The sequence below is a fragment of the Gammaproteobacteria bacterium genome, assembly GCA_016712635.1.
Lineage (GTDB): Bacteria > Pseudomonadota > Gammaproteobacteria > SZUA-140 > SZUA-140 > JADJWH01.
This window is the reverse complement of sequence record JADJQS010000006.1, coordinates 516,357-574,027: the sequence shown is the minus strand read 5'-3', so window position 1 is coordinate 574,027 and position 57,671 is coordinate 516,357. Positions and strand designations below refer to the sequence as shown.

55 protein-coding genes and 1 pseudogene (2 of these 56 cut by a window edge) are annotated in these 57,671 nt (G+C 57.4%); 6 read left to right on the top strand and 50 right to left on the bottom strand.

The window, feature by feature from the left end:
* A protein-coding gene (locus IPK65_09580; GenBank protein ID MBK8163378.1) for a response regulator crosses the window boundary here: on the top strand, nt 1-2,036 show its 3' portion. The gene continues 1,069 nt to the left of window position 1, outside the view; the window shows 2,036 of its 3,105 coding nt (coding positions 1,070-3,105); its start codon lies off the left edge, out of view; its stop codon occupies nt 2,034-2,036.
* Nucleotides 2,037-2,068: 32 nt separating this feature from the next.
* The gene (locus IPK65_09575; protein ID MBK8163377.1) at nt 2,069-3,211 is read left to right on the top strand and encodes an aminotransferase class V-fold PLP-dependent enzyme; all 1,143 of its coding nucleotides are present in this window, start codon (nt 2,069-2,071) and stop codon (nt 3,209-3,211) included.
* Between the two features lie 13 nt (nt 3,212-3,224).
* On the opposite strand, the gene IPK65_09570 is transcribed toward IPK65_09575, so the two are convergent.
* From IPK65_09570 to IPK65_09500, 15 genes are all read right to left on the bottom strand, one after another.
* Entirely contained in the window at nt 3,225-4,013 is a 789-nt protein-coding gene (locus IPK65_09570) for a TatD family hydrolase (protein ID MBK8163376.1), read from the bottom strand.
* 94 nt (nt 4,014-4,107) lie between these two features.
* The gene (locus tag IPK65_09565) at nt 4,108-4,488 is read right to left on the bottom strand and encodes a PilZ domain-containing protein (protein ID MBK8163375.1); all 381 of its coding nucleotides are present in this window, start codon (nt 4,486-4,488) and stop codon (nt 4,108-4,110) included.
* 50 nt (nt 4,489-4,538) lie between these two features.
* Nucleotides 4,539-5,561, bottom strand: coding sequence for a DNA polymerase III subunit delta' (locus tag IPK65_09560; protein MBK8163374.1), 1,023 nt, complete (start codon nt 5,559-5,561; stop codon nt 4,539-4,541).
* On the bottom strand, nt 5,534-6,178 hold the full coding sequence (locus IPK65_09555; GenBank protein MBK8163373.1) for a dTMP kinase: 645 nt from the start codon (nt 6,176-6,178) through the stop codon (nt 5,534-5,536). The genes IPK65_09560 and IPK65_09555 overlap by 28 nt, the downstream gene beginning before the upstream one ends.
* A complete protein-coding gene (gene mltG / locus IPK65_09550) occupies nt 6,175-7,197 on the bottom strand; it encodes an endolytic transglycosylase MltG (protein ID MBK8163372.1) in 1,023 nt (340 codons plus the stop codon). The genes IPK65_09555 and mltG overlap by 4 nt, the downstream gene beginning before the upstream one ends.
* Nucleotides 7,198-7,199: 2 nt before the next feature.
* Complete coding sequence (gene pabC, locus IPK65_09545) at nt 7,200-8,075, bottom strand: aminodeoxychorismate lyase (GenBank protein ID MBK8163371.1); 876 nt, start codon at nt 8,073-8,075, stop codon at nt 7,200-7,202.
* Complete coding sequence (locus tag IPK65_09540) at nt 8,072-9,505, bottom strand: aminodeoxychorismate synthase component I (protein MBK8163370.1); 1,434 nt, start codon at nt 9,503-9,505, stop codon at nt 8,072-8,074. The genes pabC and IPK65_09540 overlap by 4 nt, the downstream gene beginning before the upstream one ends.
* Nucleotides 9,506-9,550: 45 nt before the next feature.
* Nucleotides 9,551-10,795 (bottom strand): beta-ketoacyl-ACP synthase II, encoded by a 1,245-nt coding sequence (fabF, locus tag IPK65_09535; protein MBK8163369.1) that lies wholly within the window; start codon nt 10,793-10,795, stop codon nt 9,551-9,553.
* A 258-nt stretch (nt 10,796-11,053) separates the two neighbouring features.
* Nucleotides 11,054-11,293: an acyl carrier protein gene (acpP, locus tag IPK65_09530; protein MBK8163368.1), complete on the bottom strand. Its 240-nt coding sequence runs from the start codon at nt 11,291-11,293 to the stop codon at nt 11,054-11,056.
* Between the two features lie 141 nt (nt 11,294-11,434).
* Nucleotides 11,435-12,172: a 3-oxoacyl-ACP reductase FabG gene (fabG, locus tag IPK65_09525; GenBank protein ID MBK8163367.1), complete on the bottom strand. Its 738-nt coding sequence runs from the start codon at nt 12,170-12,172 to the stop codon at nt 11,435-11,437.
* A 112-nt stretch (nt 12,173-12,284) separates the two neighbouring features.
* Entirely contained in the window at nt 12,285-13,244 is a 960-nt protein-coding gene (gene fabD / locus IPK65_09520; protein ID MBK8163366.1) for an ACP S-malonyltransferase, read from the bottom strand.
* Nucleotides 13,245-13,344: 100 nt separating this feature from the next.
* The gene (locus IPK65_09515; GenBank protein ID MBK8163365.1) at nt 13,345-14,313 is read right to left on the bottom strand and encodes a ketoacyl-ACP synthase III; all 969 of its coding nucleotides are present in this window, start codon (nt 14,311-14,313) and stop codon (nt 13,345-13,347) included.
* Entirely contained in the window at nt 14,310-15,335 is a 1,026-nt protein-coding gene (plsX, locus tag IPK65_09510; GenBank protein ID MBK8163364.1) for a phosphate acyltransferase PlsX, read from the bottom strand. The genes IPK65_09515 and plsX overlap by 4 nt, the downstream gene beginning before the upstream one ends.
* 3 nt (nt 15,336-15,338) lie before the next feature.
* Nucleotides 15,339-15,524 carry a 50S ribosomal protein L32 gene (gene rpmF / locus IPK65_09505; GenBank protein ID MBK8163363.1) on the bottom strand — a complete coding sequence of 62 codons (186 nt, stop codon included), beginning with the start codon at nt 15,522-15,524 and terminating at the stop codon, nt 15,339-15,341.
* Between the two features lie 65 nt (nt 15,525-15,589).
* Nucleotides 15,590-16,120 carry a DUF177 domain-containing protein gene (locus IPK65_09500; GenBank protein ID MBK8163362.1) on the bottom strand — a complete coding sequence of 177 codons (531 nt, stop codon included), beginning with the start codon at nt 16,118-16,120 and terminating at the stop codon, nt 15,590-15,592.
* 123 nt (nt 16,121-16,243) lie between these two features.
* Here IPK65_09500 and maf point away from each other — a divergent pair, with 123 nt between their 5' ends.
* A complete protein-coding gene (gene maf / locus IPK65_09495) occupies nt 16,244-16,846 on the top strand; it encodes a septum formation inhibitor Maf (GenBank protein ID MBK8163361.1) in 603 nt (200 codons plus the stop codon).
* 182 nt (nt 16,847-17,028) lie between these two features.
* Here the strand turns inward: maf and IPK65_09490 are convergent, their stop codons facing one another.
* From IPK65_09490 to IPK65_09480, 3 genes are all read right to left on the bottom strand, one after another.
* Nucleotides 17,029-18,036 (bottom strand): S49 family peptidase, encoded by a 1,008-nt coding sequence (locus tag IPK65_09490; GenBank protein ID MBK8163360.1) that lies wholly within the window; start codon nt 18,034-18,036, stop codon nt 17,029-17,031.
* Between the two features lie 240 nt (nt 18,037-18,276).
* Nucleotides 18,277-18,945, bottom strand: coding sequence for an HAD-IA family hydrolase (locus IPK65_09485; protein ID MBK8163359.1), 669 nt, complete (start codon nt 18,943-18,945; stop codon nt 18,277-18,279).
* Nucleotides 18,946-19,078: 133 nt separating this feature from the next.
* Nucleotides 19,079-20,032, bottom strand: coding sequence for an RluA family pseudouridine synthase (locus tag IPK65_09480; protein ID MBK8163358.1), 954 nt, complete (start codon nt 20,030-20,032; stop codon nt 19,079-19,081).
* A gap of 611 nt (nt 20,033-20,643) precedes the next feature.
* Here IPK65_09480 and rne point away from each other — a divergent pair.
* Complete coding sequence (rne, locus tag IPK65_09475) at nt 20,644-23,202, top strand: ribonuclease E (protein MBK8163357.1); 2,559 nt, start codon at nt 20,644-20,646, stop codon at nt 23,200-23,202.
* Nucleotides 23,203-23,253: 51 nt separating this feature from the next.
* Here rne and galU read toward each other — a convergent pair whose 3' ends face one another.
* The 6 genes and pseudogenes from galU to IPK65_09445 form a co-directional block, all read right to left on the bottom strand.
* The gene (gene galU / locus IPK65_09470; protein ID MBK8163356.1) at nt 23,254-24,135 is read right to left on the bottom strand and encodes a UTP--glucose-1-phosphate uridylyltransferase GalU; all 882 of its coding nucleotides are present in this window, start codon (nt 24,133-24,135) and stop codon (nt 23,254-23,256) included.
* Nucleotides 24,132-26,015, bottom strand: a complete 1,884-nt coding sequence (locus IPK65_09465) for a polysaccharide biosynthesis protein (GenBank protein MBK8163355.1) — start codon at nt 26,013-26,015, stop codon at nt 24,132-24,134. Before IPK65_09465 ends, galU begins: the two co-directional genes overlap by 4 nt.
* Before the next feature lie 53 nt (nt 26,016-26,068).
* Nucleotides 26,069-27,091 (bottom strand): glycosyltransferase family 4 protein, encoded by a 1,023-nt coding sequence (locus tag IPK65_09460; protein MBK8163354.1) that lies wholly within the window; start codon nt 27,089-27,091, stop codon nt 26,069-26,071.
* Between the two features lie 216 nt (nt 27,092-27,307).
* Nucleotides 27,308-28,273: an NAD-dependent epimerase/dehydratase family protein gene (locus tag IPK65_09455; GenBank protein ID MBK8163353.1), complete on the bottom strand. Its 966-nt coding sequence runs from the start codon at nt 28,271-28,273 to the stop codon at nt 27,308-27,310.
* Nucleotides 28,270-29,399: pseudogene (locus IPK65_09450) on the bottom strand (glycosyltransferase family 4 protein). The gene IPK65_09455 and the pseudogene IPK65_09450 overlap by 4 nt, the downstream one beginning before the upstream one ends.
* Before the next feature lie 16 nt (nt 29,400-29,415).
* Nucleotides 29,416-30,261 carry a class I SAM-dependent methyltransferase gene (locus tag IPK65_09445; protein ID MBK8163352.1) on the bottom strand — a complete coding sequence of 282 codons (846 nt, stop codon included), beginning with the start codon at nt 30,259-30,261 and terminating at the stop codon, nt 29,416-29,418.
* Between the two features lie 94 nt (nt 30,262-30,355).
* On the opposite strand from IPK65_09445, the gene IPK65_09440 reads away from it, so the two are divergent.
* Together IPK65_09440 and IPK65_09435 are read left to right on the top strand one after the other, a co-directional pair.
* Nucleotides 30,356-31,345 carry a glycosyltransferase gene (locus tag IPK65_09440; protein MBK8163351.1) on the top strand — a complete coding sequence of 330 codons (990 nt, stop codon included), beginning with the start codon at nt 30,356-30,358 and terminating at the stop codon, nt 31,343-31,345.
* Nucleotides 31,346-31,509: 164 nt separating this feature from the next.
* A complete protein-coding gene (locus tag IPK65_09435) occupies nt 31,510-32,463 on the top strand; it encodes an NAD-dependent epimerase/dehydratase family protein (GenBank protein MBK8163350.1) in 954 nt (317 codons plus the stop codon).
* 34 nt (nt 32,464-32,497) lie between these two features.
* Here IPK65_09435 and IPK65_09430 read toward each other — a convergent pair whose 3' ends face one another.
* From IPK65_09430 to aroA, 26 genes are all read right to left on the bottom strand, one after another.
* Nucleotides 32,498-33,586: a hypothetical protein gene (locus IPK65_09430; GenBank protein MBK8163349.1), complete on the bottom strand. Its 1,089-nt coding sequence runs from the start codon at nt 33,584-33,586 to the stop codon at nt 32,498-32,500.
* A 167-nt stretch (nt 33,587-33,753) separates the two neighbouring features.
* The gene (locus IPK65_09425; GenBank protein ID MBK8163348.1) at nt 33,754-35,016 is read right to left on the bottom strand and encodes a hypothetical protein; all 1,263 of its coding nucleotides are present in this window, start codon (nt 35,014-35,016) and stop codon (nt 33,754-33,756) included.
* Nucleotides 35,017-35,210: 194 nt separating this feature from the next.
* Nucleotides 35,211-35,819, bottom strand: a complete 609-nt coding sequence (locus IPK65_09420; protein ID MBK8163347.1) for a methyltransferase domain-containing protein — start codon at nt 35,817-35,819, stop codon at nt 35,211-35,213.
* Complete coding sequence (locus tag IPK65_09415) at nt 35,819-36,619, bottom strand: polysaccharide deacetylase family protein (GenBank protein MBK8163346.1); 801 nt, start codon at nt 36,617-36,619, stop codon at nt 35,819-35,821. Before IPK65_09415 ends, IPK65_09420 begins: the two co-directional genes overlap by 1 nt.
* The gene (locus tag IPK65_09410) at nt 36,609-37,250 is read right to left on the bottom strand and encodes a glycosyltransferase family 4 protein (GenBank protein ID MBK8163345.1); all 642 of its coding nucleotides are present in this window, start codon (nt 37,248-37,250) and stop codon (nt 36,609-36,611) included. The genes IPK65_09415 and IPK65_09410 overlap by 11 nt, the downstream gene beginning before the upstream one ends.
* 412 nt (nt 37,251-37,662) lie before the next feature.
* A complete protein-coding gene (locus IPK65_09405; GenBank protein ID MBK8163344.1) occupies nt 37,663-38,520 on the bottom strand; it encodes a sulfotransferase domain-containing protein in 858 nt (285 codons plus the stop codon).
* Complete coding sequence (locus IPK65_09400) at nt 38,507-39,697, bottom strand: glycosyltransferase family 4 protein (protein ID MBK8163343.1); 1,191 nt, start codon at nt 39,695-39,697, stop codon at nt 38,507-38,509. The genes IPK65_09405 and IPK65_09400 overlap by 14 nt, the downstream gene beginning before the upstream one ends.
* A 17-nt stretch (nt 39,698-39,714) precedes the next feature.
* Nucleotides 39,715-40,437 (bottom strand): glycosyltransferase family 4 protein, encoded by a 723-nt coding sequence (locus tag IPK65_09395; protein ID MBK8163342.1) that lies wholly within the window; start codon nt 40,435-40,437, stop codon nt 39,715-39,717.
* A gap of 408 nt (nt 40,438-40,845) precedes the next feature.
* Nucleotides 40,846-41,304, bottom strand: coding sequence for a class I SAM-dependent methyltransferase (locus tag IPK65_09390; GenBank protein MBK8163341.1), 459 nt, complete (start codon nt 41,302-41,304; stop codon nt 40,846-40,848).
* A 388-nt stretch (nt 41,305-41,692) separates the two neighbouring features.
* Nucleotides 41,693-43,459 carry an SLC13 family permease gene (locus IPK65_09385; GenBank protein MBK8163340.1) on the bottom strand — a complete coding sequence of 589 codons (1,767 nt, stop codon included), beginning with the start codon at nt 43,457-43,459 and terminating at the stop codon, nt 41,693-41,695.
* Between the two features lie 93 nt (nt 43,460-43,552).
* Nucleotides 43,553-44,164: an adenylyl-sulfate kinase gene (gene cysC / locus IPK65_09380; protein ID MBK8163339.1), complete on the bottom strand. Its 612-nt coding sequence runs from the start codon at nt 44,162-44,164 to the stop codon at nt 43,553-43,555.
* A 130-nt stretch (nt 44,165-44,294) separates the two neighbouring features.
* Complete coding sequence (locus tag IPK65_09375; protein ID MBK8163338.1) at nt 44,295-44,867, bottom strand: D-sedoheptulose 7-phosphate isomerase; 573 nt, start codon at nt 44,865-44,867, stop codon at nt 44,295-44,297.
* A 123-nt stretch (nt 44,868-44,990) separates the two neighbouring features.
* Complete coding sequence (locus tag IPK65_09370; GenBank protein MBK8163337.1) at nt 44,991-45,536, bottom strand: HAD family hydrolase; 546 nt, start codon at nt 45,534-45,536, stop codon at nt 44,991-44,993.
* Nucleotides 45,537-45,724: 188 nt separating this feature from the next.
* Nucleotides 45,725-46,720 carry a GDP-L-fucose synthase gene (locus tag IPK65_09365; GenBank protein MBK8163336.1) on the bottom strand — a complete coding sequence of 332 codons (996 nt, stop codon included), beginning with the start codon at nt 46,718-46,720 and terminating at the stop codon, nt 45,725-45,727.
* Nucleotides 46,717-47,079, bottom strand: coding sequence for a four helix bundle protein (locus IPK65_09360; GenBank protein MBK8163335.1), 363 nt, complete (start codon nt 47,077-47,079; stop codon nt 46,717-46,719). The genes IPK65_09365 and IPK65_09360 overlap by 4 nt, the downstream gene beginning before the upstream one ends.
* A 69-nt stretch (nt 47,080-47,148) precedes the next feature.
* Nucleotides 47,149-48,234 carry a GDP-mannose 4,6-dehydratase gene (gene gmd / locus IPK65_09355; protein ID MBK8163334.1) on the bottom strand — a complete coding sequence of 362 codons (1,086 nt, stop codon included), beginning with the start codon at nt 48,232-48,234 and terminating at the stop codon, nt 47,149-47,151.
* A gap of 190 nt (nt 48,235-48,424) precedes the next feature.
* Nucleotides 48,425-49,954 (bottom strand): mannose-1-phosphate guanylyltransferase/mannose-6-phosphate isomerase, encoded by a 1,530-nt coding sequence (locus tag IPK65_09350; GenBank protein ID MBK8163333.1) that lies wholly within the window; start codon nt 49,952-49,954, stop codon nt 48,425-48,427.
* 152 nt (nt 49,955-50,106) lie between these two features.
* Nucleotides 50,107-51,171, bottom strand: coding sequence for a hypothetical protein (locus IPK65_09345; protein ID MBK8163332.1), 1,065 nt, complete (start codon nt 51,169-51,171; stop codon nt 50,107-50,109).
* 154 nt (nt 51,172-51,325) lie between these two features.
* A complete protein-coding gene (locus IPK65_09340; GenBank protein MBK8163331.1) occupies nt 51,326-51,622 on the bottom strand; it encodes a ComEA family DNA-binding protein in 297 nt (98 codons plus the stop codon).
* Between the two features lie 95 nt (nt 51,623-51,717).
* The gene (gene pyrF / locus IPK65_09335) at nt 51,718-52,452 is read right to left on the bottom strand and encodes an orotidine-5'-phosphate decarboxylase (GenBank protein MBK8163330.1); all 735 of its coding nucleotides are present in this window, start codon (nt 52,450-52,452) and stop codon (nt 51,718-51,720) included.
* Complete coding sequence (gene lapB / locus IPK65_09330) at nt 52,449-53,591, bottom strand: lipopolysaccharide assembly protein LapB (protein ID MBK8163329.1); 1,143 nt, start codon at nt 53,589-53,591, stop codon at nt 52,449-52,451. Before lapB ends, pyrF begins: the two co-directional genes overlap by 4 nt.
* Complete coding sequence (locus tag IPK65_09325; GenBank protein MBK8163328.1) at nt 53,591-53,884, bottom strand: DUF1049 domain-containing protein; 294 nt, start codon at nt 53,882-53,884, stop codon at nt 53,591-53,593. Before IPK65_09325 ends, lapB begins: the two co-directional genes overlap by 1 nt.
* Before the next feature lie 56 nt (nt 53,885-53,940).
* Nucleotides 53,941-54,279 (bottom strand): integration host factor subunit beta, encoded by a 339-nt coding sequence (locus IPK65_09320; protein MBK8163327.1) that lies wholly within the window; start codon nt 54,277-54,279, stop codon nt 53,941-53,943.
* A gap of 104 nt (nt 54,280-54,383) precedes the next feature.
* Nucleotides 54,384-56,060 carry a 30S ribosomal protein S1 gene (rpsA, locus tag IPK65_09315; GenBank protein MBK8163326.1) on the bottom strand — a complete coding sequence of 559 codons (1,677 nt, stop codon included), beginning with the start codon at nt 56,058-56,060 and terminating at the stop codon, nt 54,384-54,386.
* Between the two features lie 167 nt (nt 56,061-56,227).
* The gene (gene cmk, locus IPK65_09310; GenBank protein ID MBK8163325.1) at nt 56,228-56,914 is read right to left on the bottom strand and encodes a (d)CMP kinase; all 687 of its coding nucleotides are present in this window, start codon (nt 56,912-56,914) and stop codon (nt 56,228-56,230) included.
* Between the two features lie 136 nt (nt 56,915-57,050).
* A protein-coding gene (gene aroA, locus IPK65_09305) for a 3-phosphoshikimate 1-carboxyvinyltransferase (GenBank protein MBK8163324.1) crosses the window boundary here: on the bottom strand, nt 57,051-57,671 show its final stretch. 756 nt of this gene lie beyond the right edge of the window; the window shows 621 of its 1,377 coding nt (coding positions 757-1,377); its start codon lies beyond the right edge, outside the window — the gene reads right to left on this strand; the stop codon is at nt 57,051-57,053.

The window sequence follows — 57,671 nt, the reverse complement described above, 5'->3', positions numbered from 1 at the left end:
AGGACATCACCGAGTTCAAGAAGTTGTCACAGCAGCTGAAGAATACCATAACCTCGCTGCGGGAAAAGAATCACGAACTCGATCAGTCCCGCAAGGAGGCCCTCGATGCCGGGCGTAACAAGGCGGTATTCCTCGCCAACATGAGCCACGAAATCAGGACTCCCTTGAGTTCGATCATCGGTTATACCTCGAAGATGGAATCGATACTGGGTGCGGGAGTGGACGGTGATGCGATCCGCGAGTGCACACGAATTATCAGCCATGCCTCGGAACAACTGAAGCGCATCATTGACGATATTCTGAGTTTTTCAAAACTGGAATCCGGCACAGTGCAGCTGGAACAGGTCCCGTTCGACCTGCGCGCCGATTTCGAGGACGTTATCAGAATGATGAGCTCGGAATCTGGCGACAAGAGGATCGAGCTTTCACTGCTGATCGATTCCGACGTTCCGACGAAACTCATCGGAGACCCGAACCGGATCAACCAGGTCCTTTTCAATCTCCTGAGCAATGCGATCAAGTTCACCGATTCCGGATATGTCGATGTCCATGTCTCAACGAAAGACGATCAAGGTGACTACGCAGTTATTGAGCTATGCGTCAGTGACACCGGAATCGGCATGTCGCAGGATGCGGTGAAAAATATATTCAACGCATTCCACCAGGGGGATGCATCCATTGCGCGCCGCTACGGAGGTACCGGGCTCGGTCTTTCCATAGTATCCAGGGTGGTTGAACTATGGGGAGGTAAGCTTGCCGTGGAGAGCGCGCCAGGCAAGGGGTCACGGTTCTGTTTCACGCTCAATTGCCGCAAACAGGAGCTGATGGACGACTTCCCCGTCGATGACAGGATCCGCGGCAGGAAGGTGCTGGTATATGACGACCACCAGCCTGCCCTGAAAGCAACCCGCGGCCTGCTGCTGGGGTGGTCGATGAACATCTACCTTGCCCGGTCACGCTGCCAGATGAAGACGATGATCGACGAGGCGAATGCTGCGGGCGAACCCTATGATCTGATAGTCATCGGCGCGGGTATCCTGGGGGGTGCCCCTGGTGCGATCGGATTAAATATTTTGCTGGGAATCATTCGGGACAACTATGACATCCCGCTGCTCTTGCAGGTGAATCGCCAGGACATGAAGAACCTGGATGCGCCCCATGGCAGTGCAATGACTGTGATGGAGAAGCCCGTCTGCCGCGACGCACTCTATTACAATGTATGCAGGCTGCTCGACGTGGAGGTGGCGCGACCGATTCCTCCGGCGCTGAGCGGTCCTGATGACAACCGTTGCTACGAAGGCGTCCGTGTCCTGCTCGCAGAGGATAACGAGTTCAACAGTGCGCTGATCACTGCAGTGCTGGAAACCCGCGGGCTGGTCGTCAGCCAGGTTGACGACGGCATGATGGCGCTCGAGCGGGCCCGGGAGGGATACTACGATCTCGCCATACTGGATATACACCTGCCCGGCATGGACGGCAGCGAAACGGCGCGGCGCATCCGCGCCGTGAAACCCGAGTATAGATCCATGCCGATAATCGCGCTGACCGCGGATATCTTCTTCGACACGCCGGATAACCTGGCGAGTTGCGGCATTGACGCCTGTCTGCTGAAACCGCTCAACGAGGATAAGCTGTGGAGATTGATCAGCTCATTGCGCACTGCGCAGGCGGTACCTCCGGATACATCGGGTGACGGGGCGCAACCTGTGGTGCGTTACAGGCCGCAGGTGCTGGACAATACCAAGATGCTGCCGGCGCTCGCCGCCTCGCTCGTTGAGATGAGCGAACGCCTGGATTTTGCGCTGCGCAACGGATTATCCGAGGAACTGCATTCAATCATTCATGAAATGAAGGGTGTGGTCTGCTACTTCGGATTATCTGAGCTTTCCCGCACTGTGCTCGAGGCGGAAAAACTCCTCGCCGACGGTGTGGAATACGAGCGCGCGGCAACCTGCCTGCGCAAGCTGATGAAACAGGCCGGCGATTTTGCCGCCGCATACGGTAACCGCGAGCGCGAATTCGATGTATCGCAATAACAGAGTGCGACGCACGACAATGACATGATTCCATGGATAACGATCCGCTCCTGGAAGGCGAATTCACGGCTGAAGATGCCAGCATTCATCTGAATCATGCCGGTGTGTCACCCTGGCCGAGGCGAGCCGTCATCGCGGTGACCCGCTTCGCGGACGAGAACCTGTCGGGATCCGCACCCGCCTACGAACGATGGTTGCGCACGGAGCAGGAGCTGCGCCTGCAGATGTGCCGGCTGATCAACGCAGGAGCACCCGAGGATATCGCGCTCCTGAAAAATACCTCGGAAGGGCTGTCCGTCGTCGCTCACGGACTGACCTGGCGCAGAGGCGACAACATTGTTACCACAGACCAGGAATTTCCCTCGAACCGCATCGTCTGGCAATCCCTGGAGCCGCAAGGTGTGGAATTGCGCCGGGCCGCGCCAACCCGGGAAAAATCCGCCGAGGATGCCTTGTTCGAGCTCGTGGACAGCCGCACGCGCCTGATCGCGGTGAGTTCGGTCCAGTACTCGACGGGCCTGCGCATGGATCTCGTGCGTATCGGTGAGTTCTGTCGGCGACACGACATCCTGTTCTGCATTGATGCAATCCAGAGCCTCGGTGCGCTGGAATTCGACCTGGATACCGTGCGTGCGGACTTTGTCGCGGCCGACGGCCATAAATGGATGCTGGGTCCCGAAGGCGTTGCGTTGCTATACGTACGCCCCGCCCTGCGCGAGCGGCTTGCCCTGAGGCAGTTCGGCTGGCGTATGGTCGAGGATGCGGGCGATTACGAGCGGGAGGACTGGGTGCCTGCCCGTTCCGCGCGGCGTTTCGAATGCGGCAGTCCGAACCTCCTCGGCATCCACGGACTGCAGGCGAGCCTCTCTCTGCTGTTCGAGATCGGGCTGGAGACGGTATCAGGAAAGGTGTTGAATAATAGTGCCTACATGATCGACTTCATTGAAGACAATCCTGGAATTCTGGAGCTGATATCCGATCGGGACCCGGCCCGCCGCTCGGGTATCGTCACCTTCCTGCATCGCTCCCTTCCGACGCCGCAGCTTTACCGGGGGCTGCGCGAGCGGGGCGTCGTCTGCGCCATGCGCGGAGGCGGCATCCGTTTCTCGCCGCATTTCTATACGCGGCGGGAGGCCCTTGCAAATGCCATGCGGATGGCGTTGGAGGCGGGCTGAACGGGAGCGGTACTCAGGCATCCACAATCCTGACATTGAACAGACGGGCGAAATTCTCCGTGGTGACCTGCGCGATCCGTTCCACCGGAACACCGCGCAAACCGGCGATGCACTCCGCGACGAAACGCACGTAGCCCGGCTGATTGGGCTTGCCGCGGTGCGGCACCGGCGCCAGATAGGGCGAATCCGTTTCGACCAGCAGATATTCCTCGGGAATGCTCGCCGCGACCGCGCGCAGGTCCGCCGCGCTGTTGAAGGTGACGATGCCGGAAAACGAGATGTAGAAACCGAGCTCGATCGCCGCCAGCGCTGTGGCGAGGTCACCGGTGAAACAGTGCATGACGCCTTTGACGCCGGCACTGTCCTCCTCGCGCAGGATGTCGAGGGTATCAGCAGTGGCGTCGCGCATGTGGATGATGAGCGGCAGGCCGGTCCGCCGCGCGGCAGCGATATGCCGGCGAAAGCGCTCGCGCTGCCAGCCCATGTCGCCGCTGCCGCGAAAATAGTCCAGCCCGGTCTCGCCGATGGCGATCACCTTGCGTTCCGCGCTTGCGATGCCGACCAGATCCTCTACCGAGGGTTCCTTGCCGTCGCGTTCGTTGGGGTGCACCCCGACCGATGCGTAGACATGCTCGCGCGCGTTCGCGAGCGCCAGCACGCGGGGAAAATCCTCCAGCGTGATGGATACGCACAGCATCCGCCCCACTGCGTTCGTGCGCGCGTTGTCGATGACGGCGTCAAGGCTTCCGCCGAGCTGGGGCAGGTCGAGCAGGTCCAGATGGCAATGGGAGTCGACGAGCAGCATCGGCCTCGTTCCGGTTGGAGGATATTCCGCAGTCTTGAAGGGATGAGCCTGAGGGCCGGGGCGGTCATGACCCGCCCTGCACTTCATCAGGCTACATGGTATGGGTCATGCGGTCGGATTTCAACGCGCCCGCCAGGTAGGTCTCGATCTTGTTCCGCACCGCCTCGCCGTCCTTGTCGGTGAACTGCACGCCGATGCCGGGTACGAAGTGACCCTGCGCACCCTTGGGGTTGATCCACGCCACCCGGCCGACCACCGGCATCTTTTCAGTCTCTTCCATCAGGGTGAGCAGCATGAACACCTCGTCGCCGAGGGCGTAGTTCTTGTTCGTCGGGATGAAGATGCCACCACCCTTGAAGAAGGGGATGTACGCGGAATAGAGTGAGCCCTTGTCCTTGATGGCCAGGGAGAGGATGCCCTGGCGCGGGGCGCCTGCGGCGTGGTGCTCACTTGCTCCTGATGCGTCGCTCATATTATAAATAACTTATTAATCAATATGATATAGGATAAATATCCAGTGAATCACCGTTGCGGGGCCTGGGTTGCGTGCTGTGCCCACGGCAGTAACGCATCCTCAAGCAGCAACTGGGCGTTCACGGATCCCTCAAGGCATCGCAGGGCCTGGGCGACCCGGTCCAGCTGTTCGAACAACCACGGGCTCTTGAATTCAGAGGACAGCCGAGACAAGGGTTCCGTACTGTCAGGGTTGCTTAGGAACGGTGGCGGATCCGCGACCTGAAAGCGGATCATGTCGACCAGCCATCCATGTAACCAATATAGCGATGCTTTAGCATCAAACTTTAACCAGTTTTCCGCCACTTGGAGCGGATCACCCTCGCGCCTGGCGAGGGACAGGAGTTCCTTCAGCATGTCCCGGCGGCGTCCCAGATGGCCCTCTGCCGCGAGATCGACGGCGGCGAGCGGCGCTCCCTGCGCCAGCGCGAGCAAGGTGCTCGCTTCACCCCCCCCTATCCCCGGCTGTTGTGCCAGCCACTCCAGCGCCGGACCGCGGTCCGGCGCCGCCAGCACGAGCCGTTGACAGCGGCTGCGAACGGTCGCCGGGAGGGTGGCGGGACGGCTGCTGATCAGGACCAGGTGAACCCCGGACGGCGGCTCTTCCAGCATCTTCAGCAGACTGTTGGCGGCGCTGATATTCATCTGTTCCGCCGGACTGATGATGACGATCTTGCGTCCGCCACAGTGCGCCTTGAGTTCAAGAAAATGGCCGATCGCCCGTATCTGGTCGACGTTGATGACCGATTTGTCCTCCTCCGGCTCGCAGCAGTACAGATCGGGATGCGTGCCGGCCTGCGTCAGACGGCAGGCGCGGCAGGCACCGCAGGGCAGACCGTCGTCCGCAGGGGATTCGCACAACAAGGCGTGCGCCAGCAGGCGCGCGAAGCGGTTCTTGCCCATGCCGGTTACGCCACACAGCAGCAGGGCGTGGGGCAGGCGTCCCGCATCCTGCAGCGCACGGATCCGTTCCCAGTGCGGGCGGTGCCAGGGCAGCAGCGGATTCACAGGATCGGTCGTGTCGCCAGCCATGACGTCATCACCTGCCGCAGATGATCCTGCACCTGATCGAGCGGGGGCTCCGCCGCCACGATCCTGAAGCGCCGCGGTTCCCGCTCGGCCAGTTGCAGATAGGTATCGCGCACGCGTTCGAAGAACCCGATTTTCTCCTTCTCAAAACGGTCAGAGGCGTTGCGCCGTCCCGCGCGCTGCAGGCCGACCTCTACCGGCAGGTCGAACAGCAGCGTGAGGTCGGGTCTGAGGTCGCGATGCACCCAGTCGGCGAGCGCGGCCACGCGTTCGAAGCCGAGGCCGCGCCCGCCGCCCTGGTAGGCGAAGGTGGCGTCGGTGAAACGGTCGCATAACACCCACGATCCGGCGGCGAGAGCGGGTTTGATGACGCGGGCGATATGCTCCGCCCGCGCCGCGAACATCAGCAGCAGCTCGGTGTCGGCGGACATGCCGTCGTGGCGATGGTCGAGCAGCAACTCGCGGATCTCCTCCCCGAGCGGGGTACCGCCCGGTTCGCGGGTCACAACCACCTTCGCGCCGCGCTCCTCGAGCAGGGCGCGGATGAAGGCGAGGTTGGTCGACTTACCCACCCCCTCGATGCCTTCAAGCGTGATGAAACATCCGCCTGCTCCCGTCATTTCCCGCTCCGACCGTTGTTCAGTTGATAGTCCCTCACCGCGTCGTTGTGTTCAAGGAGGCTCGCCGAAAAATGGTGCGTGCCGTCACCGCGGGAGACGAAGAAGAGCTCGTCACCCGGCGCGGGATGCAGCACGGCGTGGAGGGCCGCCGCGCCCGGCAGGGCGATCGGCGTCGGCGGCAGGCCGGCCCGCATGTAGGTATTGTAAGGGGTGTCCGCCTCCAAATCACGGCGCCGCAGGTTGCCGTCGAATCCGGCTCCCAGGCCGTAGATGACGGTCGGATCCGTCTGCAGCCGCATGTTCCTCTGCAGGCGCCGGATGAACACGCCGGCGATACGGGAGCGCTCATCCGGGCTGCCGGTCTCCTTCTCGACGATCGAGGCGAGGATCAGGGCCTGATACGGTGTCTCCAGCGGAAGTCCGGGCGCCCTGCCCCGCCACTCCTCCTCCAGCCGGCGCTCCATCGCCGTGTAGGCGTACTGCAGCAGCGCGACGTCGGTCGTACCGGCCGGAAAGAGGTAGGTGTCCGGGAAAAAGCGGCCTTCCGGATGCTGGTCGGGATAACCGAGCTGCCGCATGACCGCCTGTCCATCCCCGATGTCCAGCGTATGCCTGATCTTTTCATGAGCCTGCACCGTCGCGAGCATCTGGCTGAATGTCCATCCCTCCGGGATAGTCAGGGTATAGCGCATCACGTCGCCGCGCGCCAGCGTGTCGAGCAGCTGGAGCGGGGTCATCTGCGGTTTGATAAGGTACTCGCCCGCCTTGATGCTGTCGGCGCCGCCGCGCCAGCGCGCGTACCACACCAGGTAATACGGATGCTCCATCGCGCCCATGCGGTGAAGATCGCGCGCAACGGCGATCAGACCGGCGCCGGGCTGGACCTCGTAGCGGACCTCCGCGCCATCCTTCGCCAGCGGTCCGTGCAGGAAATTCTGCAGGTCCAGCAGGATCCAGCCCGCGGTAAAGCTGGCCACGATGAGGGAGATGCCGAGAACCTTGACGATCCATTTCTGCATCATCAATCCTCTCCGGCGGGCCAGGCGGCATCCGCGTCCTGTAACACTGCCGCGGGCATCAGGCTTATGGCGCCGACCGCGGCGGCGACACGCGCCGCGATCGGCCCGGGATGCAATGCGATGTCATCGATGAGCCGCACCGGCCACACACCGATCAGGCTGTTGCACAGGAATACCTCCTTGGTGCGCCGCAGATCGCCGTCGACCAGGTGGCGTTCCGCCACGGGCAGTCCGCTGGTATGAGCCCACTCGATGATGATGTCGCGCATGACGCCGGCCACGCCGCATTCGTCGAGGCGAGGCGTGACGAGGACTCCGTCCAGCACAGCAAAAAGGTTGCTCATGGTGCCCTCGATGATGTGGCCGCCCGCATCGAGCATCAGGCCTTCGGCGATGTCCGGGTCGTTCCACTCGGCGCGGGCCAGCACCTGCTCGAGGCGGTTCAGATGCTTGATCCCGGCGAGCGCCGGGTTGCAGCCGAGCCGGGTCGTGCACAGGCGCACGGCGATGCCGTCGCGGTAATGCCGGACGGGATAATCTGCCGCCGCCGACAGCGTCAGGATCCGCGTCCCGGGCGCGCCGGCATCGAAGCGGTAACCGCGCGCGCCGGGACCGCGCGTCAGCACGATCTTCAGGACTCCCCGCGCCGCGTCCGCGCAGAGCGCGTCGGCCTCTGCGCGCAGCAGGGACGGTTCCGCCGGCGTGAGCCGCAGCCGTTGGCAGCCTTCCAGCAGGCGCCCCATGTGTCGCTCCCAGAGCTGCGGCCGGCCGTCCCTCACCGCCAGCGTGTCGAACAGACCGTCGCCGTACAGCAGGCCCCGATCACGTACGTCGACGCTGTTTCCCGGCCGCCCGTTGATCAGGCTCGACGGAGTCATCTGCTCTCCTCCGCGGCGAGGGCGCGCAGCAGGCCGCGTGCCTTGGCGCGGGTCTCGGCCAGCTCGCGCTCCGGGTCGGAATCGGCGACGATGCCGGCGCCGGCGCGCAGGGTGATGCGGCCGTTCCGGCGCATGAGCGTGCGGATCAGGATATTGAAGTCCATATTGCCGTTGGTGTCCAGGTAACCGATCGACCCGGTATACGCGCCGCGCGCGCATTGTTCAATCTCGCCGATGATCTCCATGCAGCGTATTTTCGGGCACCCGGTGATGGTGCCGCCGGGGAAGACGGCGCGGATCACGTCGCCTGGCGTCGCGCGAACATCCAGCGTGCCGACGACGTTCGAGACGATATGGTGAACATGGGCGTACGACTCCAGCGTCATCAGCTCGCTGACCCGCACGCTGCCCGGTCGGCACACGCGGCCGAGGTCGTTACGCTCGAGATCGATCAGCATGATGTGTTCGGCACGCTCCTTCGGATGCTGCATCAGGCGGCGCGAGAGCGCGGCGTCGCTGTCCGGGTCCTTGCCGCGCGGATGGGTGCCGGCGATCGGCCGGGTTTCGATGCAGTCGCCCCGGACGCTGAACAGCCGCTCGGGCGAGGAGCAGATGATCGTCGTCGCGTCGACGCGAGCGATGGCCGAAAACGGCGCCGGATTGCTCCACCGCAGGCGGCGGTAGATGGCCGCATCGCTGACGGCCTGATCGATGTCCCCTGTCCAGGCGCGTGACAAATTGACCTGGAATACGTCGCCGTCGACGATATAGCGCTTGATGCGTTCGACGCCGGACAGAAAGCAGCCGGGGTCGTCTTCCTGCAGGTCGGCGTTCCAGGCCGGCGGTGCTCCGGCAGGCACAGCGCCGGCCGCGAGATCGTTCAGCATCCGCGTGGACAATCCGGCGTGGCCAGCCTCCGCCACGAGATAGGTGCAGCCCGCCGCATGGTCGCGTATCAGTGCGCCTGGACAACGTATCGCCGCGGCGAGCGGAAGGTCTCCGTCCGGGGGAGGGAGACCGGCCAGCCGGGGTTCGATCCGCGTGGCCAGCTCGTAGCCCAGGAACACGAACCAGCCGCCGGTGAAAGGGAGCTCCGCGTGGACGTCCTGGGGCCTCCGCTGCTGCTGCCACCAGTGATCGAGCCGGACGAGGAAATCCCCGCCTTCGGCGGCGACGCCATGCGCCGTCAGGCCGTCCCGATGCAGGGTCAGGCGTTCGTCTACCGCGGCGAACAGGATATCGAAGCGCGCCGAGGGCGTGCCGTGGCTGACGCTCTCCAGCAGGCAGGGATAACGCTCCGGATGCGCCTCGTGCAAGGGCAGAAGATCGGGGAAATCCTCGAGGCGGTATATCTCCACCGCATCACCATCGGCGGAGATGCGCGGATGCGCGGTGCCATCGCGCAGGTCCCGGTTTGCCTTGCTCACCATTGAGTTCACGCGGACCGATGGCGAAAGGCGGACTGCGCCGGCGGTCTAGCCCGGCTTCCTGAACACCAGGGTCGCGTTTGTGCCGCCGAAGCCGAAGGAATTCGAGATCGCGACGTCGATCTTCATCGGACGCGCCACGTGCGGCACGTAGTCCAGGTCGCAGTCGGGATCGGGATTGTCGAGGTTGATGGTCGGCGGTGCGACCTGGTCGCGGATTGCGAGTACTGAAAAGATGGCCTCGATGCCACCGGCAGCACCGAGCAGATGGCCGGTCATCGACTTGGTGGAGCTGACGGCGACGCGCGCGGCATGGGCGCCGAAGGCCGTCTTGACGGCCAGCGTCTCCGCCTTGTCGCCCGCCGGAGTCGAGGTGCCGTGCGCGTTGATGTAATCCACCGCGTCAGGATTGAGGCCGGCGTTGCGCAGCGCGTTCAGCATGCAGCGCATTGCGCCCTCGCCGTTCTCCGGCGGCGACGTCATATGGTAGGCATCGCCGCTCATGCCGTAGCCGATCAGTTCAGCGTAGATGCGCGCGCCGCGCGCCCGGGCGTGTTCATACTCCTCCAGCACCACGACGCCGGCGCCGTCGCTCAGCACAAAACCGTCACGGTCGCGATCCCACGGCCGGCTGGCCGCGACGGGATCATCGTTCCGGCTCGACAATGCGCGTGCGGCGCAGAATCCTCCCAGGCAGGTCGGTGATGTGGCCATCTCCGCTCCGCCCGCCACCATCACGTCGGCGTCGCCGTACTCGATCAGGCGGCCGGCCTCGCCGATGCTGTGCGTGCCGGTGGAGCAGGCGGTGACGATGGCGATATTCGGCCCTTTCATGCCATACATGATGGACAGGTTGCCGGAGATCATGTTGATGATGTTGCTCGGCACGAAGAACGGGGAGATCTTGCGCGGTCCGCCGTTCTGATAGGCATCATAGCCCTTCTCGATGCCGGGCAGGCCGCCGATGCCGGAACCGATCGCGACGCCGATGCGGGGGGCGTTCCGTTCCGTCACCTCCAGGCCCGCATCGCGGATCGCCTGCACGCCTGCGGCGACGCCGTAATGGATGAACGGGTCCATCTTCTTGATGTCCTTGGCCGGAATGTAATCCGCAGGCTCGAAGCCCTTGACCGCGCCGCCGATCCGTGTCGGAAAGGCGGACACGTCGAAGCGATCGATCGGTCCGATGCCGCTCCTGCCCGCCAGGATGTTCTCCCAGCTTTCGTTCACGCTGAGCCCGACGGGCGCGACCATGCCCAGCCCTGTGATTACGACGCGACGTTTGGTATTCAAGGGTTCTGCTTCCTGTCGATTGAAGGCAATGTCCGCCAGGGGTACCCGGCGGACATCACGCCCACCAGGGCCGCGACCGGGACAACTGCGGTGACAGTGCCGGCGCAGCCCATTTTGCTATGAATGTCTGTGGTGAAAGGCCCGGTGACAAGCCAGTTGAACATCAATGCGAAGTGAGGATTACTGATGCACCCTCGATGGGGTTGCAAGGATGCCATCCATCAGCGTACGCGCGGGTTTCGGACCTGCGGCGGATGATCATCCTTTTTGATGGTTAGTGATGTAGTCGATGGCCTGCTGCACCGTGGTGATCTTCTCCGCTTCCTCATCGGGGATTTCGCACTCGAATTCCTCTTCGAGGGCCATCACCAGCTCTACGGTATCCAGAGAATCCGCGCCCAGATCGTCGACGAAGGATGCTTCCCGGGTGACCTCTTCTTCCTTGACTCCCAATTGCTTTATGACGATCTTTTTGACGCGTTCTTCGATATTACTCATGGTGTTGATTTCCTCCCTACACAAAATATGGTAGCCCGTAGCTGCGAGCGGCTATTTTATTGGAAAGATCCGAGATATGCCAGTGAAAAAACACGCCCCCGGAGCCACCCGATAATCTCCTGATATGGCTAAAAAAACCCATCATGACATATACATACCGCCATTGACGTGCAGCGTTTCGCCGGTGATGTAGGCGGCGCCCGGCGAGGCGAGGAAGCCCACAGCTGCGCCTATGTCTTCCGGCCTTCCCAGGCGTCCGAGCGGGATCTGCGCCAGCAGCGTTTCATGCTGTGCCTCAGGGAGCGCCTGCGTCATGTCGGTGTCGATGAAGCCGGGCGCGACGACGTTGACGGTGATGCCGCGCGAGGCGACCTCCCGCGCGAGCGATTTGCTGAAACCGATGATGCCGGATTTGGAAGCGGCGTAGTTGCTCTGCCCCGGATTGCCGGTCAGCGCCACCACCGAGGCGATGTTGATGATGCGGCCCTTGCGCGCCTTCATCATCGCGCGAAGGCATGCCTTCGAGAGCCGGAATACCGAGCTCAGGTTGGTCTCGATGATTTCCGCCCACTCCTCGTCCTTCATGCGCACGAGGAGATTGTCGCGCGTGATACCGGCGTTGTTGACCAGTATGCCGGGATCACCGTAACGCTCGGCGGCGATCTTCAGTGTCGTTTCGATCGAGGCCGCGTCCCTGACGTCCAGTACCAGGCCGCAACCCTTGATGGAATTCGCCTTCAGGTGCGCGCCTATCTTCTCAGCGCCATCCGCCGTGGTGGCGGTGCCGATCACGGTTGCGCCCATGCGCCCCAGTTCATCGGCGATGGCGCGTCCGATCCCGCGCGTGGCGCCGGTCACCAGCGCAATATCGTTTACCAATGCTTGCACGTCATGTCTCCTCAGAGAAAAGCGGCGGCCGGCTAAGCCCCGGCAGCCAGGCCGGGATTCGACTCTCCGCGGCCTGGCCCCATGAAGCCGCGGTGTCTCGCGGTCATACCACCGACAAGGCCTCTTCCAGCGAATCCGGATCGTATACCGAGAGTGTGACGAGTTCGCGTCCGATGCGCTTGTTGAGGCCGACGAGCACCTTGCCGGGGCCGCATTCGATGACACTGTTCACGCCGCGGCTCTCCATCTCGCGCACCGTTTCGACCCAGCGCACCGGGCTGTACAGCTGTCTGACCAGCGCATCGCGTATCCGGTCGGCCTCGGTGTGGGTCGCGACGTCCGCGTTGTGCAGCACCGGCAGTGCGGGCTTCCGCAGCGGCACCCTGGCGAGTGCCTGCCGCATCTGCTCCGCCGCGGGCTTTATCAGCGCGCAATGCGAGGGCACGCTGACCGGCAGGGTGATCGCGCGCTTTGCGCCGGCCTCGCGCGCCAGCGCGACCGCGCGCTCGACCGCGGCGGCGGTTCCGGCGATCACGACCTGGCCCGGTGCGTTGAAATTCACCGCCGTGACCACCTCACCCTGCTCGGCCTTCCTGCATACGGCGGCGACCTGCGCATCCTCAAGACCGAGGATGGCCGCCATGGCGCCCTGCCCCTGCGGCACGGCCTCCTGCATGAAACGGCCGCGGTCCGCCACCAGCCGTATCGCGTCCGCGAAATCCAGCGCCTCCGCGCACACCAGCGCGGTGTATTCACCCAGGCTGTGTCCGGCGAGTATCTCGGGCGTCGCACCGCCGTTGCTGTTCCAGACACGCCACACCGCGACACCCGCGGCGAGCATCGCAGGCTGAGTGCGGTCGGTACGGTTGAGATCCGCCTCCGGCCCCTGCTGGACCAGCTCCCACAGGTCGTAACCGAGCGCCGCGGAGGCCTCCTTGAAGGTTTCCTTCACGCCCGGATAGGCCTGGGCCAGTTCCGCAAGCATCCCGACTGACTGGGAACCCTGGCCGGGGAAGACGAAGGCCAGTCGTTTTAGTGCCGTTGTTTCGTTGTCTGTGTCCATCGATCAGCCGTTATGTTCTTTATTCACCGGTGAGGCGTCAGGAGTGAGGTGTGAGGCGGAAAAAAGAATTTACCCCTCACGCCTCTCGCCTCACGCCTCACTAATATTTAACCAGCGCAGAACCCCAGGTGAAGCCGCCGCCGACAGCCTCGAACAGCAGGGTCTCGCCGCGCTTGATGCGGCCGTCGCGAACGGCGACGTCGAGCGCGAGGGGTATCGACGCCGCCGAGGTGTTGCCATGGGTATCCACGGTCACGACGACGCGCTCCATGGACATCTTCAGCTTGCGCGCGGTGGCGGTGATGATGCGGATATTGGCCTGGTGCGGGACCAGCCAGTCGATGTCGTCCCGTTGCATTCCGTTGGCCACCAGCGTCTCGTCGACGAGCTGTTCCAGGGAGTTCACCGCGAATTTGAATACCTCGCCGCCCTGCATCTTGATGAATGCGCTGCCTTCCTGCACGCTTTCATAACCCTGCGAGACGCCTTCGGGAACCATCAGCATCTCCTGGTACTGGCCATCGGCGTGCAGGTGCGTCGACAGGATGCCGGGCTCCGCGGCCGCCTCCAGGACCACCGCGCCGGCACCGTCGCCGAACAGGACGCAGGTGGACCGGTCCTGCCAGTCGATGATGCGCGAAAGGGTGTCAGCGCCGACGACCAGTGCGCAGCGCGCGCTGCCGGTGCGGATGAACTTGTCGGCCACGCTGAGTGCGTAGACGAAACCGGTGCACACGGCCTGGATGTCGAAGGCGGCGGGACCGTGGATGCCGAGCCGCTGCTGGAGCAGGCAGGCCGTGCTGGGAAACACCTTGTCCGGCGTGGTGGTCGCGACGATGATGAGGTCGATGTCGGCGGGCACGAGGCCTGCTGCCTCGATCGCACGGCGCGCCGCGGCCTCGGCCAAGTCGCAGGTGGTCTCGCCATGGGCGGCGATATGACGCGTGCGGATGCCGGTGCGCTCGACGATCCACTGGTCGGTGGTGTCGACCATACGCTCGAGTTCGGCGTTGGACAGCACCCTGGCGGGCAGATAGCCGCCCGTGCCCGTGATGCGCGCGTACATCAGCCCGCCTTCCTGGCCAGCAGCAACGCCTCGAGCTGGCTGCCGATGCGTTGCGGTATGTTTTTCCTGACTTCCAGCACGGCTTCCTTGATCGCGTTCGCGAACGAAACCTCGTCCGCGCTGCCGTGGCTTTTCACGACGATGCCCTGCAGGCCGATCAGGCTGGCGCCGTTGTAACGGCGCGGATCGATCTTGCGCCGGAAGCCGCGCAGCACCGGTTTCGCCGCCAGTGCGATCAGTTTCGTCAGCGGCGAGCGGGTGAATTCCTCGCGCAGGAAATGCGTGATCATGCGGGCGACGCCCTCGCTGGTCTTCAAGGCCACGTTGCCGACGTATCCGTCGCACACGACGACGTCCACGGTGCCCTTGTAGATATCGTCGCCTTCGACGAAACCGGCGTAATTGATGATACCGCTTTCGGCTATCATGCGCGCGGCCTCCTTGACCCGGTCGTTGCCCTTGATCTCCTCTTCCCCGATGTTGAGCAGTCCCACGGTGGGGCGCTCGATGCTGTCGACGGCGCTGGTCAGCACGGAGCCCATCACGGCAAACTGGAACAGGTGGTCGGGACTGGAGTCGACATTCGCCCCGAGATCGAGCATATGGGTATGGCCGCGCATGGTGGGCAGGGCGCAGATGATGGCCGGCCGCTCCACCCCGGGCAGGGTCTTCAGCACATAGCGCGCGGTGGCCATCAGCGCGCCCGTATTGCCCGCGCTGACGCAGGCGGCGGCCGCGCCCTCCTTGACGAGGTTGATCGCCACCCGCATGGAGGAATCCTTCTTGGTGCGCAGGGCCTGCGACGGCAGCTCCTGCATGCTCACCTGCTGCGAGGCATGCCGAACCGTGAGCCGATCGCCGACCGAAGCGCTGTGCTGCTGCAGTTCGTGCAGCAGCGTCTGCTGGTCGCCGACCAGGATCAGGTGCAGATCGGGATTGTCCTTGAGGGCGTAAAGCGACGCCGGGACGGTTACCGCAGGACCGCGGTCACCGCCCATCGCGTCCAGGGCTATGGTTAAACTCAAGCCTTAGACTTCCCCTTCCTTGGACTCGATGACCTTGCGGCCGCGGTAATAGCCGTCCGGCGTCACGTGGTGACGGCGGTGGGTTTCACCCGAAGTGGGGTCGATCGACAAGGTCGGCGCCGTGAGGCTGTCGTGGGCGCGACGCATGCCGCGCCGCGAAGTGGATTTCTTGGATTTCTGTACCGCCATTTTCCTAGCTCCTGATAGTTACTACCATTCAATCGCGGCGCCGACCGCAGGGGAACGCGTCCCGGTCAGCCCGCTTTTCCCTTCATCAGCGCATCCAGCCTGGCGAATGGCCGCCGCGTCCCCGTATCGACCGGCTGCACCGGCTCTTCGACAACGGCATAGGCCGGGTCGATGCGACAGCGCGCGGTATCATGCATCGGGACGAGCGGCAACGCCAGCATCAGCTCGTCTTCCAGAATCGTCATCAGCTCCGCCGTGCGCTGATCGAAGACATAGGGGTCATAGACCTCCGGCAGTCTTTCCGCCTCGTCATCCGTCAGTACAAGGCCCAGACTGATGTCGATGTCGAGCGGGTACGACAGCGGCTGCAGGCAGCGCTGACAAACCAGGTTCAGGGTCGTACGCAGGTGTCCGCGCAGGTATCTGACCTTCTGCGCGTCTATGCCGGACTCCAGCTCGACGTCCACTTCGCCTTCATCATCCAGCAGGCAGCCTGCCAGGCGCGTCATCCCCTGCAGTGCAATGGTGCCGCGCAGGGTTTCACCACCCTCGGTCAGACGGTCCCACTGAACAGTCTCAGGAAGTCGACCAGACATAGCGGCACATGATAGGCTCAGATGCCGTAACTGTCAAAATCCATTAACAAAATTGGGCTGTGCCGGGCGTCGCAAGGATACCCGGTTAAAATGACGGCAGATCAAGGAATTCGGAATCAGGCCATGACCCAGGCACCCGCCGCCCCGCCACCCCCCCTGGTGCTCGCCTCCAGCTCGCGCTTCAGGCAGGCGCTCTTGCGGCGCCTGGGGCTGGAATTCACCGCGCTCTCGCCCGACGTGGACGAGCGTGCGCTGGACGGCGAAACGCCGGAGGCCCAGGCGCGCCGGCTCGCGGAGTCCAAGGCGCGGCGCATCGCCCCGGACCATCCCGCGGCTCTCATCATCGGGTCCGACCAGGTGGCGGTGCTCGACGGCCATCGGGTTGGCAAACCGGGCAGCCATTCCGCCGCTGTCGCGCAATTGACGGCCGCCTCGGGGCGGACAATGCAGTTTTATACCGCGCTGTGCCTGTTGAATGCGGCTAAGAACCGGCTCCAGGTCGATGCCGTGACCTGCAGCGTGACGTTCAGCAGGCTGGACCCGGAGGCGATCGAGTCCTATCTGCGGCGCGAGCAACCCTATGACTGCGCCGGAGCCTTCAAATCCGAATCGCTCGGCATCGCCCTGCTGGAACGGATCGAAGGCCCCGACCCGACGGCGCTCATCGGCCTGCCGCTGATGCGGCTGGCGCGGATGCTCGAGGCGGAGGGTGTCAAGGTACTTTGAGTGAGTCGTGAGGCGTGAGGGGTGAGGTGTCAGGGGTAAAAGAACAAAAATACTAATTCAAAAAGTGCTGGACAAGGAAAATGCGGCGAGCAAACTCTTGTCGCCTCACGCCTCACGCCTCACGCCTCACGCCTCACGCCTCACGCCTCACGCCTCACGCCTCACGCCTCACGCCTCACGCCTCACCTCAGTTCCACCTTCAGCATCCCCGCCACTCCCTGTGCCGCCGCTGCGCCGATGCGTTCGGCGAAGCGCTGGAAGTACGGCGGCTGATAGGTGTAGTCGATGATGTCTTCCGCGCCGATGATTTCGCGCGCGACGTAGCTGGGGCTCCCCAGGCCGTCGACCAGGCCGAGCTTGAGGCTTTCCTCGCCGGTCCACACCAGCCCGGTGAACAGGCTGGGATCGTCCTTGAGGCGGTCCCCGCGCCCCTTCTTCACGGTATCGATGAACTGCTGGTGTATGTTCGCCAGCATCGTGCGGATATGGTGTTCGTCATCGGGTTTCATCGGCGAGAACGGATCGAGGAAGCCCTTGCTCTCGCCCGCCGTGATCAGGCGGCGCTCGATGCCGAGCTTGTCGAGCGTCTGCACGAAACCGAAGCCGTCCATCAGCACGCCGATGGAGCCCACGATGCTTGCCTTGTCCGCGTAGATCTCGTCAGCGCCCGCCGCGATGTAATAGCCGCCGGAGGCGCAGATGTCGGTGATCACGGCGTACACCTTCTTGTCGGGATGCTGCGCGCGCAGGCGCGCGATCTCGTCGTTGACATAGCCCGACTGCACCGGGCTGCCGCCGGGGCTGTTGATACGCAGCAGGATGGCGGCGGCGTGCTTGTTGTCGAAGGCTTCACGCAGGCTGTCGACGATGTAGTCCGCACTGGCGTCGCGGTCCTCGGCGATTACGCCGTTGATGTCGATCAGGGCGGTATGCCGGCCCGACAGGCTCTCGTCGACCAGCTTCCCCGGCCAGTAGGTGTACAGGATCAGAAACAGATATCCGAGGAACATCAGCTTGAAAAAGACACCCCAGCGGCGGGCGCTGCGCTGCTCCTTGAGGGTAGCCTGTACCAGCGTTTCCAGCACGCTGCGTGCCCACGTCTCTTCCACGGCGCCCTGCTTGCCGTTACCTGCGCGCGGCGCCTGCGCCTCACCCAGCCATGGATCCTGCTGTTTGTTCTCGTCAGACATTACCCGGTCCTTGTTGTTACCCGATGCATGATTGTAATGGATGGAGACACTGAAAGGGTATTCGGTTAGGCGTGAGGGATGAGGAGTTAGGGGTAAAAGAAGAAAAATACTAATTTAAAAAAGTGCTGGACAAGGAAAATGCGGCGAGCAAACTCTTGTCGCCTCACGCCTCACGCCTCACGCCTCACGCCTCACGCCTCACGCCTCACGCCTCACGCCTCACGCCTCACGCCTCACGCCTCACGCCTCACGCCTCACGCCTTCGAGCCAGGGAAGTATATCGGTGATCACGTCCAGGCACCCGAGCGGTTCGCAGGCGAGCAGGCGTTCACGCGCATGGACGCCGTAGCTCACCGCCAGCGCGCGCGCGCCCGCATTGTGCGCCATCTGCATGTCATATTCGGTATCGCCGATCATCAGGGTCTCGTCCGGGGCGATGCCGAGCACATCCATGATCTCGATCAGCATACGCGGATTCGGCTTGGAAGCGGTTTCATCCGCGCAACGCGAGAGCGAGAACAGGCCGCCGCAGCCGGTGTCCTCCAGGGACTGGTCCAGCCCCCGTCTGCCCTTGCCGGTTGCAACCGCCAGCAGGTAGCCGCGGCGATCGAGCGCGGTGAGGGTCTCCTTCGCACCCGGGAACAAAACCGCGGCGGCGTGATGGTCGGACAGGAAATGGTAACGGTAACGATCGATGAAGCGGCGGATCAGTCCCGCATCGGCCTCCGGCAGCAGCGTGGCAACCGCCTCCGGCAGTCCGAGCCCGATCACGTTGAGCAGTTCATCGCGCCCGAGCGCGGGCAAGGCGAGATCGGATAAGGTCATCGACAGGCAACTGACGATGCGCGCCTCCGAATCCATCAAGGTCCCATCCCAGTCGAACACGAGAAGCTTATACGGAAGCACCATTCACAATAACCCTAAAGTCTTAAATGGGGACAGATTTATTTATTGAATATGAATTTGCACACTGACCGACATTACATTAGGGGGCGGATCAGGATCCGCCCCTTTTCACGCAATAAATAAATCTGTCCCCATTTTATTGCTGGAGTCGCTCCAGCACCTGGCGCAGGGTGTCCGGCAGCGGGGTGGACAGGCTCATCAGGCGCCCGGTGCGCGGATGGTAAAAACTGAGCGCCTGGGCGTGGAGGAAGATCCGCTTCAGGCCGAAGTCGCGCATGCTGCGATTGAAGTCAGGGTCGCCGTATTTCTCGTCGCCGGCGACCGGATGCCCCACGCCGGCCGCGTGTACGCGGATCTGGTGCATGCGCCCGGTCTTCAGCATCACCTGCATCAGACTGGCGACGGCAAAGGTCTCGACGGGGATGAAACGGCTTTCTGCATCATTCCCCTCCTCGTCATCGACCAGGACCATGCGTTCTCCGGATTGCAGGCGGCCCTTGTGCAGGGACAGAGTCACCGTACGGGCTCCGCCCTGCCAGCGACCCTTCACCAGGGTCAGATATTGTTTTTCCACGCGTTCAGTGCGGAATTGTTCCTGCAGCGCGGGCAGCATGGCACGGTTCTTCGCCACCAGCAGGCAGCCGGAGGTGAAGCGGTCCAGCCGGTGTACCAGGGAGATGTCAGGGCTGTCGGGCCGCATCAACTTCAACGCCTCGATCAGCCCGAAGCGCAGGCCGCTGCCCCCGTGTACCGCCATCCCGGCCGGCTTGTCGAGGACCATGATGTCTTCGTCCTCGTGGATCACTACCGCCTCGATGGCCGCCCTGCGGTCATCATCGACCCGCACCGGCATGGACTCGGAGTAGCTCACGGGAGGGATCCGCACCTGGTCCCCGACGTTGAGCCGGTAGGTGGGTTTGATGCGCCCCTTGTTGACGCGCACCTGTCCGGTGCGCAGCAGGCGGTAGACATGGCTGCGCGGTACGCCCTTGAACAGCGTCAACAGAAAATTGTCGATGCGCTGCCCGCCGCGACTGCGCTCGATTTCCACCACCCGCACGGCGGGGGCCGCCGCCTTCGATTCTTTCATCTCCCTTGGGTATCTCCGCCCGTATACGATAACTGTTTGAAGCTGCTTTAAAACATTGCTATATTAGCAGGGCGTTTATCGCGGGTGGGATAAAATTTGTCCGCCCGGCCGTCCCTTGGACGCCGGCCCGACACCTCGCCAGCCATGGTACACGTGCATTGGAAAGACTTTGTGACAGGCGTGGTCGAGTGTCCTGAGGCCGAGACCCGTCTGTCCGCGGCCGCCTTCGCAGAGCTGGGGAGGAAACGCGGAACAGTCACCGGGAAGGTTGAATACAACTTCAACATTCCTAATCAATGTAATGATTATAGAGGGATTCAGCGGCACATCCTCACGATGGATGGTGCCGGGAGTCCGATGTGGTACATGAATGCACAAGATGTTCGAAGCCCAGTGTTTCGAACGGGAAAGTTAACACAACCATCCACGTCATCGTGCGCGGGTGAGGCTGAATACGAACTGTTGACCGATTTGAGACGATACGGTGCACGATCATGATGTTCGCACACAGGCTGGCGCAAACGTAATGTCATAAGATCACCGCATACAGTTACGATTCAGCAATTCCGCGCTGAACAGCGTGAATGGTTCCACTTAAGGATTGCTGAAACATGAGAAGAATGCTGATTAATGCGACTCAACCGGAAGAGTTGCGGGTCGCGCTGGTTGACGGACAGTATCTTTACGATCTCGATATAGAAACCCCGTCGCGGGAACAGAAAAAGTCAAACATCTACAAGGCCCGCATCACCCGTGTCGAGCCCAGCCTGGAAGCGGCCTTCGTCGATTACGGTGCGGACCGCCACGGTTTTCTCCCCCTGAAGGAAGTCTCCCCCACAGTCTTCGACGCCGGCCCGGACGACAACCGCCGGGTGGAAATCCGCGAAGCCCTGAAAGAAGGACAGGAAGTCGTTGTCCAGGTGGTCAAGGAAGAGCGCGGCAACAAGGGCGCCGCCCTCACCACCTTCATCAGCCTGGCCGGTCGCTACCTGGTCCTGATGCCGAACAACCCGCGCGCCGGCGGCATCTCCCGCCGCATCGAGGGTGACGACCGCAACGAGATGCGCGAGGCCATCAACGCCCTGGAGATCCCCGACGGCATGGGGATCATCGTGCGCACCGCCGGCATCGGCAAGAGCGCCGAGGAGATCCAGTGGGACCTCGACTATCTGGTGCGCGTGTGGGAGGCCATCGAGGCCGCCTCCAGCTCCGATGAGACCCGCGCCCCCTACCTGATCTACCAGGAAAGCGACATCATCATCCGGGCTATCCGCGACTATCTGCGGCCGAACATCGGCGAGATCCTCATCGACGACCCGGCGGTGTACCAGCGCGCACGCGATTTTATGCAGCAGGTCATGCCGCAGAACCTGTCCAAGCTCAAGCTGTACCAGGAAGAGATCCCCCTCTTCACCCGCTTTCAGATCGAAAGCCAGATCGAGGCGGCGTTTCACCACGAGATCCGCCTTCCGTCGGGCGGCGCCGTGGTCATCGACCACGCCGAGGCGCTGGTCGCCATCGACATCAACTCCGCCCGCGCCACCAAGGGCGGCGACATCGAGGAAACCGCCCTCAACACCAATCTGGAAGCAGCGGACGAGATCGCCCGCCAGCTCCGGCTGCGCGACCTCGGCGGCCTGATCGTCATCGATTTCATCGACATGACCCCCGCGCGCAACCAGCGCGAGGTCGAGAACCGCCTCAAGGAGGCGCTGAAGAAAGACCGTGCCCGCGTCCAGATGGGGCGAATCTCCCGCTTCGGCCTGCTCGAGATGTCGCGCCAGCGCCTGCGGCCTTCGCTGGGCGAGTCCGCCTACAGCATCTGTCCGCGCTGCAACGGGCTCGGCACGATCCGTAACGTCGAATCCCTCGCACTGTCGATCCTGCGCGTGATCGAGGAAGAGGCCATGAAGGAGAACACCGCCCGCCTGATCATCCAGGTCCCGGTCAACGTCGCGACCTTCCTCCTCAACGAGAAGCGCGAGGCGATCGGCCGGGTCGAGAAGCGGCAGGGCATCAAGATCCTGCTCATCGCCAACTCCGCCCTTGAGACGCCCAAATTCGAGGTCAAGCGCCTCCGCAAGGAGGATTTGCCGGCAGAAACCGAGGAAAAGGCCAGCTACGAGCTCGCCAGCGAGATCGAGGTCAAGGCCGACGTCATTCCTCTGGCCCAGCCCAAGCCGGTGGCGGAAGCCCCCCTCGTGAGGGGCATCATGCCGCGTACGCCGGCCCCGGCCAGCCGCCCGGAAGATTCGATGGAATACCGTGAGCAGCCCCGGGAGACCGCGCCCAAGGTGGAGGTGCGCGGCGGTTTCATCAAACAGATGTGGACTTCCCTGTTCGGCAGCCCGAAGCCGGAGGTACCCGTGGTTCAGCCCACCGCCTCCCCTGAGCGCAAAGAACGGCGCAACGGCGAAGGCTCCGCTGACCGGCAGGGCACGCGCGGGGGACGCGGAGGACGTACGCAGCAGCAGCGGCGCGGCGGCGGACAAGCGGCCTCGGGCGGGCGGCACAGCGGGGAACATCCGTCGCGCCAGAAAGCGCCGGCGGAGCCGCGGCATGAGGCTGCGGCAGAGGAGGCTTCGCCCGAGCCCGTGCAGCAGCAGTTGCAAGTGCAGACAGACCAGACACGCCCGGGCCAGGGTGAACGCCCGGCCGATGGAGCGCAGGGTTCCGGCGGGCGTACCGGCCGGCAGCGCTCACGCCGCGGGGGACGCCGCCGATCCCAGAGCCGCGAGGGTTCCGGTGACGCTGCCGGCAGATCCGGGGAAGGCGGCGGCGGTCCGCGTCCCCAATCGTCGGGGCAATCGCGGCCCGAACCGGCGCGCGCCGCTGCTGAGGGTGTCGAGTCTGCTGCAAGCGTGCGGACGGAACGGAACGACCTCCCGGCGGTACCCGCATCCATGCCGGTGATCAGTACGGCCCCGATGGCGGCGGTTCAGGCACCTGCACCATCCCCGCATACAGCCCCGTCCATCACCTTCGCGGCGCCGACGGGTTCCATGGTGGAGCCGGTCAAGCCGGACTTCAGGCCCAACTCGCTCCACTCCGCGGTCACCTCACAGCGGGAACAAGAGCGACCCGCGGCGGCTGCCCCGGCGCAGGCATCCCCCTCCGCTGAATCCCGCTCACCGGCGGAAAGTCCGCGACAGGACCGCGAGTCGGACTAGGGTATCAGGCGCGATGGGGGGCGGATTTGGATCCGTCCCCATCGCGCTTCTTCATTCCATCAGGCTGAATTTCTGCAGGTATTCGCGGAACGGCTGCTGCAGGTCGGGATGCTTGAGGGCATATTCGACCGTCGCCTGGAGGTAGCCGAGCTTGCTGCCGCAGTCGTAGCGTATGCCGTCGAATTCGTAAGCCAGCACCGTTTCGCTGCCCATCAGCTGTGCGATGGCGTCAGTGAGCTGTATCTCGCCGCCGGTCCCCTTGCCGAGGTTCTCAAGGTAATCGAAGATCCCGGGAGTCAGGATGTAGCGGCCGACCACCGCCAGCGCCGACGGCGCCTCGTCCGGACGCGGCTTTTCCACGATGGCCTCCGCCTGGTAAATACGCTCTGACAAGGGCCTGGGTGTGATGATGCCGTACTTGTCCGTCTCGGCCGGATCGATCTGTTCCACGCCCAGCAGGCTGCAGCCGCGCTCCGAAAACAGGTCCACCATCTGCGACAGGCAGCTGTGGTTCCCGTTGTCGATCAGGTCGTCGGCGAGGATCACCGCGAAAGGCTCGTTGCCGACCACAGGGCGGGCGCACAGCACCGCGTGTCCGAGTCCCAGCGCCTCGGGCTGGCGGATGTAGGCGCAGGAAACGCCATTGGGCAGGATGTCCTGCACCATGCGCAACAGGTTGCGCTTGTTGCGCGCGATCAGTTCGGATTCGAGTTCGTAGTTCTTGTCGAAATGGTCTTCAATGGAGCGCTTGGCGCTGCTGGTGACGAAGATCAGCTGCTTGATCCCGGCCGCGATCGCCTCTTCCGCGGCGTACTGGATCAGCGGCTTGTCGACGATCGGGAGCATCTCCTTCGGATTGGCCTTGGTGGCCGGAAGGAAGCGGGTGCCCATTCCCGCCACGGGGAATACGGCCTTGGTAACCTTGTAAGTCATACGCTCGCACGTTCGAAGGGGATGACATTGGAAACCGATTGTTGAGCGGCGAGCTCAGGTACAATCCGTTCGAGCAGGCGGTGAACCTCCCCCTCATCATACTGCTCCACCGCTTCCTCGATTGCGCGCACGTCGGCCGTCAGGAGGGGCCAGTCCACCACGACGGAATGCGCGAGCAGGATTTTATCATGCCCGGTGGATTTATATTGCTCCTGCGCGTAAAACAATTCCTCGTAGAATTTTTCGCCGGGCCGGAGCCCGGTATAGACGATTTCTATGTCCTCGCCGGGGGTCTTGCCGGACAGGCGGACCATCTGCTCGGCCAGGTATCCGATCCGGACCGGCTCGCCCATGTCGAGCACGAAGATCTCCCCGCCCTCGCCCATTACCGCCGCCTGCATGATGAGCTGCGCCGCCTCCGGAATGGTCATGAAGTAGCGCGTGATGTCCGGGTGGGTCACGGTCACCGGCCCGCCGGCCTTGATCTGCTGCTGGAAGATCGGGATCACACTCCCGGCGGAGCCGAGGACGTTGCCGAAGCGCACCGTGATGAAGCGGGTGCGCGAACGCTGGGCGAAGGCCTGGCAGTAGATCTCCGCCACCCGCTTGGTTGCGCCCATGACGTTGGCCGGGTTCACGGCCTTGTCGGTGGAGATCATGACAAAGGCGTTACAGCCGAAACGGTCGGCGGTCTGCGCCATCAGGCGGGTGCCGAGCACGTTGTTGCGCACCGCCTCCCGGGCCTGGGATTCCAGCATGGGGACATGCTTGTAGGCGGCGGCATGGAAAACGACCTGGGGCTGGAAGCGTTCAAAGGCGCGCACCACCGAGGCACGGTCGCGCACGTCGCCGAGATAGGCGTGCAGCACCAGGTTGGGATGCTTGCCGCGCAGCTCGCGCTCGATCTCGAACAGGTTGTACTCGTTGTTCTCGAACAGGACCAGGGCGGCGGGCCGCAGGCGCGCGATCTGGCGGCACAGCTCGGAGCCGATCGACCCGCCGCCGCCGCTCACCAGCACCGTCTGTCCGGCCAGGCCCTTGCTGATGCGGTTCCAGTCCAGGGTGATAGGCGTGCGTCCGAGCAGGTCTTCGATCTTGACCTCGCGCAGCTCGGAGACGGTGGGCTGCCCCGAGACCAGGTCCTGCAGGCGCGGCAGTGTGCGGAATTCAACCTCCGCCCGCTCGCAGATCTCCACCACCCGCCGCATCTGGTTATTGGTCGCCGATGGCAGCGCGATGATGACCAGATCCAGGGCATGACTATGGACGACTTCGGGCAGGCGTTCGATTACGCCCAGCACCGGCAGGTCGTGCACCTTGGATCCTCTGAGGGAGGGTTGATCGTCAAGGAAGCCGATCGGCTGGTAGCTCCCGTCGCGCCGCATGTCGCGGGCCAGCATCTCCCCTGCCCGGCCGGCGCCCAGGATCAGCACCCGCTTGCGGTCGGCACCGTTCAGTAAGCCGAGGCGGTAATCTTTCCAGATGCGATAAGTCAGGCGCGGCGCACCCAGGAAAAGCACGAGGTATACCGGGTAGAGCAGGAGTATCGTGCGGGGTATGCCTTCCAGCCGGTTGACCAGGAATTCCACCAGAGCGACGATGAATACACCGATCGCCACGGCCCGGATGATGTTCCACAGGTCGGGTATGCTGGCGAAACGCCACACCCCGCGGTAGAGGCCGAAACGCCACAGGATCAGACCCTGTATCGCCAATACCAAGGGCAGGGTTTGCCCCAGGATGGGCCAGACTACTGCTGGAATATTGAAGTTATAGCGGGTCAGGTATGCCAGAAACCAGGCAGCCGCGACCATGCTTATATCATGTACAACAATTGCCACACGGCGTCTTGCTGCCAAAGCCTTTTCCTCTTGGACCATATAATCCCAACCGTACTGACTGATTTGGTTTGGGTTTTTTTATTATTGAAGCTTCAGTGGCGCGTATTGTACTGCAATACAACCCGGATGTTAATTTGAATCTGAAACGAAGGGATATTGGATATTCGGACTAATACTTCAGTAGAACACGATAGATTGCCCAGTAGGGTTTCCATCCAAAAATCCTCCACGTATGAGCTACGAGGAACTTCTGAACCCTGCCCGATCGCTCTACGCACCTCGATACGGCGCACCGCAACTATCGCTGCAATATAAACGCACGCCATCGCCCCCAGGATCGACCATTGCATCACCACGGGCGCGTGAAAGGCCAGCAGTGCGCAGGCACTGCATATCACCATCAGGCCATATTCCCACAAGACAGTACGGCGATGGCTCCATCCCGCCCGGACCAGGCGCTGGTAGTAATGATCGCGATGCGCCTCCCAGATGCGTTCGCCTTTCAGGGTCCGGCGCGCGAGCGTCAGGGTGGCGTCAACCACAAAAGGAGAAAAGATGAGGACGGACAGCCAAAGCGGGAAAAGATCGGCCCGATCCGCCCATAGAGACATCGCGGCAACCAGCAGACCCAAGGTGGATGATCCGACATCGCCCATGAATATCCGCGCAGGCGGGAAGTTCCATACCAGGAAACCTGCAGAAGCGGCGGCGATTACCCAGCAGATCACCGCGTAATAGTCATCGCCCGCGAGATGACCGAGCAGCCCCAGAGTTACAAAACCGGCTATCGTCATGCCGCCTGCAATGCCGTCCATTCCATCCATAAAGTTGTACAGATTGATATTCCAGGTGATGAACAGCGCAATAATCAACATTCCTGTTCCGAGGGCCAATTCGGTGCTGATACCAGGAATTTCAATCGATGTCAGATCCAACTGTCCGCTCAATAACAATGCAGCGGCGATGAGATGGATAGCTAATCTGATATATGCCGGGACGTGTGCGCGGTCATCGAAGAACGAGACAAGTCCGACGACAGTCGCCGCACATGCAATCCATGCGATTTCGTACTTCCATTCAAGCATCAGGACTACAGTTGCGGTTCCAGTGATCATCCCAGCCCAGATCGCCAGTCCGCCAGTACGTAGGATAGGTGTGCTATGAAGAGAGCGGTTATTAGGGTAATCTATTATCTGAAATCGACCGCTAGCATGTGTCAGAAGATAAGTTACAAGTCCTGCCGTACAAAACGTGATGAGAATTACGCCTATGATCATTCACATGTCTCTTGAATAGTGGGCATGCAACTGAAGATTATTTTCGCCATTATCTCAGTAACTTCGTGATTCATTTAAGTACCAGCGTGTGACAGTTTCCAAACCCTGATTCAGAGTGACCGGCGGTTTCCAGCCGAGGATTTCCCAGTTTTTCCTGATATCGATCTGTAGCGAGGTCAGCAATCGTTGTGCAACATCACGTCTTCCGGATACGCGAGCAATCATGTTCAAGACCGCATGTGGAAACGGCACGAGACGGGCGGGTTTGCCAAGAAAACCCCCAAGCCGTCGAAGAAGTTCTGTAGTGGATAAGTCCTCGCCATCTCCAGCGAGGAATACTTGATCTGCAGCTGCAGGATGCTCAATACATTTGATAATTAGATCTACCAAATTATCGAGCGCTACAAGGCTGCGGCTATTGTGAATCGATCCTAAAGGCATAGGTATACCGCGGGATAGCCAGTGCATCATGTTGAGAAAATTTCCCTTCACTCCAGCTCCGTATACCAAAGTAGGGCGAATTATTACAGCACTCATATCAGCCCCCGAAATTAATCGACGGATCCCTTCCTCTGCTCGATATTTGGATACAGCATATGATCCTGCTGGCGAAGGTTGATCATCTGCATAGTACGGCTGGCCTGCCAATGTCTCTTCCCCGTTCACCTTGATTGAGCTCAGATAAATAATACGCTTGACGTCAGCATCTACTGCCTGGCGAACGAGGTTAAGGGTGCCATCAACATTTACGCGGTGATATTCTGCGGAAGAATTCGCTACGCTGTCTGTCATGACGTGTACCCGGGCGGCGAGATGAATCACTGTATCGATACCGCGCAGCGCCTGTCGCCAAACTGTTTCCCCGGCGACTTCACCGACGATGACATGCTCAACTTGATCGCTCAAACTAGGCCTGTCTCTCCTCAATGCAACCCTGACATCGTGAATCCCATCACGAACCAGCTGGTCTACCAATGAAGAACCGACAAACCCAGTAGCACCGGTAACTAACACCCTCAACTCAGAGCCTCCTCATAGAGTGCTAGCGTCTGCCGATTGACTGTTTCCACTCCGTACTCTTTCTCGGCGCGAATGCGACTCTGCGCCCCCATCTGTTGTCGAAGCACGGGGTCTTCTATTAGGCGCACCAGCGCTTTCGCGAGTGCTTTAGCATTGCGGGGGGGGACCAGAAATCCATTTTCATTATGCCGGACGATCTCACGACATCCTGGCATATCGGTCGTGACGATAGGCCGTCCAGACGCTGCAGCCTCAATCAGCGATTTCGGGATTCCTTCACCATAATACGAAGGCAAGCATACTATATGGCTCTGAGCAAATAGAGACGGCATGTTTTCAACCCACCCGAGATGGTCAACAACTCCTTCCAAAACCCACTCAGCAATAGTCTTCGGTGAGACCGATGCGGGATTGGCATGGTCGGATTCTCCTGCAAGCGCAAAATGCGCGTTTATTCCCTGCTTTCTGATGATGCGCGCAGCCTCGACAAACTCCCCCACGCCTTTATCCCAGAGCAATCGTGCTGGTAGAACAACCGTAATCAATCCAGTCTTCTCGGGGCTTGCGTGGAACAGTGTCAGATCAACCCCGGCACCAGCGATACGTCGTATATTCGCCCGAGGCACACCTATCTGGGTTAGAAATGCTGCGTCATCTTGATTCTGTACTAGTACGGTTCCAGAGGTAAGCACGAACCTGAGCATTTGGCGAGCTGCAGGCTTAATCCAGCGGGCCAAGCCGGTGCTAGATGCGAATATCAACCCATGCCCGCGAGCGCATTGACTACTTGTGGTGTCTTAACCAAGCGTGCGGCTATTCCACCGTACAGAACGGGTTTTATGGCAACGTTGTGAACGATATCCGGCTTTTCGCGCATAAACAATGCAATCAACCTGAACAGGGTCAGAAGTTCTCTCAGAGGATTTATACTGCTTCGTGAATTTTCAAAAGGAATGAGTTTTAATCCAGAGGAACGTATAATATTTCCGTAGTTTCTCACACGCGTCACGATGCAAACATCGTATCCAGCATTCTTTGCAGAAATCGCCAATGGAAGTCGATGAGAAACGAAATACCAGTCTTCTGTTATATAGTACAGAAGTTTTTTTTCTCTGTTTGCTTTCATATACGGAGAATCATAGTTAGCGTAGCAATACGTCGAACATAGATATACACAGTTCTTCATCCGGTATTCTGATGAACTCCGTAGAAAGCCGGCTTCTCCGAGTTGGCGGTGTGTCCCAACGACAGATATCGGTTACTTCAACTTTAAAACCAGCCTGCGCAAATAGCCCAATCATTTCGCTGTATTGGATCCGGTTGGTATAGAATCCTGACTTTGAAAAAAAAGCAGACTCCCAGACCCGTTCACTGAAGCGCAGATTATTCAGGGATCCACCCAGATGATCGCGAAGATCAACTTGGTGCGAACAGACCCCGCCTTCCCGGAGGATTCTACGGCATTCTCTCATTGTCTCCAGAAAATCGTATCTTCTTATATGTTCAAGCACGGCTTGGGAGAAAATTAGGTCTACTGATTCCTTTTCGATCATTCTGAGGCTGTCCAACCCCTCTGTCATATACCTGGAATTGCACAGTTCAAGAATTTCATCTACATCACGACAGCATGAGATGTCTATGTGAGGCAAGTTTCTCTTGGCAAGCGCGCCCACTAATTCAACATAGGAGTTGATATCCTTACGTATAAACCGACCACTATCAATGAGTATAGACCGCGCGCCATATCCTGCGGCAATTATTGCGGTCGCGAGACTGTCACCCGGACCTAGTTCTAGAATTGTCTTTCCAGCAAGCCGTTGTTGAAAACACGATTTCTCCATATGGCTTTGAAAAATCCGGATTGCATACTCACCAGCATCCATATTGCCATGCCGGAACAGACCAAGTTTCTGCCAGACGGAATACCCAAATGGCAATCTAGATAGAGCCATTTTTGCACAGAGTTTCGCCCACCAAGGAATCTGCATGTTCTTATCTCGTTGCCGTGCAAATCTTGATCAGCACAATGACATCGTCTTATGATTTATACTAATATAGAAACAGGAGATAAGGCTATTTATCATGAGAATATTGCATATTATTACAACGATAAACCGCGGCGGCGCAGAGAATCATCTACGAGATTTGATCGAAGGACAAATCAGGAATTTTGGCTGCGAAGTCGCTTGCGCATATCTAAAGGGTGATGGCTATTGGAAAGCAGAACTAGAGAGTCTTGGGGTGCACGTCTTTCCTCTGGGATTATCGCAGTACGGGGAACTCGGGCCTCTTTGGAGACTCAAAAATGCGATTGCAAGTTTCGCTCCTCATATCGTTCATGCTCATTTGGCGCCCGCCGAATTATACGCTCGCATTGCATTATTGAAATCCCCGCAGTTGCCATTCCTGATCTCGAGGCATAACGAATCTCGTTTTTATGGTGGTCCGGGAGCAAACATGCTTGAAAGGTGGGTGGTCAGTCGTGCAGACGGGATCATCGCGATCTCGGATTCAGTCAAACGATACTACTCAAAGCGCTGGCCAGCCTCAACCAACCGGCGAATCACTGTAGTACATTATGGTCTTAATCCTCACTGCTTCCAGAATGTTGATCGAGAAAAAGTAGAAAATCTCCGCGCTGAGTGGGGGGGCAACGGCCCGACATTATTAATTGGAAGCGTAGCACGCTTGGTGCCAGCCAAAGCAATCGACGTCATGCTAACCGGTTATGCCAAATTCATAAATCAGGTGACTACCCCCAAGACAAAACTAGTAATCGTGGGATCAGGTCCGCTTCACGAAAAGCTAAGAAGTCACTCTGAGAAGCTTGGACTCAAGGATCATGTGATCTGGGCTGGCTTTCGTCAAGACATTCCTCTGGTTATTAATGCATTCGATATATTTGCCCTAACCTCAGTTACCGAGGGATTTGGTCTAGTACTACTTGAAGCTATGTCCTCAGGAAAGCCAGTTATCGCAACCAATGTGAGCGCAATACCTGAAATTGTCGCTGATAACGAGAGCGGGATGTTGATACCACCCAACGATCCTGAATCGTTCGCAGGAAGCTGAGTATTCTGGCGGGAAGCCAGGCGATCCGCTTCGGATACGGTAGCAAGGGAAAAGAGCTTGTGACGGGAAAATTCAGCGCGAAAAGATGTACACCGAGACAATGAAAGTCTACAAGTACATACTGGAGTTAAGAGAAAAACCATAAACTATTAACAGGAAACATTATGAGAAAAAACATTCTAATAACCGGTGGCGCGGGTAACATTGGCGGAAGCTTGGCCAGACGCCTTGTACAAAACCAAGAATACAAGGTCGTTATCGTCGACGATCTCTCTACGGGCATGGCCGGTAAATTGCCAGACCGTACATATAATAATTGGAAATTTATCAAGGCCAATGTCAATGATTTTAACGACATCGCTCCAGTGGTTATTTCTGGCAATTTCGATTTAATTTTTCATTATGCCGCAGTAGTGGGTGTCCAGCGCACATTGACCAACCCCAAACTAGTCTTAAACGATATAGAAGGAATTAAAAATATACTGGACTTGGCAAAAAATACGGGAGTAGAACGTGTCATATACTCATCTTCCTCTGAAGTCTATGGTGAGCCGGTTGAGATTCCACAAAGAGAAGCAACCACACCGCTGAATTCCAGGCTCCCTTATGCGATCGTTAAGAATATCGGCGAGGCGTTTTGCCGCACTTATGAGAAAGAATATGGATTGAAGTACACAATCTTCAGATTCTTCAACACATATGGGCCTCTTCAAAGCAAGGATTTTGTCGTTTCAAGATTTATCTATTGGGCGTCAAGAAATGAGGATTTGATCATTTATGGTGATGGCTCACAAACACGAACATTCTGCTACATTGACGATAATCTTGATTTTACCGAAACCGTTATCACCAACGATTTGTGTATAAACGACGTGGTGAATGTCGGCAGTGATAATGAAATCACCATTTTAGAACTGGCCAAGCTCGTTTTGAAAATCACAAACTCAAGATCAAGGATTGTACACTACCCTCCATTGAAGGAAGGCGATATGTCGCGAAGAAAGCCTGATAACTCGATAATGAGATCGATGTTAAAAAGAGAACTTATCAAGTTAGAGGATGGCATTAGGAAATCATTCGAATATTTGAAGAATAGCGATGACGATATTCTCACATAACGTGGCGAACCTTACTGGTCATTTGGAAGCCATTTTATTTTCTGACAATCATATTCTGCTTCATCATTATGATTTTTTTATCAGTGACCCTAGCAGCTTCGACAGGAAAAATACACCGACTGCGTATGCTGTGATAAACAAGCGTCTCCGCAAGATATATGCCTGTACTATTACCGGGTATATTGAGAAACTCACTGATAGGCCAAAGCAATTTGGTAAATGTCAACCCTCCCAGTACGCCAGGCCCAACTAGAAGAGACCCGGCCAATGCATGCAACTGACCTATTTCCATCCATATCGCTGTAGACAGATATTGCACAAGACCTATAAAAGACAGGCCATGAGCAAACCCTTCCAATCCGAGTCGTGCACGATAAAGCACTGACCCGCTATAAAACATGAGCAAACCAAGAAAAAGAATAAACAAAACAAACGTATTCTTTGCTGTAAATGTTGAATTTTCTCTTTCATACCAAATTACAAGTAGTCCAGCTATTAACGGTGTAATCGCTCTGGTCCTGCCACCGAGAATGAAATAAAAAATCGTGGCGATGAGCACGGGTAGGAGTGCGACCATATAGGATACATTTCCTCGTTTAATGAGATACGAAGAGAGGATTACGCTACATGAAATTAACATTAAGCCTAGATGGAAATACTTGCCGGTGCCTGCCTGTATATCAGTACCTCTGAAGCTGCCTGTCAATATGGCTTCCTCGAGTGTAGAATTACTTTCTATAAAAACTGACAAAAATATTGCGCCTGCTAGCATCCCTGTCACAGCCAAATAAGCAACGCTCTTTGGTAGTTCCCGCCTATGGGGACATGCTTTTCTCCAAGGTCTAATCGTTATGTTCCAACCGGCAGCGACGCCCAGCAACCCGACTAGTGCAAGAATATTTGCATGACGCCAGTTCTCACCTTGCCCGATATTCATCTTTTGGAACATCTCGATACTTGGAGATCCAAATTGAAGTAGAAGCAGAGGCAGACTGAATCGCACCATTCCAATCAGAAGAATTATGTTTATTGGATTCAGCCAGTCACGCTGTTGCACACCGTTATTAAATAATGAGTAAATGACAAGTAGATGTGCTAGCACAATGAACATAATATTTAACATGGATACAGTATTCGAAATGCTGAGAAGGACATTACCAATCAATACTACGAGGGAGAACTAATGAGACAAACAATGGGTTACTAATGGCCAGATTTCTCATGATTGATTGACCTCTAGATACCCAACAATGGCCGATAGCAGCTTCTCTCGCCATTGAATACGAGAGTTCACAGCGTTTTTAGTTTTCTGAATAATTCAAACCAGCACATCACGCTGACGACAATCATGGTTACGCTCACAACCTCGGACATTGAAACAATTGTTTCCTTTCCGTACAGCAGACCTAGAACTAGCAGCATAAAAAACTGGATTGCCGATATATTTGTACTTGCTAATCTATCCTTAATTATTAATATCCAGAACCTGAACCAACCTGTAGTCACATTAAAGATCCATACACCGACGAGCAATACAAGAATAGAGTCTATCGCGGACGCATAGTCAGGCCCGTATATAATGGCAATAAACTTATCACCATACAGCGAAGCAGGCAGCAGCATAACGGGAAGAACTGCCAGCATGGATAATGAAGGTGTCAATATTATCTTGACTAATCTCGCCCTGTCGCCGTTGTTCCATGATTTCATGATTCGAGGACGTAAGGCCGCCCAGACAGGGGCGGCAATTTTTATAGGAATTGCAGATAACGATTTTGCGACTTTATACAAAGCTACTGTTTCTGCACCTCTGAATATATTGAGCAAGATTATGTCTATTTGATTAGACCCAGAGAAAAATGAATTTCGCATAATAGAATGTATACTGTCGCTCCACCAGGTTGTTATATTGATATTATTATTTGTGGAAAGGGAATCCAGACCTTTGACGTTATCAGGCCACCAACTTTCCGTCATAACCCTAGCTAAAACAGTCTTCACCATAGCTGTTCCAATAACTGATGCAATCAAACCAGGGATGCTGAATAAATAAACGCCAATGGCTCCTGTAGATATCTGCACGACGGCGAAGATTATTTCAAATACAGATTGCCCCCTGAGTCTAGATGAAATTATGAATAGACTTTTATACACTCCGTAACCTACCTGAGCTGGAATAACAAGCGAAAGAAATATCACGTAATATAGATTTAAATTCAGCACCTCATAGGTCGCAAATGCCAAAGTAACGAGCAAGATATAAAGTAACCAGTTTACATATTTATCGATGCGTATTATCGCTGTTGCGTATTGCCGAGCAGTGATGAAATCACTCTTATTCCAGTGCGTGCCGACATATCGCAAAGCCAGTTCACCGCCTCTTGCGACAAAAATTGCTTCAACTAACGTCACTATGACTAGACTGCCTATGTACTCACCATATTCATAAACTGTCGTGGTCCTGACCACATAGACTTGGAGCGCTATCTGCGACAGTGCGACAAGGAGTTGTGAGAACCCCATGTACCCAACATCTGATACTATCTTACGCATTTGATTCTCTTATTTTCCAGTAAGAATCAAAAGAGAGAGACCAGTGACCATATGCGATGGGTAAATGCATCGATTAATGCGACACAGACAATCCATGAATAGTAAAGGTGTGCTTAGACGCAGATAACGACTCAATTCTACGACGAAACTCTGCTCTCGTTTCCATCATGCATGATGGTGTACGCACGATATATTTATGACATTTTTTTCATTATATAAAGTGATGCCCACACGCCTATTGATGGCGGAAAACCCAGGAATTTCGTTACTCGATAGAATAGTTCTTTCTTTCTTCCTCCATTAAACCAGATGACCTGTAACTCGAGATTATTTTCGTCACAAAACCTTTTTATATATTCATCCGTCTGTGGCAACACAGTGAACCAGCGATGTCGGTCTTTTCCCATTCCATATGAAAGATCATATTTTGCACCGATCCTTCCATGAAAAAGGAATTCCTTCCTGAAAACCCAGTGAGCCATATTTGGAAGCATTACGATGAGTTTCTCTCGCGCCACCCTCAGTAATTCTTCTAAGCCGCCTTGAAAATCATTAAGATGTTCAACCAAATCCAAGGCTACGACATAGTCACTTGAACTATTTTCCATGGGAAGTCCATTTTCTACATCCAACACGTAGTCAACGCTATTCGATGGATTTTGGAATAGGTCCACACCTTTGTATGCAACCACATCTCCGACATAAGACTTTAATTCACATCCTCTGCATCCGACATCGAGCAGACTTTTGTTATTCACTGGTTCAGAAAGGATAATATTCCTCACATATTCAAACTTGTTCATTACGAAATCCTTGTTTTCTTAATCATGTCGTAACCGCCGTTAAGCCAGTTTCTCCATAAAAGATCTGATGCATAGATGTCCAGGCTATCCCTCCCTATTTCATAGAAATCCTCGATCTCGTTCGCTGATCTAGGAATGATAGTAAACGCAGCGCTATAACCAGTATTTCTGACAAATTCTTTTGTCTGATTACAGACATTAATTCTTCCTCCAAATGGATATGCGAACCATCGTACATCATCGCCTGTCCAATCCTCTAATAGTTCACGGTCTCTTATAATTTCATCTATCAGAATTTCTGTGGGATACTCTTTTCCGAGATCCAGGTGATGCGCCGTGTGTCCACCTATCTCGAACAATTTATGATCAGATATCGATCTGATGTGCTCTGCTTGAAGTGGAAGCAGCTTCTGTTTTCTCCTGAAGCAATTAACAGCAAACTTTCTTGCATCAATTTCATCAAGACCAACAAAACCAGAGCAAATAAAAAAAGTGGCAGGAATATTGAGATCCACCAGCACCGGAATAACATTATCACGCCATGACAGATAGCCGTCATCAAATGTTATGGCGATCTGTGTTTTGTTGCCTATGCTAGTTTCGAGCAAATCGCCCAAACTAAGAATGTCATATGTTTCGCGCAGCCAATGCATTTTATCTCGGAATCTGATCGAGTCATTGATATCGTGAATTGCGACAATCCGCTTATCAGGCAGTGAGTTTCTGATGTTTTTATACATTCCATTGGCAATGATGAATGAGTTTCTGACGCCAATTTTTATCGAGAATTTATTTTTCATAGTTTCCGATTTCGGCTAACATTCTGTCGAACAGGGTTATATCACTATGATGATGTAATATAATTTCTCTTAGGTCCCTGCCGATATGGGTTCTGATGGCATCAGGCAGCAAAAGCAGTGAGTAGATCAATTCAGCAAGCAGCGCATGGTTTTCGTGTTGGTCAACACAAGTCAGAATATCATGATAAGCGTCGGGGATGATCTCTCTAACGCAGTTATTCGTCGAGAACACTGGCAATCCACAGGCCATAGCTTCGACGACAACTCTATCCAATGCAGTATCAGAAAAGTTGACAAGGAGCTTGTGGGTATTAAATATCTCCGGGAGGGCATCCTGCCTAACTGGCCCATGAAAAATAATCTGATCATTCAATTTCTGCTCACAGATTAGATGGTCTATGTGCTCCTTATATTTCTTATCCTGTCCTGATATCGGACCATATAAATCTACTTTCGGAGCTATTCCGTACTTGAGATTCAAATGCGTCAATATGAAAATTATGCTTTCCAAGCGCTTGACCGGGGCAATCCTGCCAACAATGACAAGATCTTTATTTCTTTCCTTTCCCAACACCCGAAATTTTTCTGTATCAACGCCCTGCCCAATAACTCTGAGATTGGGTAATTGCATGGGAAATGCATTGGTTGTTGAAGTAAATACAACGGTGTCGCAGTAACGCGCGTATAATTTCATCATAAAGGTAATATGTGGATGTGCTTTCCAATGGTATACGTTTTTACCACCAAAAGCTTAAATGGTAAAAGTAGCAACGGATATGGGCCACCCTGATAGATAAAATAATAATCCGTTTTATTTACCATCACTCCTTTTATTATCAGGGAATAGAACTTAATCAAAGTAGAAATGCGATTTCTTCCTCTAAACGAGAACACTCTCGTATTATCAGGCAAGTTATATTCACCGACTTTTAATGCCAGGACAGTTACTTTCCCTACCTGATTCTTTTGTGACAGAACACGAATCCATCTGACAGCTGTTGCATTAATAGGATCATGCTCGTCAACAACCTGGCAAATCACTGTTATGTTTGAATGCGCCACTCGATAAGATCTCTTCCAATTATTTTTGAAATAGCAGAAATTTCTGACTGGATATCATATTTCTCATACAAATAATGTCTAGTTTGAGTGTCTATCACATCAGCGCGTCTGATATCCATTCTTGTATTCAGTGTCCGAATTCTTTCCGCGAGGCCTGATTTTTTTATTTGCCAGAATAGAGTACGAAACCCGTTTGATCTCAGGTAACTGGAGACAGCCCTTATCCCGGAATCAATCCAGACATGACGTGGAATCCTGGCAGGATTTATCTTTGTACGAATAAATTCAGGTATAAATTCATGGTCAATATTGAGAAATCTGTATATTTTTTTTATATAGTCCCCGGGATCGATCAAACTATCCTCGTAGATTAATATCAGCAATTGAGCTGGCTTAAAATAATCTAGGTAACGATTTACTTGGCGCGCGTACTGACCTTGGTTCATGTATTCAGGATGGCTATCCAACGCATCCAGAAAGTCCGTAGAACTGGACACAATACCTGTTTTGATATCGTTAATATAATTGGAATAGGCTCTGTCAATTGGATTGCGTAGAGACACGACCAGTTTCACATCAGGAAATTTATTATGGATCCTCGCAGGCGTGTACTCATCCGCCAAGTATGAAGTTGAGAATTCACCGATTACCTGCCCCGCATGACAGCCGTCAAAGTTTCCTGCATACCAATCATATCCTTTAGACCAGTTTCGCTCTCTGCTGAAAAAATGTATTTCCTTACGCGGTATACAAACCTGAGGATGTACATGTAGGCACGCATAAATCCATGAAGTACCTGATTTTTGCGCTCCTATACCGATAAAATCAGGTTGACTCATCGCAAACACTTCCCCAGAAGTCGACTAACTTATTTGATAAGTTAGCAAAACCATATTTCACATTCACTCTCGCATGTCCCTTAGTCCCATAAGACATCCTCAGTTCATCAGCGGAGAGCAGGTTTATCACACCATCTGCTAACGTTTGTGCATCACCAACAGGAGCTAATATTCCAGTGACACCTGATTCGATGAGGTCGAGTGTTCCGGCGCATTTGGTACTCACAACAGGGATTTTGGCTAGATAGGCCTCAAGGACGACTCTGCCAAATCCCTCATAATATGAGGTAAGTAGAAAGACATCGGCGGCCGCATATATTCCGGGCAATTCCTCATGCTTGACATAACCCAAGAAAATAAATCTATCTGATAGTCCACGGTTGATGACCGCCTCCCTTATCTCACCAAACATGGGCCCGTTGCCTGCCATGACAAACATTACGTCTGGGTTATCACGGCTAATAAGCTGCGCAACATCAATCCATAGTTGGAGATTTTTTGGTGCATAAAATTTACCAACAAACAAGACAACTTTTTTAGCCTCCAATGAAATAGCTATCTTTCGTTTGAATGCAGACTTTTCACCATCTAATGGCTGAAAATTCACCCCTACAGGTATAACCCGGATCGTGCCGGATGGTTTTCCGAGGCAATCCACCAGTTGGTGTTTTTGGAATTCTGAAACTACTCGAACAGCATCAGATCGTTTGATCAATGCGCGCGCAATCAAGTTACGCCACAGGTTAAATCTGTTTTCTTTTCGCCAGTGCTCAGAAAACAAATCGAAATGGATTTGCAGTATGAACTTAGCATTGAATATTCTTGATATCACGTATCCGACGATGCCTTCTTCCCATGGGGTCTGAGCAGTGACGATATCTGGCCGCCATCCATCCTCCAGCGTTTTAGGCAGCATTCTTATCACACCGGCCAAATAGGTGATGCGGTGAGCAGAGGCGGTCCCGAAAATCGAGAGAGATTGATTGATTTTCTCATGCTGAAGTAGCGAAGTTCTCTTTGTGTAGGTTATGACTTTTATTTGGCTTCCGGGGTACCTTGATTGCAGTATATTCGAGTAGGCGATGTGTCGCTTTCTTGTGTCACCGATGACAGCATCATTTTGCTCGAATAAGGTGGGATCTTTGCTGAGAAGGAGGATATTTATCGGATGACCCATGATATGCACCAGCCGGTTTACCTATTCAGGGTATTTTCAAGGATTTTCTCAGTTTTGGTAGCCATGGTTTCAAATGAAAAGTTATGCAAAACCTGTTCTCTACCTTTCGATGCTACCTGAGTGCGCTTATCATTGTTGGATAGCAAATATCCGATTTTCTCTCTTAGCATGGCATTGTCCCCCGGGGGAATAAGATATCCATCTACGCCATCTGTTATTGTCTCAGGTGTTCCACCAACAGCGGTTGCAATAACGGCTACTCCGGCTTGTTTCGCCTCGAGAACAATGTGTGGCAATCCCTCATATGTCGAGTTAAGGATGAATATCTTGGCTTTGGAAATTTCAGAATGCACCTGATCACGAGGTACATAACCAAGAAATTGTACAGAATTATTACTGTGCTTGAGCGCTCTGCATACAAGATCCTCCTTTAGGGGGCCGTCACCGATAACATTTAAAGTCCACTTGTTTTCACAAACGACATCTATAAGCTCACTAATTCCCTTCCAAGGCACCAATCTCGCCACTGTAACGCAATCGACATTGCCGCCTTCTCCATAATTAGCATATGGAAGAGACTGTGGTTTCACGGAGTTGTATACGACGTTAATTTTTGCAGTATCGATTCCCCAACCTTTAACAATCCTGCATAGATATAGGCTTGGTACGATAATGGCATCGCACTGATTGATCAGCTTATTGTAGATCCATTTCAAAATTTTCCACTTTATACCCGCCACATTTCTCTGGAATTCATCGATGGATACCGTGTCAGGTGATGATAGTTTCGCCTTTTCCCAAATCAGGTCACCAACGATTTTTATGGCTAACGGTTTCCTTGAGAATAATTTGCATGCAACGATGCTTTCGAAGATCAGTCCATTGACGAATATGACATCTGCCTCTTTGGAATATTTTCTTATGGTATTAACTATTCTAAATGTGAGAAATCTTGTTAGCTTTCCGTAAAATTCTCAAGATCGGAAACGTATAGTTTTCATCGCTGTGGTTCAACAAGTCACTCAAGGTTATTACTGACACTATTGTATGTTTCACAGACAACGCCTGTGCAATCTCCGGCACATAGCTCGCCGGACCACCATGATCCGGAGGGAATATTCCCGTCACTACTAGAATCTTCATCTTGTTTATTTGATGCCGTAAACAAGATGTCTCGTTGTGGCCTTGCCGCGCTCCGGTTTGTCTATTAGATCTATGATTCTCCGAATAGCAGGGTAATTTATCCAGCGAGTGAGATAAAATTGCTTTAGTCTGAATTCGATCGGTCCATCCAGGGGTAACACTTCAAGATTCGTGAAATCATGAAACAGCTTATGTAAACCCTCATGCGTAAAACGCCAATAATCGGGATAATTTAAATGATCATGCGATAAAGCGCTTTTTCCATGATACTGGCTGAGAAATGGAACCGTTAGCAGAAGTTTTCCGCCGTTTATCAACACGCGCTTTATTTCATGGACGGCTTGGAATGGATTTGCGACATGCTCGAGTACCTCTAGGCAAATGACCGCATCAAATGATGAATCATCAAATGTCATCATTTCTATATCTTGATGTAAGTCGCAATTGTACTGACCCTTGTTCATTTCTGGATTAAATCCTGCTGCGAGATAGTTCTTTCCAGAAACAAGCTCTCGTAACGCCGTAATTCCTTGGCAAATCTTTCTGGCGTTCCAATATCCAGTATATTCTTTGAGTCACAGAGCAGTTTCTTCAGGCAGACCAGAAATAAGGTCTCAGAACGGCCACCTATCAACATGTGAATACCTTTATTAATTGACTCTCCAGAAGACCAGATAGTCCATGCAGCACTTGTGTGAGCATTTTCTCAACGATATCAGCCATAGCAGAAACGCTATATAAAATTTCGGCTACCTGCTTTTATGCGCCGCCACTCATAAAGATCTGTTTTCTGTCGCCTGAATAATATGGCGCTCAGTTTCATACACTGCCTCAATACTTACTACCCAGCGCTCAGAACGCCCACACCCGCGGGACAATCAGCATAATCAGTATCCCGACCATGACGGTCAGCGGGATACCAAGTTTCATGTAGTCGGTGAAGCGATAACCGCCCGGACCCAGCACCATCAGGTTGGTCTGGTACCCGATCGGAGTGGCGAAGCTCATCGAAGCCGCCACCGTGATGGTGATGATGAAGGGCATGTAGCTCACATCGAGTGATTTGCTGAGCGCAAGCGCGATGGGAAACATCAGTGCAGCAGCGGTATTGTTGGTCACGATCTCGGTGAACAGCACAGTCATGACGTAGACCACGAAGAGCGCCATCAGCGGGCCTGCCCCGGTGAAGGACAGGAAACCGTCAGCCATTGCCTGCGCCGCACCCGTGGTCTCCAGCGCCTTGCCGATGCCGAGCGAGGCGGCGATCACGATCAGGATCTGCCAGTCCACCGCTGCGCGCGCATTGCTGCCGCGCGTACAGCGGGTAATCAACATCGCGCCGGCGGCCAGCAGCGCCGCCTGCAGCATGCTGAGCCAGCCGAAGGCGGCGGCGGCCACCATGGCGGTCATGATCGCGAGTGCGATCGGCGCCTTGTCATGATTGAGCGGGGTCGAGCCCGCCAGACGGCTCACCAGATAGAAGTCACGCGAATTGCGCTGCTGCTCAACAAAGGACGGGTGCCCTTCCAGCAGCAGGGTGTCGCCCGGACGCAGCACGATGTCGCCGATCTTGCCCTTGATCTGCTCGCCGCTGCGCGAGACGGCGATGACCGCCGCGTTGTAGAGGGTGCGGAAGCGCCCCTCGCGGATGCTCTTGCCCACCAGCGGGGCGCTGTTGGAGATCACCGCCTCGATCAGGCAGCGTTCCGGCCGTGGCATGCCCAGCTTGAAGATCTGGTCGGTGGCCGGGGAGAGGCCGTGGATCTTCTGCAGGTCGATGACCGATTCCACCGCCCCGGCGAAGATCAGCCGGTCGTTCGCCTGCAGCCGCTCGAGCGGCGAAACGGCCGGCAGCACCTGCTCGCCGCGGTCGATCTCGATCAGATACAGACCCGGCAGGTGGCGCAGGCCGGCCTGCTCCACTGTCTTGCCGACCAGCGGCCCGCTGGAGTCCACCATCATCTCCACGGTATAGCCGCGCGATTCCTCGAACTGGCTGATGGCCGGCTTGCGCTCTGGCAGCAGCCAGCGGCTAAGCAGGACGATGCCGAGGAAGACCACCACCACCAGCGGGATACCCACCCAGGCGAGCTCGAACATCTTGAGTCCGTGGCCGGTCTCCTTGATCAGCATGCCGTTCACAACGAGATTCGTGCTGGTGCCGATCAGGGTACAGGTGCCGCCGGCGATGGTGGCATAGCTCAGCGGGATCATCAGCTTGGAGACGGAGATCCGGTGGCGGCGCGCCCAGTCCTGCACCGCCGGGATCATCATCGCGACCACCGGAGTGTTGTTGAGGAAGGCGCTCATGGCGGCGACCGGGGTCATCAGGCGCATCTGGGCGTGGGCGGTCGAGCGCGGCACACCGAGCAGGTGCTGCACGATCCAGGCGATGGCGCCGGTATCGCGCAGGCCGGTCACGATGACGAACATGATGCCCACCGTGACCATGCCCTCATTCGACAAACCGGAAAGAGCTTCCGTTGGCGTCAGTATGCCGGACACCAGCAGAAGGGTCAGGCCGGCCATCATGACGATGTCCGGCGCCGTGCGCCCGTGTATCAGCAGCCCGAGGCAGAGGCCGATGACGGCAACGGTAAACCAGGCTTCAAGGCTCATGGCTCGAGCGTGAGGTGTGAGGCGTTAGGTGTGAGGCGTACTGGCATCATTGCGATATCGGGGGACAGATAAAAATCTGTCCCCAATCCTGTGTCAGCCCTTCAGAATGCCGCGCTCGCGCAGGAAGGCGAGCACCTGGTCGGCGCACTTGTCCAGCGAATCGGCCCCGGTCTCGACGATGATCTCGGGCTTGTCGGGCGCCTCATACGGCGAGGAGATTCCGGTAAAGGCCTTGATCTCCCCTGCCCTCGCCTTCTTGTACAGACCCTTCACGTCACGCTGCTCGCACACTTCGAGCGAGGCCTTGCAGTAGATCTCGATGAAGTCGCCATGCATGACCAGGCTGCGCACGCGCTCGCGGTCGGCACGGAACGGCGAGATGAACGCGGTCATGGCGATCACGCCGGCCTCTATGAACAGCTTGGAGACTTCGCCGATGCGGCGGATGTTCTCCACGCGGTCCTCATCGGAGAAACCAAGGTCACCGCACAGTCCGTGGCGGATGTTGTCGCCGTCGAGCACGAAGGTGCGGCACTTCAGTCCGTGGAGCTTTTCTTCCACCGCATGCGCCAGCGTGGATTTTCCCGAACCGGACAACCCTGTGAACCACAGGATCGCGCTCTTGTGCCCGTTCATGGCTTCGCGCTTCTGACGGTCGATGGTGGCCTGGTGCCAGACGACGTTGGTACTCTTATTACCGCTCATGATGAACTCCTAAATAATAGGATTGAGGACTGAGGTCTTAGGACTGAGTGAAAACCCATAAACATTATTTCTATTTAAACTTAGCTTATCTGGCTCGGGTAGATTTTGTCTTTTACTCAGTCCTGAGCACTCAGTCCTCAGTCCTGCTCTTTTCAATCAGATCGCACAGTATGTGCCCGATTAGCCCGTGCATCTCCTGGATGCGCGCGGTGTTTTCCGCCGGCACAACTATCGACAGGCGGCAAAGTTTTATTATCCGGCCGCCGTCTCTGCCCAGCACGCCGATCGTGGTGGCGCCCTGGCCGTTCGCCTGTTCGATGGCGCGCACCACGTTCGGGCTGTTGCCCGAGGTGGACAGGCCCACGAGCACATCACCCCGACGAACCAGTGCTTCGACCTGGCGCTTGAAGATGCTGTCGAAGCCATAGTCGTTTCCCACGCTGGTCAGGATTGAGGTATCAGTGGACAGCGCGATGGAGGCGAGCGCTTTCCGTTCGCGCTCGAAGCGGCCGACAAGTTCCGCGGCGATGTGTTGTGCGTCCGCCGCGCTTCCGCCGTTACCGCACCAGAAGATGGTGTGGCCCCGGCCGAGGCAGTCGATCAGGCATTGCGCCACCTGCTCGATATCGGCGACGAGGTTATCCCGCACGGCCGCAAGGACGTTCTCGTGGTCTTCCAGCGCTTTTACGATACGGTCACTCATGGTTCAGTGAATCAACGCCTTTCTACAATATGCCGTAGCCTGTGGTGAACGCCGTAACGCTCACCCGGGATCATGACGCCCGTTGTGCCTGGTCTGCCCGGCACAACATGCACCCTCGCATGCTCAATCCGTGACCAATTCGAGCACGGTGTTCAGCTCGTTGACGACGTAGTCCGCCCGCGTCGGGGCATCAATGCCGCCTTCCGGACGGTACAGGACCTTATGGCCGACACCCGCGGTCTGTGCGGCCTTCATATCGGATTCGCGGTCTCCGACGAGTATACAGTTTGAAAGGTCCAAATCGAAGTCCTGCGCCGCCTTGATGATCATGCCGGGGTTGGGTTTGCGGTCGTAGGAGTCCTGCTTGTACTTCCCGATGCCGTGCACGGGATGATACGGGCAGTAATAGACCTGCGCCACCGTAATACCCTCCTCCTCGAATCTGGCCTTCATCCAGCCGGTGAGGAGGTGAAAATCATCCTCGGTGTAATAGCCGCGTCCAATTCCGGACTGGTTGGTGATGATGATGATGCGGTAGCCCTGACCGGCCGCCATGCGGCACAGCTCGAACAGGCCGTCGACGAACTCGAAATCTTCGATCTTGTGGACATAGTCCCTGTCGATATTGACCACGCCGTCCCGATCGAGTATCAGCGCCCTGCCTGCCATAACTGGAACCTATCTCAAAATTGGAAATGCATGTTTGCAATGAAAGATAAATGCGTCATTCCCGCGAAAGCGGGAATCCAGTGTTTCTGCTTTTCATCGGCTTAAAGCCACTGGATCCCCGCTTTCGCGGGGACGACGCCTGCTGTTTCCGCCTATCATCAATTTTGAAACAGATTCCAGCCTCCGGATCAATGCGCCTGCGAGGCGGGTTGATCCAGGTACCAGCGATATACCTGCGCGATTCCGTCGGCCAGGCCGATGCGCGGCGTCCAGCCAAGCGCGCTCAGGCGCGATACGTCCAGCAGCTTTCTCGGCGTCCCGTCAGGCTTGCTGGTGTCGAACTCCAGGCGGCCCGGGTATCCGACGACACGCTGCGCGGTCTCGGCCAGCTCGCGGATGGTGACGTCCTGACCGCATCCGACGTTGATCAACGGCGGTGAGGCGTGAGGCGTAAGGAGTGAGGCGTATTGCTCTTCCGGCAGGCTCAGCAGGAACAGGCAGGCGTCGGCGAGGTCGTCGCTGTGCAGAAATTCCCGGCGCGGCGTCCCTGTTCCCCATACCGTGACCGCGGGTGATCCGGCGAGCTTTGCCTCGTGCATCTTGCGTATCAGTGCGGGCAGCACATGGGAGTTCTGCAGGTCGAAGTTGTCACCCGGACCGTACAGGTTGGTCGGCATCACGGCAAGGTAACGGGTTCCGTACTGCTGATTGTAGGAGCGGCACATCTCGATGCCGGCGATCTTCGCCACCGCGTAGGCGCGGTTGGTCTTCTCCAGCGGGCCGGTAAGCAGATACTCTTCCTTCATCGGCTGCGGGCACTCGCGCGGATAGATGCAGGAAGATCCCAGAAACAGGAGCCGCTCGACGCCGGAGCGCCAGGCCTCGTGAATTACGTTGGTCTGGATGGCAAGGTTCTCGCGGATGAATTCCGCCGGATAGGTGTCGTTGGCCAGTATCCCGCCGACCTTCGCCGCGGCCAGGAGCACCCGCCGCGGTTTCTCCGTCCGGAAAAATTCGCGCACCGCCGCCTGGTCGGTGAGATCCAGCTCACGATGCGTCCGTGTAACCAGATTGCTGTATCCTGCTGCTTGAAATCGACGCATCAGGGCGGAACCGACCAGGCCGCGATGGCCGGCAACGTAGATAGAGAGGTCAGGTGTTAGGTGTGAGGCGTGAAGCGTCATTGCTGATATCGTTTCCCGATAGAATTGATCAGTCCACCCAGTAAAGCGAACAGTTTTTCCATTTTGGATAGTAAATCATCGTTCTCTGCGATATAGCCTAACTCTTTAGCCAGGACAACCTGGGTCTCGAGCTCGCACAGAGAGCCACGAGCTATCGTGAGAAATTGCCCAAACTCCCTGAAACTGGCCCTTCCGGCACCTTCCGCGATGTTGGATGGCACGCTAACCGCGGCACGCCTCATTTGACTTGTCAGCCCGTACATTTCACATTTTGGGAATGCCGATGTGACCTCATAAATATCCTTTACAAACTTCATAGCGTGCTGCCACGCCAAGAGTCCGTGATGTATTCTGCTCATTGGATTTCCCTCCGTGGAAATTCTGTAAGCTCATACGCCTAACACCTCACTCCTCACACTTCACATATTTTATTCATGGTAATCAAACGTCCTGAACCCTTCTCTCCTGCACAGTTCATCCCGTTCGGCTACCTTGAGGTCTTCGCGCACCATTTCAGCGACGAGTTCCTTGAAGCTGGTGCGCGGCGTCCAGCCCAGCTTATCCCTGGCCTTGCTCGGATCACCGAGCAGGGTTTCCACTTCGGTCGGACGGAAATAGCGCGGATCGACTGCCACGATGCAGCGGCCGGCTGCATCATAGCCCTTCTCCTCGGCACCCTGTCCCTTCCATGAGATGCGCATCCCGAGTTCACTCGCGGCGGCGTCGACGAAATCGCGCACACTGTACTGAATTCCGCTTGCGATGACGAAATCTTCCGCTGATTTCTGTTGCAACATCAGCCACTGCGCCTCGACGTAATCGCGTGCGTGCCCCCAGTCGCGGCGCGCGTCCAGGTTGCCGAGATACAGGCAGTCGAGCAGGCCAAGCTTGATGCGCGCCAGCGCGCGCGTGATCTTGCGCGTGACGAAGGTCTCGCCCCGGATCGGGCTTTCATGATTGAACAGGATTCCGTTGCAGGCATAGATGCCATAGGCCTCGCGGTAATTGACCGTGATCCAGTAGGCGTAGAGCTTTGCCACGGCATAGGGCGAGCGCGGATAAAATGGCGTCGTCTCCCTCTGGGGCACTTCCTGCACCAGTCCGTACAATTCGGAGGTCGAGGCCTGGTAGAAGCGGGTCTTCTTCTCCAGGCCGAGGATCCGGATCGCCTCGAGCAGACGCAGAGCCCCCAGGGCGTCGGAATCCGCCGTGTACTCCGGCTCCTCGAATGACACCGCGACGTGGCTTTGCGCAGCCAGGTTGTAGATCTCGTCCGGTTGCACCTCCTGCACGATCCGGATCAGGCTGCTCGAATCCGTCATGTCGCCGTAGTGCAGGATGAACCGGCGGTTGTCGACGTGCGGATCCTGATACAGATGGTCGATGCGGTCGGTGTTGAACAGCGAAGTGCGCCGCTTGATCCCGTGCACGACATAGCCCTTCTTCAGCAGAAATTCCGCCAGATAGGCCCCGTCCTGGCCGGTGATGCCGGTGATTAAGGCTGTTTTTGACATGGCTAACCTCTTTGTTGGTGAGGCGTTAGGTGTTAGGCGTTAGGGAAACCTGAATAATTACCTGGTTGTCATTCCCGCGAAAGCGGGAAACCAGTAATTCAAGGACCTGGATGCCCGCCTGCGCGGGCATGACGAATTAATCAGACCTCCCATAGTTAGTATTTTCGCCTCACACCTGCCCCCTCACGCCTCACTTCCTTCCGTAGTGATCCTCGAACCTGACGATATCGTCTTCCCCAAGATATGATCCCGACTGAACCTCGATCAGTTCGAGCGGGAGCGTTCCCGGATTCTCCAGGCGGTGGGTGACCCCGATCGGGATATAGGTGGACTCGTTTTCACTGAGCAGGAATTCATCGTCCCCGCGCACGACGCGGGCGGTCCCCTTCACGACAATCCAGTGCTCGGCGCGATGGTGGTGCATCTGCAGGGAGAGCGAAGCACCCGGCTTGACCGTGATACGCTTGACCTGGAAACGTTCCCCCTTGTCAATGCCTTCGTAGCTGCCCCATGGACGATGTACGCGGCGGTGGATCTGGTGCTCGCTGCGCCCCTGCTTCTTCAGGTGGGCGACGATATCCTTCACGTTCTGCGCCTTGTCCTTGTGCACGACCAGGATGGCGTCGGCGGTCTCGATCGCAATAATGTTATCAAGGCCTACGCCGGCGAGCAGGCGGTGCTCGGCGTACAGGAGGGAATTGCGAGTGTCTTCAGCGATGACGTCGCCACGCAGGATATTGCCGTCGGCGTCCTGCGGCGAGACCTCCCACAGGCTGGACCAGGCGCCGACGTCCGACCAGCCGGCATCCAGCGGGATCACCGCCGCGGTTATCGGTGAGGCGTCAGGCGTGAGGGGTGAGGAGATGGAGGCGGTGAGCTTTTCCATGACGGCGTAGTCGATGGAGTCGCTGGGGCACGTGGCGAACAGTTTCTTGTCCACGCGGTAGAAGTCTCCGTCCTGCTTGCCGCTCGTGTACGCCTGCTCCGCAGCGGAATAAATGTCCGGGCGGTGGCGCATGATCGCTTCCAGCCACACCGCGGCGCGCACCATGAAGATGCCGCTGTTCCAGAGATATTCTCCGGAGTCGAGATAGGATTGCGCCGTGGCGGCATCCGGCTTTTCAACGAACTGTTCTATGAGGTGAGGCGTCAGGCGAGAGGTGTCAGGTGAAAGTGCTCCCTTCCCTACCGCTTCACGCCTCGCGCCTGACGCCTCACCCGCAAGGGCAGCGCCCTTGTGGATGTAGCCATAACCGGTCTCGGCGCGTGTCGGCAGGATACCGAAGGTGACGACCTGGCCAGCCGAAGCCAGCCGCGCACCAATGATTACAGCCCGGCTAAAGGCCGCCTCGTCGCGTATCAGGTGGTCGGCCGGCATGATCAACAGCACGGCGCCCCTGTCCCCGGCATGCAGGGCCGCCAGGGTGGCCGCCGGCGCGGTATTCCGTCCGACCGGCTCGAGCAGGATCTGGCCAGGCGGCTTACCCAGTTGGCGTAATTGCTCGGCCACCAGAAAACGGTGTTCCTCGTTGCAGATGACCAGCGGGGCGGCGATCCGGACATCCTGCATCGCCTCAAGGTGATCCAGGCGGTTGACAGTGGACTGCAGCAGGGTCAGGTCGCTGACAGGGGCCAGTAACTGCTTGGGATAATGTTCCCGCGACAGCGGCCACAGACGGGTACCCGAGCCGCCTGACAGGATGACCGGTTGGATGATCATGAGCTTATCTTACCAGAGGAAGCTATTATCGGCGTTCGTGGCTGTGTGAACTGTATGTGACGCAATCATTGGCAAGGCGAGGGCAGGCTCTAATTAGGCTTTTCCAGGGTATCAAGTGCCCCCCCACGTTGTTCCTCCGCCATATCACGCGCCTAGCGAACCTGCTCATGCATCCTCTCTTTGATTTTGAGCCGGAACTCGGCCAGCAAGGCGGTTAATATGCCCAGCAACAGTCCAAGGATGCCGGCGATAAGGACAACAAACAGTCTCCCAACCTCGTGTGGTTCAAGTGAACGCAGAGTGGGCACGATGGGACGCGTATATCGTATATTCACGATCTTCGCCTGAGCCTCCCGCAGCTTCTCCTGCAGTTCCGTCTGCCTGCGCAGGTTGTCGGCTACATCGTTCTTCAGTCTGTCCCGGTCGGCAGACATTCCGACCAGCAGGCGTTCCTTGATCTCGCCCTCGCGATCCATATACTTCCTGGTCTCGGTGTCGATCAGCATCAGGGTCATGGCCTTGGCCTCGCCCTCCACCTCGGTCAGCGCCTTGCTGCGATTGGATTCGGAAATATCGATCAGCTTCTGCATACCCTTGAGCTGTTCCCTCAGCAGGATCTCCTGCTCGTCCAGACGCTTTCCCTGCGCCTGCAGCGACAAGGCCTCGTCCTTGAGCTTGTCGAGCTGGTTGCGGATGCGGTTCAGGTCGTTCTCCATGCTGAGCTTGATGACATCGACCTCCGGATTATGGTCCTGGGCCAATCTGTCGAGGATCTGCTTATGCACATTGAAGTGGATCTCCTGATCGGCCAGGTCACCTTCACTGCGCATCAGGATGAGAGTACTGTCCTTGGGGATCTCGGCACTGACTTTGATACGCCTGGTATCCGGTTCGGCCTGCAGGCGCTGCTGTGAAATAAACGGTATGTAGCTTTCATTCAGTTTGGCGAGCAGTGTTACCGGTTCCTCCAGCAATCCATCACCGACGCGGGCGATCTGGATCGTCGTGGTATAGGAATAGCTATCGGTTTTCAATGCGGCGATGGCGATGCCCAGCACAACAGTCAGTGCCACGATGGCTGCGATCAGGCGCCTGTGCCGCGCCAGCACGAGCCAGAGATCCACCAGACTGATCTCGTCATCCGGCGGCACGGCGGGATAATGCGGGTAGGCGCCCGGTGCGGAACTTTCGATGGGTAAATTATGGTCCTTGTTCATTCCTGCCAGATCCAGGGAAGAATAATTCAGAATCAATCAGTTAATCCAATATGGCGAGGTATTGTATTGGACCGGTGGAGCAAATGCCACCCCTGGATAAAAAAACGGCCCCGCCTTGGCGGGGCCGTCATGCCATGTGTTATCTGCGCCCGAATCAGTCCGCGGAGGCTTTCTGCGCCGATTTCCCGGTATCACCCACGGACAACTGGTCCCGGTTCTTGTCGAGGAAGGCGGGCCCGATGCCCTTCACCTTGACGAGATCTTCGACGCTCCTGAAGGGGCCGTGCGCCTCCCGGTAGGCGATGATGGCCTCCGCGCGGGCCTTGCCGATCCCGTTGAGGCTGCCCAGGGCGGCGGCATCGGCTTCGTTGATGTTGACTTTGCCCGCCCACGCCCCGAGGCTGACGGCCGTGAGGACAAGACCAAGGATAATGCTGTGCAGGGTTTTCATAGGTTAACTCCTTTTAACCTGGTGAATGGATAAGCGGCATCCTGCCGCCACGCAGTAGTAAAGCGCGATCCAGCCTAGCACAAAATATTGCGGGGTCAATTACAGGATCCGGCGATCTCCTCCTGGATGGCCCGCAAGGCGGCCACAGGGTCGGCGGCGCCGGTAATCGGGCGGCCGATGACGAGATAATCAGAGCCGTTGCGCACGGCCTCGGACGGGGTCATCACCCGCTGCTGGTCGTCCTGCGCACTCCCCCCCGGGCGGATCCCCGGCGTGACCAGCAGGAATCCGGCCCCGTGCCTGCGGCGCATTGACGCGGCCTCGCGCGGTGAACAGACGACGCCATCCAGGCCCGCATCCGCGGTCAATGCCGCCAGCCGTTCCACCAGTTGCTCCGTGCCGTCCTGAAACCCGATTTCGCGGAGGTCGCCGTCGTCCAGGCTGGTCAGCACCGTCACCGCGATCAGCCGCGGTCGCGGCGTAAAGCGTTCCACGCTTTCCCGGGCGGCACCCAGCATGCGTCGCCCGCCCTGGGCGTGGACGTTCACCATCCATACGCCGAGTTCGGCCGCGGCGGTGCAGGCGGCGGCGACCGTATTGGGGATGTCGTGAAATTTCAGGTCCAGAAAGACGTCGAAACCGCGCCCGACAAGGCGCTCGACCAGTGCCGGACCGGCGCGGGTGAACAGTTCCTTGCCGACCTTGACCCGGCACAGCTCCTTGTCCAGCCGATCCGCCGCCGCCAGCGCCCTTCCCGCATCCGGATAATCCAATGCCACGATGATGCGTTTTGCATCCGCCGGCCGGGCCCCCGCCCCGCCTTGATTCATGCCGGCTGTCCCTGATAGGGCCTGACGGTATTCCACTGCCGGCATCCCGGACACTGCCAGCGCAGGCTTTTCCCTCGAAATCCGCAATTTGAACAATGATACATTGGGATATTCTCAAGTAATTTATTAATTATGCGAAGCCCGACCTCGACCGATTCCCTGCCGCCGGCGCCTTCGCCCTGCCCGAGCGATTCTAGCAGATACGCCAGGCCCGGCAGCGAGGGATGCGATTGCAGATAGCTCTCCAGGTAAAGCCGTGCCTCCGCTTCGCCGCGCTGTCGCGCCAGGTATTGCACGAACAGCATGACCGGCTGAAAGGAACCCTGCCGGCGCAGTGCCGCGGCAAGGAATTCGATCGCCTGGTCGGGGCGGCCGATCTTGTCGTGGCAATCCAGCAGCGGAACGACCGCCTCCGACAGGTACAGCGGGTCCTGCCGGCTCACCCTCTGCAGCGACTTGATGGCCGCCTTGTACTTGCCTTCCGTGCATGCGACGGTGGCCGCCAGCAGGCTCGCGCGCACGCACCTGCGATCCTTGAAGTAGGCGCGCCGCAGCATCTTCTTAGCGCGATCGTGATCGCCCGCCGCCATCGCCTGTGCCGCCAGTTCGCAATAGTAGTTGGCGAGCACCGGCCGGTTTCCGTCAAGCGCGACCGTGACGGCGATCGCCTTCTCCCATTCGTTTTCCTGCTCGTAAATGCCGCCCAGCAGGCGCAAGGCATCGACATGCTTCGGATCGCGCTCGACGAGCTCCCGGAACAGGTTCTCTGCGCGGTCCAGCAGGCCGGCCTGGTGATAGTCGCGTCCGAGCTCGAACAGGGCACGGTTGCGCTGCGCACGCGTCAGCTGCGGACGGGCGATGAGATTCTGGTGGATACGGATGGCGCGATCCACCTCACCCTGGCGTCGGAACAGGTTGCCCAGGGCGAAATGCGGCTCCACCGTCTCGCTGTCGATCTGCACGATCTGCAGCAGCACCTCAATCGCCTTGTCCGGCTGTTCGTTGAGGAGGTAGTTGATGCCCTTGAAATATTCAGGCTCGACACGGATGTCCGGCGCGCGGCTCTTGACGCGGCTGGCCGTATACCAGCCTGAGGCGGCGGCCAACGGCAGCAGCAGCCACAACAGTTCAAGCGGCATCAGCGTTCGTCTTGGTAGGGGAGCGCGCGAAGGTTGCTGAGTTCCTTGCCGGTGATCTTGATCTCCTTGCGCAACCGCGCGATCTCGCGGTTCTTCCTGAAGATCATCCCCAGCGCGGCCAGCACTCCGCACACGGCGCCCGCAAGGAGCGCGAGGACGAGGACCAGCGAGAGGGGGAGTTCACGCGCACCGATGTAATAGTCGATCCTGACGGAATCCGCGTTCAGCAATCCGAAGAAAAGGCCGCAGATCAGCACGATCAGGAAGAATACCAGACTGATTATGCGCTTCATCCGCCCTCATCGACACGGGTTTGCGACCGGCGCGGCGGCCGGGCAGTGACAATGCCCTACTGCATTTCCCTTGTCATCGCCTGCTGGCCGGCAGTCTTGGTCTTTTCCTGCGCCGCACCGCGGTTGACGCGTTCGCGCAGTTCCTTTCCCGGCTTGAAATGCGGCACGTGCTTGCCGGCCAGAGGCACGGCCTCGCCGGTCTTGGGATTACGCCCCATTCTGGGGGGGCGGAAATGCAGGGAAAAACTGCCGAAGCCGCGTATTTCGATGCGCTCGCCGCTCGCAAGCGACTGCGCCATCTGTTCGATCATCGTCTTTACAGCGAACTCGATGTCCTTGTAGGAAAGGTGTTTCTGTCGTTGCGCGATTATTTCTATTAGTTCTGATTTCGTCATTACAGTGGCCCCCAATACCGGAATTATCCCTAACAACCCGTTATCCAACGAAACCCTGCACCACCCGCGCGGATACCCACGTCCCTGTGGGTTCATCGCATCGCTTATTTGTTGTCGAGCTGCTCCTTGATCAGATCCCCCAGCGTCGTTGCCCCACCGGATTCGGAAGAGGAACGGCTGTATTCCCTGACCGCTTCGGCCTCCTCATGCTCGTCTTTCGCCTTGATCGAAAGCATGATGGTGTGGTTCTTGCGGTTCACGCCGGTGAACTTCGCCTCCACGTCCTGTCCGACGGTGACCACGGAATGGGCGTCCTCCACCCGTTCGCGCGACAGGTCTGCCGAGCGGATATAACCTTCCACGCTGTCCGCCAGCGTCACTGTCACGCCCTTGGCGTCGATCGCGGTGACCTTGCCGGTGACAATGCTGCCCTTGGGATGCTCCGCCACGTACAGTTCGAACGGATCACGCTCGAGCTGCTTGATGCCGAGCGAGATGCGCTCGCGCTCCGGATCGATCGCCAGGATAACGGTCTCGATCTCGTCGCCCTTCTTGAAGTTGTGAGCCGACTCTTCCCCTACGGCGTTCCAGGACAGGTCCGACAGATGCAGCAGGCCGTCGATGCCGCCTTCCAGTCCGACGAAGATGCCGAAGTCGGTGATTGACTTGATCACGCCCGCAATCTTGTCGCCCTTGTTGTGGCGGCCCGCGAAATCCTCCCACGGATTCGACTGGCACTGCTTGATGCCGAGCGAGATGCGGCGGCGGTCGGCGTCGATGTCGAGCACCATGACCTCGATCTCGTCGCCCAGATGCACCACCTTCGAGGGATGCATGTTCTTGTTGGTCCAGTCCATCTCCGACACGTGCACCAGGCCTTCCACGCCCTCCTCGATCTCGACGAAGCAGCCGTAGTCGGCGATATTGGTGACCTTGCCGAACACCTTGGAGCCGACCGGGTAGCGCCGCGTGAGGTTCTCCCACGGATCCTCGCCCAGTTGCTTGAGTCCCAGCGACACGCGATTGCGTTCGCGGTCGAACTTGAGGATCTTGACGTTGATCTCGTCGCCGATATTGACGATGTCCGCCGGCTGTTTGATGCGCTTCCACGCCATGTCGGTGATGTGCAGCAGGCCGTCGATGCCGCCGAGGTCGATGAACGCGCCGTAATCGGTCAGGTTCTTCACCACGCCCTTGACCACCTGGCCTTCCTCCAGGTTGGACAGCAGGGCATCACGCTCGGCGCTGCCTTCGCTCTCGACCACGGCGCGGCGCGACACGACGACGTTATTGCGCTTGCGGTCGGTCTTGACGATCTTGAATTCGAGATCCTTGCCTTCCAGGTGGGACAGGTCGCGCACCGGGCGGATGTCGACCAGCGAGCCGGGCAGGAACGCGCGGATATCGCCGATGTCGACTGTGAAGCCGCCCTTGACCTTGCCGCTGATGCGGCCGACGACCTTGTCGCCGTTGGCCATGACCTGGTCGAGAATGTCCCACTGCTTGATGCGGCGGGCCTTCTCGCGGGAGAGGCGGGTTTCTCCGGTGCCGTCCTCGACGGCGTCGAGCGCGACTTCGATCGAGTCGCCGACGCGCACATCGGCGACGCCGCTGTCATTGAAGAACTGCTCGATCGGGATGACGCCCTCGGATTTAAGGCCGGCATTGACCACGACGACATCAGGGCCGACGCTGACGACGATCCCGATCACGATGGAACCGGGACGCATCTGCTTTTCTACCTGGGTCTGTTCAAAAAGTTGTGCGAAGCTTTCACTCATTGGGTTTACGTTTCCTTGCCGCGGCGGCTGGCGACGGGCAATTCCCTTGGTTATATCTGCGAATGCAGACGATTTAACATACGCCTCGCCGCGGGATGCATGTCCCGGCGGTGGGCACCTTTATCTAAGCTTCAGAAACGGCTTGAAGAATACGGTTTCCCGGTTTTTCATGACGTGCGGATTTCCCACGCCTGCAGGATACTGTCCACCACTTCTTCGATACCCATATGGGTGGTATCGATCATGACGGCGCCCTCTGCCGGCTTCATCGGTGCTATCCGACGACCGCTGTCCCGCATGTCACGTTCTTCAATTTCCTTCAGAAGGGCACTTAGACTAACACTGATTCCCTTGTCCTTCAACTGTTTATAGCGCCTTGATGCGCGCTCATCCGGGCTGGCCTGGAGAAACACCTTGAGCTGGGCATCCGGAAAGACCACTGTCCCCATATCGCGGCCATCGGCCACGAGCCCCGGGGGCTGGCGAAACCGGCGCTGCCGCTCCAGCAAGGCCTGGCGAACGGCGGGCAAGGCGGCGACCCGGGAAGCGGCCGATCCGACATTTTCAGCGCGGATTGCATCGCTCACGTCGGCGTTACCAAGAGTGATAACCGCGTTCTCATCGCTGTTACCGGTGAAATTCACATCCAGATTCATGGCGAGCGCGGCCACCGCCGCCTCGTTCGCGAGTGCAACACCCCGTCTCAGCGCGCTCAGGCCGACCAGGCGATAGAGGGCGCCGCTGTCGAGCAAGTGCCAGCCCAGCCTGCCGGCCAGGATCCGGCTGACCGTCCCCTTCCCGACTCCGCCGGGACCGTCGACCGTGATGACTGGCGCCTTGTCTTGAGTATCCATATCAAGAATTCAGTGTAACTTACTGCATTATATATCGAAACTACAGGTGAAGCGTGAGGGGTAGGCGTGAGGCGAAAAACCGGAATCTGATTGGCAGAAGGCTGAATCCACTCGACGTACTCTTTCTCCTCACTCCTCACGCCTCACCCCTCATACGTACCCCCAGCTCTGCCCCCCTTGCCAACTCCACAACCTCCGGGAACGAGGTATCGACATTCTTGCAGTCACGGACGCGGATCGGACTCGAGGCGCGCAGTGCGGCTATGGCGAAGGCCATGGCGATGCGGTGGTCGCCGTGGCTCTGGATCTCGCCGCCGGAAAACACCGCTTCATCCTCGGGGACAGATTTTACATCCGTCCCCCTGGCATCGGCTCCGCCCTTTCCGTGAATAATGATCCCGTCCGGTGTCGGTTCCGCATCAATGCCCAGCAGCTGCAGCCCGTCAGCCATGACCTGGATGCGGTCGCTCTCCTTGACGCGCAGTTCCTCCGCGCCGGCCAGGACCGTCCGCCCTTCGGCGCAGGCCGCGGCGATGAAGAGGGCGGGAAATTCGTCGATCGCCAGCGGGACCTGTTCAAGCGGGATCTCGATCCCCTTGAGGGCGCTCGTGCGCACGCGCAGGTCGGCCACCGGTTCGCCGCCGTACATGCGTTTGTCGATCAACTCGATCCGCGCGCCCATCTGCTGCAGGATATTGATGACCCCGATGCGTGTCGGGTTGATGCCGACGCCTGTCAGCGTCACGTCAGAATCCGG

Excerpts from the sequence above, each read along its gene's own strand:
- IPK65_09415 (MBK8163346.1), bottom strand. The coding sequence starts at position 36,619 with ATGAAAAATAAATTCTCGATAAAAATTGGCGTCAGAAACTCATTCATC.
- rpmF (MBK8163363.1), bottom strand. The coding sequence starts at position 15,524 with ATGGCGGTACAGAAATCCAAGAAATCCACTTCGCGGCGCGGCATGCGT.
- fabD (MBK8163366.1), bottom strand. The coding sequence starts at position 13,244 with ATGGACACAGACAACGAAACAACGGCACTAAAACGACTGGCCTTCGTC.
- IPK65_09430 (MBK8163349.1), bottom strand. The coding sequence starts at position 33,586 with ATGTTAAATATTATGTTCATTGTGCTAGCACATCTACTTGTCATTTAC.
- IPK65_09435 (MBK8163350.1), top strand. The coding sequence starts at position 31,510 with ATGAGAAAAAACATTCTAATAACCGGTGGCGCGGGTAACATTGGCGGA.
- IPK65_09410 (MBK8163345.1), bottom strand. The coding sequence starts at position 37,250 with ATGCAATTACCCAATCTCAGAGTTATTGGGCAGGGCGTTGATACAGAA.
- IPK65_09460 (MBK8163354.1), bottom strand. The coding sequence starts at position 27,091 with ATGATCACTGGAACCGCAACTGTAGTCCTGATGCTTGAATGGAAGTAC.
- IPK65_09480 (MBK8163358.1), bottom strand. The coding sequence starts at position 20,032 with ATGAAAGAATCGAAGGCGGCGGCCCCCGCCGTGCGGGTGGTGGAAATC.
- IPK65_09365 (MBK8163336.1), bottom strand. The coding sequence starts at position 46,720 with ATGACGCTTCACGCCTCACACCTAACACCTGACCTCTCTATCTACGTT.
- IPK65_09575 (MBK8163377.1), top strand. The coding sequence starts at position 2,069 with ATGGATAACGATCCGCTCCTGGAAGGCGAATTCACGGCTGAAGATGCC.
- pabC (MBK8163371.1), bottom strand. The coding sequence starts at position 8,075 with ATGACTCCGTCGAGCCTGATCAACGGGCGGCCGGGAAACAGCGTCGAC.
- lapB (MBK8163329.1), bottom strand. The coding sequence starts at position 53,591 with ATGCCGCTTGAACTGTTGTGGCTGCTGCTGCCGTTGGCCGCCGCCTCA.
- IPK65_09375 (MBK8163338.1), bottom strand. The coding sequence starts at position 44,867 with ATGAGTGACCGTATCGTAAAAGCGCTGGAAGACCACGAGAACGTCCTT.
- IPK65_09555 (MBK8163373.1), bottom strand. The coding sequence starts at position 6,178 with ATGACGGGAGCAGGCGGATGTTTCATCACGCTTGAAGGCATCGAGGGG.
- IPK65_09350 (MBK8163333.1), bottom strand. The coding sequence starts at position 49,954 with ATGATCATCCAACCGGTCATCCTGTCAGGCGGCTCGGGTACCCGTCTG.
- IPK65_09560 (MBK8163374.1), bottom strand. The coding sequence starts at position 5,561 with ATGGCTGGCGACACGACCGATCCTGTGAATCCGCTGCTGCCCTGGCAC.
- IPK65_09420 (MBK8163347.1), bottom strand. The coding sequence starts at position 35,819 with ATGAACAAGTTTGAATATGTGAGGAATATTATCCTTTCTGAACCAGTG.
- acpP (MBK8163368.1), bottom strand. The coding sequence starts at position 11,293 with ATGAGTAATATCGAAGAACGCGTCAAAAAGATCGTCATAAAGCAATTG.
- IPK65_09500 (MBK8163362.1), bottom strand. The coding sequence starts at position 16,120 with ATGTCTGGTCGACTTCCTGAGACTGTTCAGTGGGACCGTCTGACCGAG.
- IPK65_09440 (MBK8163351.1), top strand. The coding sequence starts at position 30,356 with ATGAGAATATTGCATATTATTACAACGATAAACCGCGGCGGCGCAGAG.
- IPK65_09445 (MBK8163352.1), bottom strand. The coding sequence starts at position 30,261 with ATGCAGATTCCTTGGTGGGCGAAACTCTGTGCAAAAATGGCTCTATCT.
- IPK65_09565 (MBK8163375.1), bottom strand. The coding sequence starts at position 4,488 with ATGAGCGACGCATCAGGAGCAAGTGAGCACCACGCCGCAGGCGCCCCG.
- gmd (MBK8163334.1), bottom strand. The coding sequence starts at position 48,234 with ATGTCAAAAACAGCCTTAATCACCGGCATCACCGGCCAGGACGGGGCC.
- IPK65_09400 (MBK8163343.1), bottom strand. The coding sequence starts at position 39,697 with ATGGGTCATCCGATAAATATCCTCCTTCTCAGCAAAGATCCCACCTTA.
- IPK65_09345 (MBK8163332.1), bottom strand. The coding sequence starts at position 51,171 with ATGAACAAGGACCATAATTTACCCATCGAAAGTTCCGCACCGGGCGCC.
- pyrF (MBK8163330.1), bottom strand. The coding sequence starts at position 52,452 with ATGAATCAAGGCGGGGCGGGGGCCCGGCCGGCGGATGCAAAACGCATC.
- rpsA (MBK8163326.1), bottom strand. The coding sequence starts at position 56,060 with ATGAGTGAAAGCTTCGCACAACTTTTTGAACAGACCCAGGTAGAAAAG.
- maf (MBK8163361.1), top strand. The coding sequence starts at position 16,244 with ATGACCCAGGCACCCGCCGCCCCGCCACCCCCCCTGGTGCTCGCCTCC.
- IPK65_09490 (MBK8163360.1), bottom strand. The coding sequence starts at position 18,036 with ATGTCTGACGAGAACAAACAGCAGGATCCATGGCTGGGTGAGGCGCAG.
- IPK65_09340 (MBK8163331.1), bottom strand. The coding sequence starts at position 51,622 with ATGAAAACCCTGCACAGCATTATCCTTGGTCTTGTCCTCACGGCCGTC.
- cmk (MBK8163325.1), bottom strand. The coding sequence starts at position 56,914 with ATGGATACTCAAGACAAGGCGCCAGTCATCACGGTCGACGGTCCCGGC.
- IPK65_09405 (MBK8163344.1), bottom strand. The coding sequence starts at position 38,520 with ATGAGTCAACCTGATTTTATCGGTATAGGAGCGCAAAAATCAGGTACT.
- rne (MBK8163357.1), top strand. The coding sequence starts at position 20,644 with ATGAGAAGAATGCTGATTAATGCGACTCAACCGGAAGAGTTGCGGGTC.
- IPK65_09360 (MBK8163335.1), bottom strand. The coding sequence starts at position 47,079 with ATGAGCAGAATACATCACGGACTCTTGGCGTGGCAGCACGCTATGAAG.
- galU (MBK8163356.1), bottom strand. The coding sequence starts at position 24,135 with ATGACTTACAAGGTTACCAAGGCCGTATTCCCCGTGGCGGGAATGGGC.
- IPK65_09370 (MBK8163337.1), bottom strand. The coding sequence starts at position 45,536 with ATGGCAGGCAGGGCGCTGATACTCGATCGGGACGGCGTGGTCAATATC.
- IPK65_09390 (MBK8163341.1), bottom strand. The coding sequence starts at position 41,304 with ATGAACAAGGGTCAGTACAATTGCGACTTACATCAAGATATAGAAATG.
- cysC (MBK8163339.1), bottom strand. The coding sequence starts at position 44,164 with ATGAGCGGTAATAAGAGTACCAACGTCGTCTGGCACCAGGCCACCATC.
- IPK65_09320 (MBK8163327.1), bottom strand. The coding sequence starts at position 54,279 with ATGACGAAATCAGAACTAATAGAAATAATCGCGCAACGACAGAAACAC.
- IPK65_09385 (MBK8163340.1), bottom strand. The coding sequence starts at position 43,459 with ATGAGCCTTGAAGCCTGGTTTACCGTTGCCGTCATCGGCCTCTGCCTC.
- IPK65_09485 (MBK8163359.1), bottom strand. The coding sequence starts at position 18,945 with ATGGTGCTTCCGTATAAGCTTCTCGTGTTCGACTGGGATGGGACCTTG.
- IPK65_09465 (MBK8163355.1), bottom strand. The coding sequence starts at position 26,015 with ATGGTCCAAGAGGAAAAGGCTTTGGCAGCAAGACGCCGTGTGGCAATT.
- IPK65_09540 (MBK8163370.1), bottom strand. The coding sequence starts at position 9,505 with ATGGTGAGCAAGGCAAACCGGGACCTGCGCGATGGCACCGCGCATCCG.
- IPK65_09425 (MBK8163348.1), bottom strand. The coding sequence starts at position 35,016 with ATGCGTAAGATAGTATCAGATGTTGGGTACATGGGGTTCTCACAACTC.
- mltG (MBK8163372.1), bottom strand. The coding sequence starts at position 7,197 with ATGCAGAAATGGATCGTCAAGGTTCTCGGCATCTCCCTCATCGTGGCC.
- IPK65_09325 (MBK8163328.1), bottom strand. The coding sequence starts at position 53,884 with ATGAAGCGCATAATCAGTCTGGTATTCTTCCTGATCGTGCTGATCTGC.